Here is a 56241-nt window from a genome sequence, read left to right on the forward strand (position 1 = left end):
GGAAGGCGGCAAACCGCGACGGACTCGTCTGGAAAACAAAGCCGCCCACATCCGAAGTGAACGCAAACACCGGCGCGTCAAGATTCAACACCGGACGGCACAACTCTCCACACCCCGAAAGCATGTGCCCCGAAAGCACGTGCCCCACAGACCCGTCGACTACGGCAACGACCCACCACCGTTCTGAGTGCCTGCTGTGTTGCGGCTCAACCATGCCAAGCTGTAGTCCGCAATTTCACGCCAACCGTGATCGATGGTGAGTGAGTGACCACGGTCGTCGAATACCTTGTACTCGTTGACCGTTGGCGCTTTGTGATACATCTTGAACGAACTGTCGGTGCTGGCTTTCGGGACCGTTCGATCTTGTCCGCCGCCGATCATCAGCAGCGGACCGCGTTCGGCGTTGAAGTCGACGTGGGCGGGGCTGTGGGGATTGAAGTTGGCGAGCGCAGCCTCGAAGAGTGGTTGCCCGGGTGCCGGAATTACGTATCGCTCGTAGAGAGCGTCGGATTCACTCTTGGTGATTGCACTGGCAAAGGATTTGTGAAAGGAATCTCTGGTGTGCGAGTAGGTCTTCCGATAGTTGGCGGGATTCGACAAGACCGGTAGAACGGTACGGAGCTGAACGAGGGGAAGTTTCAGGACACCTTTTGGTTGTGCGGGGTCGATTGCTATTGCAGCGGAAGCTAATTTCCGACCCAGAAGTTTCTGTGCGATAAGCCCGCCGAAGGAATGTCCGACTACGATCGGTGGAGCATCCAAGTCGGCGATCACCTTGGCATAGTGTTCGGTGATCTCGTCGATTCCGTGTCCCGCAATGTTTTCGGGGTGTTCTCGGGATTCTCCGACTGTGGCGCCGTCGCCAGGCCAACCGGGTGCCATGGTGCCGTATCCGCGTTCGGCGAAGGCCTGGGCCCAGGGGTCCCACGCGCTGGGATGCATCCACAATCCGTGGATGAAAAGTACCGTCGGCTTGGCGGCAGTGGGCATGAGGACTCCTGTGATCGGTCAGTTCTGATCGTCAGGGAATGCCCATTTTTGTCCAAGTCATTCACCCGGACGCCGCCACTGACGTGAAGCCGCACACAACTGGCAAGATTGCTGACATGTTCAAAACTTCGAATCAGCGATCCATGGCTGTGTGGTCCGCGGTATTTGTTCTCTCCCAGGCGAATATCGTCAGACTTCTGGGGCCGGTGGGTCCGCGGTTTCTGGAGGTGCAGACGGCATTCTCCGCACGTCGGTACCGCGAGGTTCTGGCGAAGATGGACGGCGCGGAGACGGCGCGGTTCCGCAGTCACTACTACCCGGACTTTGTTCATCCGGCGATCTACGCGGTCGCATTGCGCGCCGCCGGCCGACGGTTGGGGGAGCGCACCCCGCTCTCACCGGCGGTTCGCAAGGCGCTTGCCGCGGCGCCGGTGTTGTCCGCTGCCGGTGACTACGTCGAGAACATCGCCGGGCTGTATCTGCTCGATCATCGTGACAACATCACCGACAGGACGGTTCGGATCACCACAGCGGTGAGCATCAGCAAATGGGTGCTTGCACTGGGAACTCTCGGATATCTGTCGCAGGGATTTGTCAGAGTATGGGTAGCTCAGTGGCCGGGTGGCCGTAGGAATCGGGTAGAGGAGTACTGATGGCGCCGGAACTGGATATCGAATACTTTGCGGACGGCGCGGAATTCCGTCGGTGGTTATCCGAGAACTACGACGTGAGTCCAGGGGTGTGGCTGAAGATGGCCAAGAAGTCATCACCCCATTCGTCGATCGACTACGACCAGGCGCTCGATGTCGCCCTGTGTTTCGGGTGGATCGACAGTCTGCCGAGGAAGGTCGACGACAACTTTTTCTTGCGGAAGTTCTCGCCGCGCACGACGCGTAGCCCGTGGTCGAAACGCAACGTGGAGATTGTCGCGAGGCTCGAGAGTGAAGGATTGCTCGAACCCGCGGGCATTGCTGCAATCGAGAAAGCCAAAGCCGACGGCAGGTGGGAGCGCGCGTACGAAGGGTCCGCGAAAGCCGAGGTGCCGCAGGATTTCCTCGACGCATTGGCCTTGAATCCCCAAGCACAGGCCTTCTACGAAACGTTGAATTCGACTAATCGGTTCGCGATCTTCTATCGCCTGTTGGAAGCGAAGCGCCCGGAGACCAGGACCCGCCGGATACAGAAGTTCATCAGCCAACTCGAGGAGGGTAAGAAGTTTCACTGACGAGGGCTGACACAATGGCATTCGTGACCGAAGCCAAGACCTGCTCAGCGTTGTCTGCCGTCGACGAACCGTTGGAAGGCACGGCGGCCGTTGTGCGTGGTTGGGTGTGCCTCGAGTTTGTCGGTGCCTGGGGTCGGGATGTTCTCGACGGCACGGCTCTCGGGGAGGAACTTGCCACCGAATTGAGTCGACGCGCGGACGCTGCGGACGTGCGTGTGATGTTCATCAGACATCCCGGTCGACACGAGACGCTGTCTGCCGGTCGCGCACTGTCTGCCGGTCACACGGTGCTTCTTGCTCGTTCCGATCCCGATGATTCGTGGTGTGAACGACTGCAGATCGATTCGCCGTTCGATCTTCTCGACATCGACTTCGCTCTGCTCAGTGGGCCGGCCCCAGGACTGGGTGTCAGGGTCGACGAACCCGTGGTGCTGGTGTGCGCGCACGGAAAACGTGATCAGTGTTGCGCCGTTCTGGGCAGGCCGATTGCGGCGGAGCTGGTTCCGGCGTTCGGTGAGAACGTGTGGGAATGCTCGCATACGGGTGGTCATCGGTTTGCGCCGTCGATGATCCTGTTGCCCAGTGGCTATACCTACGGCCGACTGTCCGGGGCGGAAAGCCTTGCGGCGGTGGAGTCTGCGGTCAGCGGTCAAGTTCATCTTCCCGGGTTGCGGGGCCGGAGTCCGTGGAACTCGGTGGGACAGGTCGCGGAAATTGCTGTCCGGCAGTACATTCCCTGCGGTATCGACGATCTGACTGTGGACGATCTGGGTGGTCAGCTGTGCATCGTCGAGCACGTCGACGGTCGGAGTTGGGAAGTGGAAACGCAGACGTCGGAGTTGGCTCCGCGTCCACCCAGCTGTGGGGCGGATCCCAAACCTGTTCGGCCCGTTGTTGCCACGTCCGTTCGCGAACTGGGTTCGGGTCTGATTCTTAATTAGTCGCAGTCGTGATCAGTCGCAGTCGTACATCAGTTCACCAGGATTCCGTCGTCGGCGTCGAAGTCCAGTCCCGCCGTGACGATGCCTGAGAACAGGAATGCCCCGCCGACGGCGATGGCGGGGACGGTGAGAATCCACTCGAAAATTGTCATGCTTCAAGTCTGACGACCCTGGCGCCGAAGAACATCGCCCCAGAGATCCATTTACGCAATCGGGTAGTCATCCTCGAGGATGACTACCCGATCGGGGAAAACCAGGAGCGGGTCAGTGCCCGATGCCGACCTTCGCGTGGATTTTCTTCATCCACGCCGGCGCCCACCAGTTTGCTTCGCCCATGAGCTTCACCAGGGACGGAACGAGGAGCATGCGGATGATGGTTGCGTCGACGATCAGTGCCACGATCATGCCGACTCCGAGGAACTTCATTACTCCAAGACCTGACATGGCAAAAGCGCCCGTCACGACGATGAGGAGCAGTGCTGCGGCCGTCACGATGCGGCCCGTTCGCTCGGTGCCGAACTTGACGGCCTCTTCCGTTGTCGCGCCGTCGTTCTTCGCTTCGACCATGCGCGACATGAGGAAAACCTCGTAGTCGGTGGACAGTCCGAAGACAACGGCCAGGATCAGGACAACAAATGTTGCTTCGAGCGGTGTCTGGCTGACACCGAGAAGTTCGACGCCGTGGCCCTCCTGGAAGACGAAGGTGAGGACGCCGAAGGTGGTTGCCAAGCTCAAGGCAGCCATCAGCACAGCCTTGATGGGCAACACAATTGATCCGAAGGCGAGGAACAGCAGAATCAGGGTCGAACCGACCATGATCAGAATCATGACCGGCAACCAGTGCAGGACAGCGTTGTTGCCGTCGTCGACGGTGGCTTGCCCGCCGCCGACCAATAATTCGGCGCCGTCGGGCGCAGGTATCTCGCGTAGGTCGGTGACAGCGTCACTTTGGGACTGCGGCGTGGATCCTTCGCTGTAGAACGCTTGGATTGCGATCAGCGAGTTGGTGCTCGCGACGACGGTTGCCTGCGCGATGCCCTCGACTTGGCTTGCGGCTTCGGCTATTGCCGTGCCTTCGGCAGGGTTGAGTACGGTATCGCCCTCCGCCTGCAGGATCAGTGTCGCGCCGTTCCCGGTCTGGGGAAATTCGTTGACCAGCGTGTCCATTGCAGTACGAGCGGGGTCGTCGGTGGGCAATGCGGTGTACGAGAGTTCGCCAAGTCGTGCGCCCAGCAGCGGCGACGCCAGTACGAGAAGCAGGGTGACAATCGTGATCGATACGGCAACAGGTCGTTTCATCACCCACATGACGACGCGACCCCAGAACCTGCGTGAACGTTCTTCTCCGCGTTGGGCTGCGCCCTTGCGCCACGTCAACGAGTTGATGCGGTGGCCCAGAATGGCAAGCAAGGCGGGTACCGCGGTCAGCGACAGTACTGCCGCGCTCAGCACGGCGGCGATGGCGCCGAACCCGAGTGACCGAATCACAGCTTGGGGGAACACGAGCATGCCGCTGAACGCGCAGATCAGCAGCAGCCCCGAGAACATCACGGTACGACCGGCCGTCAGGACGGTGCGGGTGGCTGCGGCACCCGGTTCGGAACCGGAGTTCAGCTCCTCGCGGTATCGCCCGACGACAAACAATCCGTAGTCGATGGCAAGGCCGAGCCCCAGCAGTGAGGCCACGTTGATCGAGAACGAACTGACCTCGGTGACCGACGTCAGAACTCGCAGTACGGCCAAGGCGCTCAGCACGCTCAGAACTCCGACAAAAACCGGTACGGCTGCAGCGACAAGACCGCCGAAGATGAAGACCAACAGCACGAGGGTGATCGGGATGGCTATGGCCTCCGCGACAATAAGATCCTTCTCCAGCGTGGTGTTGAAGGCGACACCCACTACCGTGTTTCCAGCGAATTGTGCTTGCGCGCCTTCCACTTCGAGCGTGGGGAGCAGATCGGAAAATGTGGCGGAGGTGACTCCGGAATCCGGTGCCAAGGTGATGGCAACCGCGCCCATCGTTCCGTCGTTGGAGACCAGATTTGCCTTGGTCGCGGCGTCGGCGGTCCAATACGACTTCACCGAGGCCGTCGGGACGTTGGCCGTGAATTCGTCGACGGTGGCTGTCACCGCCGGGCCGATGTCGTCGAGACTTCGGCCGTCGGTCGGTGTGTAGATCGCAATGATGTCCGCGGTTTGCGGTCCGAGGTTTTCCTCGACGATTGCTGCGACCTTCGCGGAGTCGCTTCCCGGGTCGACAAACCCGCCTTGGCTGAGCTTTCCGAATACTCCGAGACCCCATACGCCACTGATCAGCACGATGAGAACTGCGAGCGAGAGCACCCACCATTTTCGGGAAACGACGGTTTGGGCCCAGCGTGTCATTGATCAACTCCGGTGAAATTTTCGGACATGGCCGTACCGACTGTATCGGGGGGAGGGATTCTGTATCCGGGGAGGGATTCTGGGCATGACACACCGTTGCCGCTGAACGTAAGTCACGTTCAGCGGCAACATCGGCTAATACCTGGTGCGTGGAGTCAGCGATTGTCCTTCTTGGCCTGACGCCGTGCACCGGCGGCGATACTGGACGCTTCGAACTTCTTCTTGCCCGGAGAACTACGAGTTTCGTCGACGCGAGCCTTGCCCGCGGACGCGACCTTTCCGTTACCCGTGTCGATGTCGCTGAAGGACGGAGCGTCCTTGCGAGCGCGGCCCAGCCGCTCGTCCTTGAGCTCTCGGGCGCTCTGGCGCGAGACCGCTGCCAGCCGGCGGCTCACTCTGCTGAGCGCGTCTTCGAAAACTTCTGCTTTGCCGGCGTTGCGCGCATTTGCCGACTTACCGGATCCGCGTCCCTTCTTCTCGGCCACTTTTGCCGAACCCGCACGTCGGTACAACTTCGTGTACTTGTTGCGGGCTCGACGAATGCGCGTGTGCAGGGCGATCAGTTCGTCTTCGTCGAGTTCGGCAATCTGATCCTTTTTGGTCTCGAGGATCAACACGTATTCGTCCTCGGAAAGGGAATTCAGAATCTTTTTCACGTCTATTCCGATCTGTCCAGAGTTTCCGAATTTCGGTGGTACCGCATGCTAATCCTTTTTCGAGGTCCGTGGCGGAATACCGTGCTCTGGAGAGAGTCCGGAATGTACGCGGCGAGGCCGCCTGCGATTCGGTTCGGATGTGTCAGGCATACTGCTGGAAGCACTTGCAAGCCATGCGTGTGGGGGAAGCCGGTCCAATTCCGGCGCTGACCCGCAACGGTAGGTTCGTTCTCGAATCATCGAGAACGAATGAGCCCGAATGCCCGCCGCGTGGTGTGCGACATCCATTCGTCGTGGTCTACGAACCGGAAGTCCAGCGAGAGCACTGCCCGCGGATTCCCTATACGTGGTGGGTGTTCTCCCAGGATTCTCATTCGTGGCTCTGAGCCCTTTTGCGAGGTCCCGTGTCACTCAAGATTTCCCCCACCCGCGCCGTTGTCGTGTTGATCGCGACTGCGTTGATGGCCGCCGGTTGTTCGAAAGGTGAGGCAACCGAAAACTCCGCGTCGACGGAGTCGTTCGCTCAGCCGGTCAGCATCACCAATTGCGACCGTGAACTGGTCTTCGATTCGCCGCCGCAGAGAATTGTGTCCTTGAACGGCCATGTCACCGAAGCACTTATCGAGATCGGCGCGGGTGACCGCATTGTCGGACGGGCATACAGCGACAACCCGCCCACCGCGGAGACAGCCGAACAGTTCAACAAGATCCCCAGTCTGTCCGACACGTTCCCGAGTGCCGAGCAGATTCTTGACGTGGATCCCGACTTCGTTGTCGGCGGTATGACCAGCGCATTCAACGAGAAGCAGGGAAGATCACGCGACGCGTTTGCCGAGAAAGGGATCAATACCTTCCTCTTCTCGGAATACTGCGGCACCGGTTTCCCCAATATCGGACTGCTCGAGAACGACTACACCCAACTCGGCCGGGTCTTGGGAGTCGAGGATTCCGCACGCGCCGTAGCCGAACAGATCAGCTCTCGCCTTGACGCAGTCCGCGCGTCGCTCGGCGATGCCGCGCCGGTATCCGCGTTCTTCTACGACAGCGGTGAGGATGTTCCGACCACGATCGGTGGCGTCGGCGTCGGGCAACTGGTTGCCGAGTACTCCGGCGTGACAAACATCTTCTCCGAAGGCGCCAAGCCCTACATCGATGCAAGCTGGGAGGCTGTTGCCGAGCGTGCGCCCCAGGCGATCGTCGTCATCGACTACGGAGACAAGACAGCGGATCAGAAGATCGGCTTCCTGCGGTCCCAGCCGTTGATGGCAACCACTCCGGCTGTCGCGCAGAACCGATTTGTCGTGGTGCCTCTTGCTGATCTCTTCGAGAGTTCCCGTTTGGTGCGCTCGGCACAGACCATTGCGAGCGCTTTCCATCCGGGTGCTGTTACTGCAGGCACTGACCCGGCGAAGTGACACTTTCACGTTCCGGTTACGGCGCTCTGCTGGCCGGACTGCTGGTAGCCCTGGCAGCCATGCTGGGGTTGGCGGTGTCGTTCGGGTCGGTGCGCATTCCCGTCGGTGACGTGTGGGCGATAGTCGGAGCACGCTTGGCACCAGGGACTTTCGAGACATGGTGGACAGCGGCGCGGGAGTCGATAGTGATCGACTCCCGCCTGCCGCGCGCCCTCACCGCTGCCGTGGTGGGTGCGTCGTTGGCGCTCTCAGGTGCGGTGGCGCAGGCGGTCACCCGCAATCCTTTGGCCGATCCGTACCTTCTCGGCGTGTCGTCCGGCGCGGGCTTCATGGTGGTGCTGGTTTCCGTGCTGGGTATCGGTGTCGGTGTCCTGGGCGTTTTCACGATTCCCGTCGCGGCCTTTGTCGGCGCGATGATCCCGCTGTTCCTCGCCCTGGTGATCGGTGGCAGATACCCTCAGCCCACGGCGATCATCCTGGTGGGAGTTGCTCTGGCCCAGATCTTCTCGGCGCTCATCACGTTCTGCATTCTGGTTCTGGCCGACGATCGGCACGTGACGTCCGTGATGCACTGGATAGCAGGCGGATTCGGCGATTCGAGATGGTCGACGCTGATCTTCCCGACCGTCGCGCTTGTTGTCGTCGGAGTTGCGTTGCTGCTCAGCGCGCGTTGGATGGACGTCCTGCAGACCGGCGACGACGGCGCCGCAGCCTTGGGTATGAACGTGCGACGCTTCCGCGTGTTGTCACTGCTTGCGGTGTCCGTCCTGGCCGGCGCTGCGGTGAGCGTCGCAGGCGGCATCGGTTTCATCGGACTGCTGATTCCGCACCTTGCGGGATTTGTGGTGGGTACCAGAGCAATCCGTCTGCTTCCCGCCGCCGCATTGCTGGGCGCAGTGGCGATGGTGGCTGCTGACACGGTGGCACGCTCGGTGTCGGAATCGACCGAGCTCCCGGTGGGTGTGATCACTGCCTTGGTGGGAGCGCCGATATTCGTCTGGATGCTCTACCGGCAGTACAGGAGGTTGGAGCAGTGATTCTCGAACTCGTCGACACGCGGGCCCGGCTCGGAAATCGTGAGGTGTTGCACGGCATAGGTTTCCAGGCTTCCGCAGGTGAGATTCTCGGCTTGGTCGGCCCCAACGGCAGTGGCAAGACGACGGCGCTGCGTTGCTGTTACAACGCGCTGACTCCCAGCGGTGGTGCGGTGCTGATCGATCGGGTGGACGCGACGGCATTGTCGCGCAGGGAGATTGCCCGAACCGTCTCGGCCAGCGTTCAGGAACCAGCGGTGTCCGGTGGGCTTTCGGTGCGTGAATCCGTTGCTCTCGGACGCACACCGCACCGAAATTGGCTGGACCGCACGACGGAGCGAGACGGCAACATCGTGGATCGGTGCATCGAACAGGTCGGTCTCGAGGCACTGGCCGGTAGGGACGTCGCGACGCTCTCCGGTGGTGAGCGTCAGCGCGTATCCATTGCCCGGGCGCTGGCGCAGCAACCGAAGATCCTGTTGTTGGACGAGCCGACCAATCATCTGGATCTGCGGCATCAGCTGATCGTGATGGAGCTGCTCACGGAGTTGGCGTCGCAGGGGTTGGCCGTGGTGGTCACGATGCATGATCTTCGCCTGGCCGTCGAATATTGCGATCGACTGGCGGTGCTCGAGGCGGGAAACTTGCGGGCGTGTGGGCCCACCGCTGCGGTGCTGGAAGAATCGTTGCTGGCCGAGGTATTCGGGATCAAGGCCCGCGTGGAGCACGGGGTGCGTCCGCGGATGGAGATTGTGGGGCTGGCGTGAATAACGAGATAGGCGCGATCTACGCGCGGATGGCGGCGGCGGTTCCGTTTTTCGAAAGCCTCGACGCTTATCCGGCGACCATCCCGGCCGAGGTGATGACGGACCCGGACTGGATGGCAGCGCGCGTCGCGGATACGGCAAAGCGGTGGGGAAGTGACGAGAGCCGGGTCAACGGCACTTTGTGGTGGTATTCGGCCAGTTCCACGTTGACCGGCATCCCGCTCGGAACGGGGTTGGTCACCGGTTTTGCCGCCGATCCGTCGCTGTCCGGGGCCCGGATTTTCCTGCGTGACGACGGCTATCTCGGGGGATTTGTTGCTGCTTCTCTCATCCCGATCACTGTCGGTGTTGACGAGTTGGCTCGGGCGATGCACGAGGCATTGACGCCTGTCATCGAGGTGCTGGCCGAGGTGTCCGGAGTGCGCGCGAAGGCGTTGTGGGCGATCACCACCGATTCCATTGCCAACCGCGCGCTCGATGCGGCAGGCGTACGCCGTGAGCGCGGAAGTGCCTGCGCTGCTGGATTGATCGATGCCCTCCGTAGTGCGGGCGCGCCCATTCCGCGGCCTCGTTTTGTGGATGTGAACGCGGGGGCGAACGCCGCGCGAGTGGAGAATCCGTTGACATCGGTGCCGGCGGGTCGACGACGGTTCACCCAGCGTGCGTCGTGTTGCCTGATCTACGAGGTGCCAGGCGAAGCCAAGTGCACCAGTTGCCCCAAGCGTGCGCCCGAGGATCGTGTGGGGTTGCTTGCCGCTCTTGTTTGACGGATGGCGGGTGAGCTGCCAAACTTGGAGACATCGAACATAAGTTCGATGCACGATGCGTCTTCCCTCCCAGCATCGCGACTGTTCGCAAAGGCACTGTTCGCAAGCGGTGAGGCAAGTATGGGCTGGGGTAATGGACCGCCGACGTGGTCCGAGATGGAACGAGTTCTGTCGGGACGCGCCGGCCGAGTCGAGCACGAAGATCTGTTTCCCGGCGACGGAAACGACAGCCCGGCATGGTCACGCAAGCGTGGGGAGTACACCGCCGGTGAACTCGCTCGCGGCAACAGCACCGTGCCGTACGCCGAACTTCACGCCCATTCTGCGTTCAGTTTTCTCGACGGCGCCTCACCTCCGGAAGAGTTGGTGGAGGAAGCCGTCCGACTGGGCCTGGAAGCTATTGCCGTCACCGATCACGACGGTTTCTACGGAGTGGTGCGGTTTGCCGAGGCTGCTCGAGAATGGGGAATGCGGACGGTGTTCGGGGCGGAGTTGTCCTTGGACTCCACACCGCGAGTGGGGGCGGCCGATCCCGGTGGGACGCACCTGTTGGTTCTCGCGCGCGGGCAGGAAGGCTATCGCCGGCTCTCCCGTGAGATCGCGGCAGCTCACCTGGCCGGTGGTGAGAAAGGGAAGTTGCAGTACAACTTCGACACCTTGACCGAAGCTGCGGGTGGGCACTGGCAGATCCTGACCGGGTGCCGGAAAGGTCATGTGCGGCAAGCTCTCACCGCCGGCGGGAAAAGCAGCGCCGCTGCGGCTTTGCGGGATCTGGTCGAACGTTTCGGTGCCGACCGAGTGGCGGTGGAACTCACCCATCACGGGTTGCCGGAGGACGACGAGCGCAATGCTGTTCTGGCACAGCTTGCCGCCGAACAGGGATTGCTAACCGTGGCGACCACGGCGGCGCATTTTGCGGCGCCCCCGCGTCGCCGGTTGGCCATGGCGATGGCTGCGGTTCGCTCCCGGCAGAGTCTGGACGACGCCGCCGGATGGTTGGCTCCGACGGGTGGGGCGCACTTGCGTTCGGGTGAGGAAATGGCGTCGTTGTTCTCGCTCTACCCGGAGGCGGTCAGCGGAGCTGCCGAACTGGCCCGTGAGTGCGCTTTCGATCTGAGGCTCATCGCCCCCAAACTGCCGCCGTTCGACGTACCGCCTGGCCGCACCGAGGCGTCGTGGTTGCGTGAGCTCACGATGGCGGGGGCGTTGGATCGTTACGGGCCGCCCGAGGGTGCGGAGAAGGCGTATCGACAACTCGAACACGAGCTGGCCGTCATCACGTCCTTGGACTTCCCCGGGTATTTCCTCGTCGTCCACGACATAGTTTCGTTCTGCAAGAACAACGACATCCTGTGCCAGGGAAGAGGTTCCGCGGCAAACTCGGCGGTGTGCTACGCCATCGGCATCACCAACGTCGACCCGGTTCGTAACGAGCTCTTGTTCGAGAGATTCCTCGCACCCGAGCGCGACGGTCCGCCGGACATCGACGTGGACATCGAATCCGACCGCCGCGAAGAGGCAATCCAGCACGTGTACACCAAGTACGGCCGCGAGTATGCCGCACAGGTGGCCAACGTCATCACCTATCGAGGGAAATCGTCGGTGCGGGATATGGCTCGGGCACTGGGCTTTTCGCAAGGACAGCAAGACGCGTGGAGTAAGCAGGTCGGACGGTGGGGCGGCATCGACAAGAACGCCGAGACGGATATACCGCGCCCGGTGCTGGAACTGGCCGCACAGATCGAGGGGTTTCCCCGGCACCTCGGTATCCACTCCGGCGGCATGGTCATCTGCGACCGCCCGATTGCCGACGTCTGCCCGGTGGAGTGGGCGCGCATGGCCAATCGCAGTGTCCTGCAGTGGGACAAAGACGACTGCGCTGCCGCAGGTCTGGTCAAATTCGACCTCCTGGGCCTGGGAATGCTGTCGGCCCTGCACTACATGATGGATCTGGTAGCCGAGCACAAAGGCGTCACCGTTGATCTGGCGCAGTTGGATCTGCAGGAAACTGCGGTGTACGAGATGCTCCAGCGGGCAGATTCCGTGGGAGTGTTCCAGGTGGAATCGCGTGCGCAGATGGCGACGCTGCCGCGTCTCAAACCGCGGAACTTCTACGATCTGGTGGTCGAGGTCGCTCTCATCCGGCCCGGTCCGATCCAAGGTGGGTCGGTGCACCCTTACATTCGTCGGCGCAACAAACTCGAACCTGTCACCTATGATCATCCCTCGCTCGAAAAGTCCCTGAAGCGCACACTCGGTGTTCCGTTGTTTCAGGAACAGTTGATGCAGATGGCCGTCGACGTCGCGGGATTCACGCCGTCCGAGGCAGACCAACTGCGTCGAGCCATGGGGTCGAAGCGTTCCACCGAGAAGATGGAACAACTGCGCGCGCGGTTGTATCAGGGAATGCGCGACCTTCACGGAATCGATGACGCAGTTGCCGACCGTATCTACGAGAAGTTGTACGCCTTTGCCAATTTCGGTTTCCCGGAGAGTCATTCGCAGAGTTTTGCCGCACTCGTCTTCTACTCGTCGTGGTTCAAACTGCATCATCCGGCAGCGTTCTGCGCCGGACTGCTCCGGGCTCAACCGATGGGGTTCTATTCACCGCAATCGCTTGTCGCCGACGCCCGCAGGCACGGGGTGCGAGTGCACGGTGCGGACGTCAACGTCAGTCTGGCGCATGCCACCGTCGAAGCGGCGGGGCTCGAAGTGCGATTGGGGCTGGGCGACGTGCGCAGTATCGGTGACGCACTGGCCGAGAAGATCGTAGAACAGCGCACTCTCGGCGGGCGGTTCACGTCATTTCTCGATCTGACCGGAAGAGTGGAACTCACGACGGCACAAGCGGAATCGCTGGCGACGGCTGGTGCGCTCGGTAGTTTCGGAATTTCGCGAAGAGAAGCGTTATGGGCTGCGGGCGCTGCAGCGGGGGAGCGCCCTGATCGACTACCCGGGATGGGGGCATCGGTCACTGCCCCCACCTTGCCCGGGATGAGCGACGTCGAACTGGCGGCGGCCGACGTGTGGGCTACCGGAGTATCTCCCGACACTTATCCGACGCAGTTCCTCCGCCCGCAACTCGACGCACTTGGCGTGGTCCCGGCGTCCGGGCTGCTCGACGTTGCGGACGGTGATCGAGTGTTGGTCGGGGGAGCGGTCACCCACCGTCAACGCCCGGCAACCGCGGGGGGTGTTACGTTCATCAACCTCGAAGACGAAACCGGGATGGTCAACGTGGTGTGTTCGGTGGGGTTGTGGGCCAAGTACCGAAAGCTGGCCAATACGGCGCCGGCGCTCCTCATCCGGGGGAGAGTGCAAAACGCAGAAGGCGCTGTGACAGTCGTGGCAGACCGGATGCAGCGCATGGACCTCCGTGTCACGGCGAAGTCTCGGGATTACTGCTGACAGCGCAAACGATTAGCGTATCCAGCGCATGTTTGGCAATTTAGTTGATGAAATTCACCCCCGATATCACCCTTTTGGTGATTGGCGTCGACGTGGTGTCATTCACCCCCGGTTTCATCCTTTCTTTCTCATTCTTTGCCTTGTTGTTCGAGTATCTTTTCGGTGTCCATGGACTCGTCGAGGCAACTGTGGGCGTCCGTCGGGAAATTTTCGTCGCAGCGCGCGCATGGTGAGGTTTCGGGCTTCCCGCTAGGGACCTTCGGCGATGGTCGACCGTTCGCGGTGGTGTGGTGCAGCGTGGTGTGCGGGTAAGTGGTCTTCGACCGAAATGCGGTTTAACTGGTCTTTTAAGCGAAAATGCAGGACAACCCGGCGGCGAATATCAGTCCGATGGGCAGGCCGGAGTTGATACAGAAGTGAGTGTCGCCCAAAAAATGGGACGAAAGTCACATTGAAGGCAAATAGTCCTAAATCGGGCATGGGAGGAGACGTTTCCTCTGGCAGTTGTCTGCGAGTTACCCGTGAATCTGCTGGCAGTGGGTATTTCTTGATAGCGCGTCGATTTGTGCGGAAAAGAAATACGGAACTTTTGGATTCCAAACCTCTGGAATCGAGCAATTTTCGCGCTGGTTTTTTTAATAGGAACGACGTAGCGTCCATCCGTGCAATCAATCAGCTAGTTGAGTAGTGAAGTACAGGCAAGTGAAGTACAGGGCCGGGTTCCGGACTGGGGAAGCCGGAACACGGTGCGAAGGGGCGGGATTCATCCCGCGGAGGGAAATCATGTCGGAACACAAGGGCCTGTGGGCTGACGCCTGGTCCGGGTTGGGGACCACGCACGGCGCTCGGCCTACGGTTCGGCCTACACGGCCTCGCCGCCTGAATCACGTATTCGAAGCAAGTGCGGACTCCGTTCCGGACGCAATCGCGCTCGAGTGCGATGGATTTGCGATCACCTACCGCCAACTCGAAGATCGATCGAATCAGTTGGCGCACATGTTGATCGGTGAGGGTATCGGGGTCGGCTCACGTGTAGCGATCTTCCTGAACCGCTCGGTAGATACCTATGTAAGTCTATTGGGCGTGCTCAAAACCGGCGGCACCTTCGTGCCGATCGATCCAGGCGCACCGTCCGATCGCGTTGCGTACGTGGTCGAAGATGCCGGAGTTCAGCTTGTGCTGACCTCGACAGAGTTGGAGCCGAACGCCGAGGAATGCAACGTCGCGCGGCTCACCCTCGACACGAACGTAGCGGTGTTGAACTTCCAGCCGCAGCATCGGCCCGTCCTGGACCTTGCGTCGGACCCTGACCCGGCCTGCTACATCCTGTACACGTCTGGTTCGAGTGGTCGACCCAAAGGCGTCGAAGTTGCCCAGTCGAGTATCTGCAACTTTCTCGACGTGGTTCCCGACGTCTACGATGTTCGACCGAATGATCGTGTCTACCAGGGTATGACGATTTCCTTCGACTTCTCGATCGAGGAAATCTGGCCCACCTGGGCCCGCGGCGCAACCATCGTCGCCGGACCGACGGACAGTCGGCGACTTGGCGGCGAGTTGGCGGATTTCCTCGAAGAACGCGCCATTACGACGCTGTACTGCGTACCGACTCTGCTCGCCACGATCCCGCGCGATCTGCCCAAGATTCGAAATCTGCTGGTCGGCGGTGAAGCATGCCCGCGTGAGCTGGTGGAACGGTGGGCGCGTCCGGGCCGCAAGATCCTCAACACGTACGGGCCCACCGAGGCAACGGTCACCGCAACGTGGGGTGAACTCCTGCCAGGTCGGACGGTGACGATCGGTCGCCCACTCCCGACGTACTCCGTCGTCATTCTCGACGAAGCTCGCGGGCTGGTACCCCACGGTGAGGTGGGCGAAATCTGCATCGGCGGACGCGGTGTTGCGCGTGGTTATGTCGGACGCCCCGACCTGACCGCCGACAAATTCATCGATCACTTTTCCGTGCCGGCGGGCCAGAAGCTCTACCGGACCGGCGATCTCGGACGCTGGACGGCCGACGGTGAGATCGAATACCTGGGCCGTGCCGACGCCGAGGTCAAGATTCGTGGTCACCGAGTTGATCTCGGTGAGATCGAAAGTGTTCTCCTGGAACACCCGTCGGTGTCGGAGGCCGTGGTGGCGCTGGTCGCCGCATCGGAAAACGAGACGCCGTCGGAACTGTGCGCGTACATGGTGCTGGTCGACCCGATCGAGGACGAGTACCTGGTCGGGGAACTCGCCAAGGCAGTGTCGCAACGACTTCCGGCGTACATGGCGCCCGCGTTTGTCGACTTCATCCCCGCCTTGCCCGTGATGCCCAGCGGCAAAGTTGATCGATCGAAGCTCCCGGAACCGACCCGGCGACGTTTCTCGGCTCCTACCGGCCCGGTAGTCGAACCCCGCAACGAGCAGGAAGTAGCGGTTCGCGATATTTGGGCGCGGGCGTTCGGCATACCCGCAGACGAGATGTCGGTCGAAGCAAACTTCTTCGAAGATCTTGGTGGCCATTCGCTGCTGGCGGCAACGGTTATCTCTGCTCTGCGTGAAAGTGGCATCGGTGCAACTCCCTCGATCCGAGATCTGTACAGCCATCCCACTGTTCGCTCGATCACGCACGCGCTGGCAGCAGTGGGCTCCCAGCATCCGATTGCCCCGAATGTTGCTGTCAAACACACGGATACGGAAGTGGCTCGCGCCGGGGGCATCCAGTTGGCAGTGATCTATGTGTTCCTGCTGATCACGACGCTTCCCGTCTCGTACGTCTACACGAAGAACGACGGTTTTGTGTCGGTGCCGGTTCTGTTCGAGATGTTGGCAGCCATCATGCTCACGTATCTCTGCGTGCGCTGGTTCCTTCCGGTCATCAGTGCGCGTCCCCTCGCCGCAGGAATCAAGCCTGGGCGATACAAACTCTGGGGTCCGACGTATCTGCGGCTGTGGACACTCGACCTGCTCCTCGCGGTCGGTGCTTTGCCCGTGGTCAGCGGATCGCCGTTGATGTCGATCTATCTCCGCATTCTCGGTGCGCGCGTCGGGCATCGCACTACCATCGCGACGTCCTCGATATCGTTGCCGACACTGGTCGAGATCGGAGACGGCGCATCGATCGGTTACGGTGCGACCATCCGGCCGTGGCGCGTCGAATCCGGTTCGGTGACGGTGGGGAAGATCGTCATCGAATCGGGTGCATTTGTCGGTGCAAACGTGGTGCTCGAACCTGGATCGACCGTCGGGGTACGCGCCGCACTCGGTGATCAGTCGCTGCTTCCGTCCGGGCACATCGTGCCGCAGGAGGCCAGGTGGGCAGGATCGCCGGCAGTACCGACCGAGTTCTTGGATCCGGCTGTGGAAACCATGATGCGAGCCGAAAGTGTCCGTGCCCGTTGGAAAGTGCGTCACATCCTCGCAGCAATCGCCGGTCTGACGGCGCTCGAAGTGGGTGCCATCGCCCTGATGGTTCCCGGTATCGCACTGGTCTGGGGCGCCCTCCTGGCATGGGGTGTTTTGGCGGGACTGGTGGCGACGTTGTTTACCGGACCCATTTTCGTGATCACTGTCTGTGTATTCGTTGCCGTGAACAAACGACTCGTTCTTCGCAACGCACCTGCCGGAATGCATCCTGTTCGCTCGGGTCTTGGTATCCGCAAGTGGATGGTCGACAAGTTGCTCGAGTTCAGTTTGCTGTTCACGAACTCGCTGTACGCAACGCTGTACACCGCGCCGTGGTTGCGGTTGCTCGGGGCGGACATCGGTCGCGGAGCAGAAGTCTCCACCGTGTCGCATATCGACCCGGACATGCTCACCGTCGGCAAGGACAGCTTCATCGCCGACATGGCCAGCGTGGGAAGTGCGAGCTTCGCAAACGGCCGGATCATGTTTCAGCCCACTCGAATCGGCGAACGCACCTTCATCGGTAATGCCGCGGTGATCCCGTCGGGTATGGAGATCGGCGACAATGCGTTGATCGGTGTCGCGACGGTGCCGCCTGTGAACGGTGTTCCGGAAGGCACGTCGTGGCTCGGTTCGCCCGCTATCTACCTGCCGAACCGTCAGGACAGCGGAGATTACGACGACGCCCTCATCTATACGCCGCCGCAGGATGTAGTGCGTGATCGCTACGTGATCGAGTTCTTTCGCGCCACCTTGCCACCCACAGTTCTCGGCGTGAGCTTCTACCTTTATCTGTTGGTCTTGTCCTCCTTGGCATTCGGGCGAGCACTTCCCGTTCCGGCCCTCGTTGCGCCGCTGGTCGCGATGGCGTCGAGCCTTGCGGTGATCGGATTCTGCGCGGCGGTGAAGCGAAATACAGTGGGTCGCTACGAACCTCGGGTCGAGCCGCTGTGGAGTAAGTTCGTCCGACGGTCCGAATTTGCGACCGGGCTCTATGAAAGCGCGGCTGTGCCGATCGGCGTCGGGATGCTGGTGGGTACCCCGTTCCTGCCGATGGTGCTGCGCTGGTTCGGCACGACAATCGGCAAGCGAGTGTGGTTCGGAACCACCTATCTCACCGAATTCGATCTCGTCCACGTCGGCGACGACGCCACTATCGGAACCGAGTCGTCGCTGCAGACACACCTGTTCGAGGACCGTGTCATGAAGATGTCCACGATCACCATCGGCGATGGCGCCAGCATCGGGACACGATCGATCATCCTCTACGACACGGTTGTCGGCGAGGAAGCCTCACTCAGTCCGCTGTCGTTGCTCATGAAGGGCGAAGAGCTTCCGGCGCGGACGAGTTGGCGCGGAATTCCCGCTGAGGGGATTCGTGCCGACGACAGCTCGACCGTTCTCCTCGAGAAAGCTGTCCTCGAGAAAGCTGTCACCGACATCGTCGTCGCGCAAGGAGTGTCCGCATGAAATGGGTATCGCTGTCTCAGAACAAGACCCGTCGAAGCACGACCTACAGCACGCGGCCGCACCCGCGGGCGCTCGTGTACCGCGGCCCCGCGTCGTTACCGGGGTGCCCGGAAGCCGTCGCAGATCTGTTGTCGTCGAGCGCCTGGAACTTCGACGTGCGCTTTGTCGGACCGGACGAGGAGTTGCAGATCGACGATTCCACGCTCCATTCGGCGGCGCTGTACGCACAACCCGGCGGCGGTGACCTGGACAGGGCGTTCACGCACCTGCGCCGCCATGTTCCGGCGATTCAGCAATTCGTCCGATCCGGTGGACGGTACTTGGGATTCTGCCTCGGTGGTTACCTCGCGGGCCGCAGCCCCGGGTTCGAACTGTTTCCCGGTGATGCAGACCAGTACGTCGCGTTGCAGAACGCCGAAGTGCACGACACAAAAGGTGCTGTACTCGAGGTGGATTGGAGCGGCCAGATCGAGGAAATGTACTTCCAGGACGGACCGTACTTCTCACTCGACCGGCATTACCGGGACTACTACGATTCCGAGGCAGCGATTCTCGCGCGGTATCAGAACGGAAGTATCGCGGCTTTGAAGATCGACTACGGCAAAGGTCGGGTCGGGGTAGTCGGGCCGCATCCTGAAGCCGACGAATCCTGGTATCAGGGTGACGGTTTGCGGGCACCCGAGCACCTCGCCACCGACCTGGGGTACCGCTTGATCAACGCGGTGATGACCCGATGACAGCCAGTCCGCTCGCGCCGACGGAGCAGATCCCGGTAGTGGAAAAACAGCGACTTCTCGGGATCGACGCCGCCCGCGGTATTGCCCTGCTGGGCATGATGGCCGTCCATTCACTGATCGCCGTGAGCGACGACGGATCGCCCACGCTGTCCTACGGCATTTCGGCAGGGCGATCGTCTGCGTTGTTCGCAGTCCTGGCCGGTGTGGGAATTGCCTTCACGACCGGTCGCGCGCGGGTGGAACGTGGTGATCGTGGTGCCACCGCAGCGTCACTGACAGCGCGTGCCGCGGTGGTCGGGGCCATCGGATTGATCATGGGATACACCCACGCGGAACTAGCCGTGGTGATCCTGCCGTACTACGCGATCCTTTTCGTGATCGCTATCCCGCTGGTCTTCTTGCCTACCCGTGCAGTTGCAGCACTCGGCCTGCTGATCGCTCTTGTCGTGCCGGCCGTCATCGAATTTTTCGGGACATCGCTCCCCGCACCGAGCTTGGACAACCCGACGTTGGTCGGCATTATCGAGAATCCACTCGGATGGACCGTAGAACTGCTGTTGAACGGGGAGTTCCCGGCGCTTCCGTGGACTGCCTACATCTGTGCCGGCATCGTCATCGGCCGATTGAAGTTGACGTCGGCCAATGTGGCCGGTGCACTGCTGGTGTTCGGTGCTGCACTTGCGGTCGGCGCGCGAATTCTGTCCGAGGTCTTGATCTTTCATCTCGGCGGCTTTGAACACCTCATGGCGGGCAGCGCATTGTCGCGCGAGGAAATTCTCGACATCATCGCCTATGGCGCCGACGGTTCGGTGTTCGGTTCGACATGGTGGTGGCTTGCCGTCGACGGCCCGCACAGCAGTACGCCGTTGGACCTGTTGGGAACAATAGGGTCGTCGATGGCCGTGATCGGGGCGATGCTGTTCCTGGGACACCTGGCGGGGACAAAACTGGATACGTTGGTCAAGGTCGCGATGGTGCCCTTGGCTGCCGCCGGATCGATGACCTTGACGCTGTACGTGCTTCACATCTGGTTCATCAATTCGAACTACGACACGTACGGGGCATGGACGGGGTACATCCTGCAGGTTCTGGCCGCCCTAGCCATCGGACTTTTTGTGAAGTTGACTACCGGGCGTGGACCGTTGGAAGCGTTTGTGACGATGGTGGCAAACCGAAGCAAGCGGGCTGTTACCGAGAGGGCGTCCACAACTGCTCCGGCGCACCCCGCCTGACCGTATCGATCAGATCGTGGCCCAGGTCGAATCGGATTCCGTCCGGATTGGTGAGACCGCGTGTGTACCAGGACCGCTCGGCTTCCGGGTGTGGTCCGACAACACCGACGCGTCCGAGGCCGAAGTCGCTGACCACGGCTGCGATCTTCCCGTTGCGGTAGCGCGCCAAGACCTCCACCGGGGCGTCGTCGCGCAGTACGAAGATAGGGCCGTCCTGGAAGAACATCGTGCGTTCCTCCTCGCGCCAGGTGACGTTCACGCTTGTGTTGCCTGTTGTGTCGATCTCGGACTTGCGGGACGAGATATATCGAGCGGTGTCTCCCGGTAGCAGTCCGAAACCCGGTGTGGCCCCGGCCAAGTAGCCGCCAAGGCAGAAGCCGAGATAGTGTCCGCCGGTTCGGACCCACTCGCGGATCGATTCCGCGTGTTGTTCCATGTGGACCCAGGCCGCCGTAAGTTCCCCGCCGCCGGGTTGTGCATAGAGCGATGCACTCGCCAACGCTGCTGCCGTCAACGGAACATCTTCGTCCGGACCGCAGAACGTCACGTCGTACGGATCGGACGAGGATTCGAGTAACCGACCAACCGCCTCGGGGCAACCGGGTGATGATGCCGGCCCGCGGTAGACCAAGGCGCGCCGGGGACGGATTCGGGTGGAATCGGCTGATGCGACAACAGTTCCGCCGATGGTGACCAGCGCAGCGGCCGAGACGAGGAAGGTGCGGCGATTCATCGCGTGATCAGTTCAGCTTCGCCCGGCAATCATGGGTTCACTTTATCGAACTCGTGGTTCGGCCAGGTCGTCGCGTCCGCTGCCGGTGGCACCCGCGTACCGTTACGGCAGAGCTAGGTTACCGAGGAAACCGGGAACCGCCGACATGAGAGTAGGACTGCGCACAATGTTGGAAGTCGATATCACTGCACTGGAAGCGGCACTGGCGGCAGGTGAGCCGTTGATCGATGTGCGGGAGGCACACGAGTTCGCCCAGGTGCGTGTTCCCGGTGCCGTACTGATCCCGATGAGCGAGTTCGTCTCGCGGATGGGGGAGATCCCTGATGCCGAGACGGTGTACGTGATCTGCGCAGTCGGTGGCCGCAGTCTCCAGGTTGCCGAGTACCTCCAGGGTCGCGGCATCAACGCTGTGTCCGTACGTGGCGGAACGATGGAGTGGCACCAGTCCGGGCGCGAGGTCGAAACCGGCGCCGTCTAAGCGGGCGCGGGCAACGCTCCGCTACGGATGGAGTTCACGGTGCGCGCTGCCACTGTGGCCCAGATCGGGATGAGTGCAAGCAGCAGCGCAGCGGCAACCGCGAGGATCAGTTGTGAATCGGTGGCGATACCAAAAGCGTTGGCGCCGACGGCACAGGCTCCGATCGGGAAGGTGAAACTCCACCATCCGAGAGAGAACGACAACCCGCCTCGCAGGGCTCGGATCGTGACTGTCGTGACGGCGATGAACGCCACCACGCCGAGTGCGCCGACTACGGTGCCGTACACAAGCCCGAAGGTATGCAGGGCGTCGGCGGTGTCTGCGGCGACGGCGTGGCGCGCTGCGTCGGCCAGGAGATTGGCGGCACCGATCGACTGGCCGATCACGCCGAGCGGGATCCACAGTGACGGAATGGCATTGAACGGAATCGCGTCGACGCCGCGAGCACGGTTGTCGGCGAACTGCCGAGCGACGGCTGTGGCGATGATCAGTGCGGCCGAGAGCGCCAGCGCGAACATCACGTAACAGAATACGAGAACCGACGTGCGGAGGGCACCTTCAGTCAGGTGTGTCGTCACCGCCGCTCCTGTCGTCGCGGAAACCATCGGCGGTACGACGGGCATGAGCCAGAACGGCATGGCCGTCGCCATGCCGGCGTCGCGGACCAGACGGACCATCATGACGACATAAGTGCACAAGCCCAGGGTTGTGCCCAGCACCCAGAGAGTTATCGAGATTGTCACCGCCGCGCTGTGGCCGAGATAGTTCGCGCCGGTGACACCGGTCGCGGACCCGACTGTCACCAGGGCCATTGCCACCGCGCCGTAGAACGGGAACATTGCGGGGCTACGGAGGTAGGCGAGTGCAAAATCGCGGTGAGTGATCCAATGCGCGGCAAACGCGCCGATCAAAGCGATCAGGATGGCTGCGGCGAGGAACCAGAAGAGATCCGCCACCACGTGTAGTGCTGCGACCTCATGTTGGAGAGACGCCGCTGCCACCGACACGATTCCCGTTCCCATCGCCGCCGCAAACCAGTTCGGGGTGATGTGGGCAAATGCGGACGGGGTAGCGGTGCTCATGCATTCCAGTGTGTCGGTGTCGGGTTTGCCGACGGTAGATGGCCTGTTGTTGAATGCCCACAAATGGCGCTTGTGGGTCTAATCTGAACGCATGTCGCTGTCCCCGCGCGTCCCGGAACTCAGCGCCCTCGACGTCCTTCTGTCCGTGGGCCGCTTGGGAAGCATGGGCGCTGCCGGTCGGGAGCACGGACTCAGTCAACAGGCGGTCAGTGCCCGGGTTCGATCGGTTGAACGCCAACTCGGGATCAAAGTCTTCGATCGTGCCGCAACCGGTGTTCGCCCGACGGCTGAAGGTGGGCTGATTCTCGAATGGGCCAGTCACATACTCGTTACCGCAGAAGAGATGGCGTCCGGTGTTGCTGCGCTGCGCGGCGAACGTGACGCGGCTGTCACGGTTGCGGCAAGTATGACCATTGCCGAGTACCTCGTGCCGGGGTGGACGGTAGCCATGCGCCACAAGTTCCCCAGCGTCGTGGCCTCGGTCAGCCTCCACAATTCTTCCGATGTCTCGGCGCAGGTTCAGGCCGGCCGAGCCGACATCGGTTTTGTCGAAGGTCCAGACGTGCCGACCTCACTTGCGTCCTGTGAAGTGGCGCGTGACCATCTTGTTGTTGTTGTGCCGCCAAACCACGAATGGGCTAACGGCGCTCCCGTTCCGGTTGAGGAGTTGGCCCGCACACCGCTCATTCAACGGGAATCGGGATCCGGGACTCGAATGACACTCGAAAACGCCGTACCTGATTGTGCGCCACCGCTTCTGGAACTGACCTCATGCACCGCCGTCAAGGCCGCTGTCGTTGCGGGCAACGCGCCGGCCGTGTTGTCATCCTTGGCGGTTGCCGCTGATCTCACCGACGGCCGATTGGTTGCCGTCACCGTCGAAGGTCTGCGGATGCCCCGCAGATTGCAGGCAGTCTGGGATCCGGTGCGAGGATTGCGCGGCGCGGCGCGGGATTTCCTCGACATCGCACTCGGTTCCAACACTGCTGTTCACTCGCGCTGAGGCTCAGACAGCACCCTTGAATCCGTGTTGACGCCACGCTTCATAGGTGACCAACGCCGCTGCGTTGGAGAGATTGAGTGAGCGTCGGCCGGGAAGCATCGGGATACGCAGACGCTCGGTGATGTGCTCGTCAGCCAGGACCTCGTCGGACAACCCTGTCGGTTCGGGACCGAAGAGCAGAACGTCGCCGGGTTCGTACGCGATATCGGTATACGGGACGGTTGCATGTGCGGTGAAGGCAAACACCCGTGCCGGGGTTACGGCCTCCCACGCTGCAGTTAGGTTCTCGTGGACAGTCACGGTCGCCAAGTCGTGGTAGTCCAACCCCGCTCGCTTGAGCTTCGGTTCGGACAGGTCGAACCCGAGTGGGCCCACCAGGTGTAGTTCACAACCGGTTCCCGCGACCATGCGGATCGCGTTACCGGTATTGGGTGGGATGCGGGGCTCGTGGAACATGACTCGGAACACCACAAAACCCTACCGCGCATGCCATTGGCGGCCGCGATGTCGGGGTTTTTCCCATTCAGTTACCAAACTGCAAAGTTTGTGGGAATCTAATTGCCGCATTCTTCTCAGAACGGACATTTGATGAATACTCCTGCCGGTTGGAATCCCGACCCCTTCGATCCGACGATCGACCGCTACTGGGACGGCCAGCAGTGGACGGCTCAAACCCGTCCCAAAATTGTCGACGCCCCGACGCAGGTGTTCGGAGCACCAGGCTCGCCGCGGCAGGACCCCACCGCACCGGACGATCAGAAACGCCGCAAGTGGCCGTGGATCGCGGGCGTTGCCGCAGCCGGGGTCGCAGTGATCGGAATTGCCGCAGGGACGGGAGGCTCCGAAGAATCGAAGACCCCGGCGGCAACTTCTTCGACGACGGTGGCAGCAACCACTACACAAGCGACGACAACGACCACAGTCAAGCCCACAACCACGACCGCCGCGTCGGCGACCACCACCACGGTGGCTCCGACTACGACGACAACACTCGCCATAGTCCCGTTGGTGCCGCAAGTAACCACAACGACCCAGTACGTTCCGCCGCCTCCCGTCTATACGCCGCCGAAGACGACTGAGCCCGCGTACATTCCGCCGCCGGTCAAGGTGCCTGATGCCGGGGTGTATTACGCGAACTGCTCAGCGGTAAAGGCTGCTGGTGCCGCCCCGATTTACCGCGGTGACCCGGGCTATTCCTCGAAGCTCGACCGCGACAACGACGGCGTGGCCTGCGAGACCTAGTCGGTTGCAGTGCTGTCGGTAGTGCGGGGCAGTATGTAGGTTATGCCCCTCGAAGAATCCGACAACGTTGTCGGCGAAGACTATTCCGACGCGCGATTGCCGGGAAAGGTGTGGCGCCAGCGCACGTTCACCAATTGTGTGTTCCGTGACGCAGACCTCACTGGCATGACGACGGAATCGGTGGTCTTCGACAACTGTGATTTCACCGGCGCGGATCTGGGGGAGTCGGAGCACATCGGTAGCGCGTTTCGTTCATGCAACTTCGCGCGGACCAGCCTGTGGCACAGCACTTTCCGAAACTGCACTTTGATGGGCTCTACGTTCGACGGATGTCGCATCCGGCCGTTGACGCTTGACGAGGTGGACTTCTCGCTCACCTCGTTGGGCGGCGCGGATCTGAGGAGGATCGACTTCACGTCGTGCCGCTTCCGCGAAGCGAATCTCGTGCGCACGGATATGCGTGATGCGATTCTGGTGTCGGCGGATCTGTCGGGCGCTCGTACCGGTGGACTCAAACTCGACGGCGCGGACCTGCGCGGCGCGCGCGTCGATCCGGGTCTGTGGACGTCTGCAGTCGTGGCAAACGCCAAGATCGAATTGATGCAGGCGGTGGCGTATGCGTCGGCGCACGGTTTGGTTGTCGACCTGTAGACGCGACCGATCAGCATCGGGAGTTACCGCTCCAGGCGTTCCTCCAGTCGAACGGTCACGACGTCACCGACGTCTTTGCCGATGGCTGTGCGGATGTCGGCCTTGACCGGGAGTTTGTGGGTGCCGTCGCCCAAGGCCATGAACGAACTCTGAAACGGATGCCCGTCGATAGTTCCGCGCACCTTGACCAGTCCACGGGTACGGAAGTATTCGGCGGACTCCGGCCAGATCACGTATGTCCAGCCACCTTTCGCGTCACTTTTGCGCAGTGTGGCGGTGAATTCCTTGTCCAACAACATGGTGCATGCCCTTTCGATTGGTCAGCGAATGAACTCTCGGGCCAGCAGATCCATGAGCAGTCCGTCCTTCCACTCGCCGTGGCGATCGCGTGAGTACTCACGCATCACCCCGACGTCCCTGAACCCGACCGATCGATAACACGCGATTGCTGCAGTGTTCTCCACTTCCGGATCGATGATCAATCGGTGGAACTTCAGATCGTCGATCAGGTGCGCACACAGAACGCGTATCGCCTCACGACCGAATCCGCGGCCGTGGACAGCCGGATCGAGAAAGAGATCGAGACCGGCGTGGCGGAAGTCTGGGTTGTCCTCGTCGGCGTACCACTGGATGAATCCGATCAGGTTTCCGTCGTGGAAAACGCTGTAGCGAGTGGTGCCGGGCTCTGGAGTGGCAGGCCAGTCGTCGGCCGGATTCTGCCACCACTGGGCCACATCGGGATGCAGATGGATGGCCCGCAGACGGGCATGATGATCGGCGGCGACGGGTGCAAGAACCACCCTCGGACCGCGTAGTTCCGGAGCCGTTGTCACGCATCGACCCTAACCTGGAACAATGGTCGCCGTGACTGCAACGATCCTGGACGGTAAAGCTACCCGCGACGAAATTTTCGAAGACCTGAAGGTGCGGGTGAACGCGCTGAAGGCAGCGGGTATCACGCCCGGACTTGGCACCATTCTCGTTGGTGACGACCCGGGATCCGCAGCGTACGTGCGCGGCAAGCACAACGACTGCGCCAAGGTCGGCATCAACTCCCTGCGCCGTGACCTGCCTGCCGACATCACACAGGAGCAGCTCAACGCCACCATTGACGAACTCAACGCCAATCCCGAGTGCACCGGATACATCGTGCAGTTGCCGCTGCCCAAGCACCTCGACGAGAACGCAGCGCTCGAGCGCATCGATCCCGACAAGGATGCCGACGGCTTGCACCCGGTGAACCTCGGCCGTCTGGTTCTCGGCAAGGAAGCTCCGCTGCCGTGTACGCCGCGCGGAATCCTGCACCTGCTCCGCCGCTACGAGGTGCCGATCGCCGGCGCTCACGTCGTTGTTGTCGGCCGCGGTGTCACCGTCGGCCGCCCTATCGGACTGTTGCTGACGCGTCGTAGCGAAAACGCCACCGTCACGCTGTGCCATACCGGTACCCGTGATCTGGCTGCCGAGGTTCGTCGTGCAGACATCGTCGTTGCTGCCGCCGGCGTTCCCGGACTCATCACCGCCGACATGGTCAAGCCGGGCGCTGCTGTGCTCGACGTCGGAGTCAGCCGCACCGACGACGGTTTGCGTGGTGACGTTGCTGCCGACGTCAACGACGTTGCGGGCTTCGTCTCGCCCAATCCCGGTGGAGTGGGCCCGCTGACCCGGGCGTTCCTGATCACCAACGTGGTGGAGCGCTCCGAGCGAGTTCTGGCCGGAGCCTGACGACATGACCTCACCGGTTGGCCTCGTGAAGAAGAATTTGCCGATGATCACGGTTCTCGCCGTGATCGCAGCCGCGGTTGTTCTTGTCCTGGCCGACCGGTGGCGTCGCGGTTCGCTGGTCTTGGGGGTGGCGGTCATTATCGGTGCAGCTGCCCGCTGGTGTTTCCCACAGAATCGCGTGGGACTGCTCGCGGTGCGCGGCAAGAAGTTCGACACGGCGGCCATGGGCGTCATGGGTGCGTTGATCGTCTCGCTTGCTCTGACCATCGATCCGCTCGGTACGGACTGAGTCAGTTGTAGAACGACCCGACGTTTATCTCGCGCAACGGAATCCACTCTCCCTGTAGTTTCTTGGCGGCGGAGTTCCGCCTTTTCGCCTGCTTGGTTCGAAGCGTGACGGCAAGTGCAGGTTCTTCGTCGATCCGGCCCGCCAGGGCGTAGATCGCCGCAAGATGGTGAACGCAGGGCGTGCGCCGACTCGAACAGTCACACGTGGCCGTGCATTCGGAAAGATTCACGGCCACAGTGATATCGCGCGCCTGTAGATCCGCGACGACGCTGTCCGGTAGCTCTCCGGTCGATACGGACCGGTTCGTGGTGCCTAGCGCTCGAATCATGCGGGCCGCGGTGTCGGATTGTGTCTTGTCCCAGAGCGGTACGGTGACAACAACAGTCGAGGTCTTACCCTTGGCGGTGACCTGGGCGGAAACCGTACCGGCAGAAATGTCCGTGAAGGTGACACCACCGTTGCGGGCCAGTGTGCGTGCGGTGGGCAAGGTGGGGTTTCGTCCGGATGTCGACGTTTGCTCAACCGTCCGCAACCACACACGGCCCCATGCGGTCACTCCGAATTCGGTGGCCATCAGATGATCACCGCGCCGTCGAGTTCGAGCAGTTCACGTAGTTCGCTGTCGGGAAGGTTTGCGAGGGCTCCTTCGGAGTTTCCGGAAATCGACTCGGCTACAGCTCTTTTGGATTCGTGCATGGCGGCGATGTGATCTTCGACGGTTCCTCCGGTGACCAGGGTGTGGACGTTGACGGTGCGGTGCTGGCCGATTCGGTGGGCTCGGTCGGTAGCCTGATCTTCGACGGCAGGGTTCCACCATCTGTCGTAGTGAACGACGTGACTGGCGCGGGTGAGATTGAGTCCGAACCCGGCCGCGCGCAGGCTCATAATGAGAATGGGCGAGGACGTGTCGTCGGTTTGGAAGGCGTCGACCATGGCGTCGCGACTGGCAACGTTCAGACCGCCGTGGAGGAAAGGAACGTCTGCGATGCCCAGCTCGGCCGCGAGGTGCTTCGACAGTAGTTCGCCCATTGTGCGGTACTGCGTGAACACCAGAGCCCGATCACCATCGTCGACGATCTCGGCAAGCATTTCGGTTGCGCGATCGAACTTTCCGGAACGGCCGCGGAGATCCTCGCTGTCGCCGGTGACCTGAGCGGGGTGGTTGCATACCTGCTTGAGAGTGGTGAGCAGTGCAAGGACGTTGCCGCGTCGGGCAATTCCGGTGCCCAGTCCGGTATCGAACGCGTCCGCGACTGCTGCCCGGTAGATTCGCGCCTGTTCCGACGTGAGGGTGCATGCGACGGTCGAGAACTGCTTCGGCGGAAGATCCTTGGCAACAGCATCTTTGGTTCGGCGCAGCACGTATGGCTCGATGATCGTCGCCAACCTTGTTGCGGCAGACGCCGAGCGGCCGGATTCGATCGGGACGGCAAAACGCTGCCGAAAGCGTGCACGAGTTCCCAGTACAGCCGGATTGGCGACGTGGAACAAACTCCACAACTCTTCGAGACGGTTCTCGACCGGCGTGCCGGTCATCGCAACTTTGACGGTGGCATTCAGTTGCATTGCAGCTTTGGCGGCCAGCGACGACGGATTCTTGATCTGCTGCGCTTCGTCGAAGATGGCCGACGCCCACTGCGGCGTCTCCAGTTCGGCTGTGTCCGAACGTAAGACGCTGTAACTGGTGAGTACCACGGTGCCTTTACCTAGTTCCGCAGGCAGTGTGCGGCCGGACCCGTGATGAATGTGAAGGCTCAGGTGCGGCGCAAACCGCTCGATCTCGCGTCGCCAGTTTCCGATCACCGACGTCGGGCAGACAACGAGATGCGGGCCGTCTGCGGCTCTGATCGCGATCATCGAAATGGCTTGAAGCGTTTTACCCAGGCCCATTTCGTCGGCGAGTATGCCGCCACCCGTCTCGGTCAGCGACGTCAACCACTCCACGCCAAGAACCTGGTACGGGCGCAAAGTCGCTTGAACCCGTGCATGATCGAGTGCGTCCACCAGAGTCTGTGCGTGGGTGAAACGCTGCACCACCGCGGCAGCACTTCTGATGACAGTGTCGCCGCGGTAGAGAGCGGCGTGCCCGGCTGGTGGCATGGTGCCGTGTTCGCCGCCCCCGATCACCCGCTTCCAGGCGCGCACCGACTCTCCGATACCTGGTTGATCCACGTTCGCAACCTGCAATGCCGTTACCACGTCGGCGAATTCGACAGTCCGAATATCGACGTCGACGGGCGTGATGACGTTGTCGACGGGTACAGCCATTCGGGCAACGGCGGCACTGCCGGTAGGGAGCCCCAACTCCGCCAGATGCCCGGCTGTATCCGGCACACCCCAGAACCCGAACGCCATATTCTCGGGAAGGTAGGTCGCCTGCAGCTGATCCGGGCACGGTTGAGTCACGAGCGCCGATGGTAGCCGTGATCGATGACCGCGGGCCACCGGATACGTCCCCAAAAACCGCAGATCAGTTGTGGTTCTCCCGACATTGACGGGAGGCGACGAGTCCGCTCTGACGGAGAACCGGACATTTCCTCCCTTGGACGTGATAGTCATTGTCCGTAGATCCGCAGTACCTGACACTTGCGAATAAGGAACCCAATGAAGCGACGAATAAATCTCTCAGGTAGGCACTTTCGACCGCTCGTCGCTGCTGTCGGTGTGGGAGTGCTGGCACTTGCCACCGCAACGGGTGCCGCCGCCGCGCCGGTAGGTGTTCCCGTTACGAGTCCTGGCGGCGTCACCATGTGGGGCGGGGCCGACGACAATCAGCGCGACGGCGTCCCGACTCGGGGCAGCATCGCCGCGATTGCCGCCGGCGACCATCATTCGGTGGCGTTGACCACCGATGGCCACATCACCGCGTGGGGACACAGCGCGTGGGGAGAGCGTGACGGAGTTCCGACCGGTGGTGGTTTCACCGCGATCGCGGCGGGTGAGGACCACGCGGTAGCGCTTACTGCCGACGGACACATTGCTGCGTGGGGAAGTTCCGAATTCGGGCAACAGGACGATCTCCCGGCACGTGGTGGGTTCACCAGGATTGCTGCCGGTACTTACCACGGGTTGGCGTTGACTCCTGAAGGAACAATCGTGGACTGGGGCAGCGAGGAGTACGGGCAGCGGGCCGATGTCCCGACCGATGGCGGTTTCACCGCGATCGCCGCCGGTAACTTCCATTCGCTGGCGCTCACGACCGACGGCCACATCACCATGTGGGGCGGCAGTGCCGAAGGGCAGCGCGACGGGCTACCGACCGAGGGTGGGTTCACCGCGATCGCTGCGGGCGAGGACCATTCCCTCGCGTTGACCGCCGACGGTCACATCGTGATCTGGGGCAGCAACGAGTACGGGCAGCGCACCGGTGCTCCGACCGGCGGTGGGTTCACCGCGATCGCCGGCGGCTTCCGCCATTCGGTGGCGCTGTCTGCCGACGGCACGATCACTGCCTGGGGTAACAACGAGAACGGGCAACTGGGCGGTGTCCCGACCGGAGACGGATATACCGCCGTCGCGGCCGGGGCCTATCACTCGATAGCCCTCGGCGCGCAGACGGCGTCGACCGGTTCGCTCGGAAGTCTGACCGGAAGCTGAATGCTCAGCGCGTCGTGCGCGCCAATTCCATTGTGCGGCGCAACAGTTTTGCTACAGCGTCGGCTTCGGTGAGGAACCCGTCGTGCCCGTCCTTGGAATTCAGGATTTCGAGGCCGGTGCACGTCGGGATTCCGGCGGCGATCTCTTCCTGCAGGCGCAGCGGGTAGAGACGATCGGAATCGACTCCACCGACAACGACCGGCACGGTGATGGACGCCAAAGCCGCTGCGACACCACCGCGTCCGCGGCCGATGTCGTGACGGTTCATAGCCTCGGTCAACAGCACGTAGGTGCTGGGATCAAAACGCGACACGAGCTTGTCTGCCTGATGTTCCAGATAGCTTTGAACCGCGTATCGTCCACCGTTCCAGGGGTTTTCATTTCCCTGGGCGGTGTTCTCGAAACGTGTGTCGAGTTCCGATTCGGCGCGGTAGGTGAGGTGCGCAATGCGCCTCGCGATGCCGAGTCCAGCCCGGGGTGTGCGCCCGGTTCCGTGGTAATTGCCGCCCTGCCAATCGGGGTCGGACATGATGGCGGCGATTTGTGTTGTCTGTGTACCGATTTGATCGGCTGTCGCGCGTGAACCCGTAGCCAGTACCAATGCGGAGTTCAGATTCTCGGGGTACGACACAGCCCATTCGAGGGTGCGCATACCGCCCATGGAGCCGCCGACTACCGAAGCCAGTCGATCGATGCCGAGCAGGTCGATCAGCTTCTTCTCGGCTGCGACCTGATCGCGAATGGAGATGCCCGGAAACCGGCTACCCCACGGTTTGCCGTCCTCGGCAAGGGAACTCGGGCCGGTGGTGCCACGACAACCGCCCAGAACATTGGTCGCAATGACACACCATTCGCCCGTGTCGACAGGTTCGCCCGGGCCGACCATTCCGTTCCACCAACCGGGTGACGGCTGATTTTCGGACGCCGGACCGGTGACGTGTGAGTCCCCGGTCAGGGCATGTTCCACGAGCACGACGTTGTCGCGGTTCGGGGACAGCTCGCCCCACCGTTGAACCGCAAGCGATACCGACGGCAGCACGGCGCCGTTCTCGAGTTGCAGCGAGCCGATGTCGACGGTTCCGACTCGGCCGTCCGGCGGCGGCAGGATATCCGCGACCGCTGTCTGAGCTTCGTTGACGGTCAAGACGTTGCCGCCGCGGTGAGGCCGGTTTCGAGGTCGGCGAGGATGTCGGCGATGCCTTCGATTCCGACGGCGAGGCGAACGAGACCGGGGGTGACGCCGGCTGCGAGTTGTTCCTCGGGGGTGAGCTGGGCGTGAGTGGTGGAGGCGGGGTGGATGACGAGGGAGCGGACGTCACCGATGTTGGCGACGTGGCTGTGCAGAGTAAGGGCGTTGACAAACTTCTTGCCGGCATCGATGCCGCCGGGCAGTTCGAAGGTGACGATGGCGCCGGTTCCCTTGGGGGTCAGCTGCTTTCCGCGTTCGTACCACGGTGAGGAGGGGAGTCCGGCGTAGGAGACGGACGCGACGGCGGTGTGGCCTTCGAGGAATTCGGCCACCTGCTGGGCGTTGGAGACGTGGCGCTCGATGCGCAGGCTCAAGGTTTCGATGCCCTGGGCGATGAGGAACGCGTTGAACGGTGCGACGGCGGAGCCGAGGTCGCGCAGGAGTTGTACACGCGCCTTGAGAGCGTAGGCGGGTGCGCCGAGGTCGGCGAACGTGACGCCGTGGTAGCTCGGATCGGGGGTGGTGAAGTTGGTGTGTCTGCCTTGCGTCCAGTCGAAAGTGCCGCCGTCGACGATGACGCCGGCGATGGCCGTGCCGTGTCCGCCGAGATATTTGGTGGCGGAGTGCAGCACGATGTCGGCGCCGTGTTCGAGGGGGCGGAGCAAGTACGGCGTCGCGACGGTGTTGTCGACGATCAGGGGGAGGCCGTGCTCATGAGCCACCGCTGAGATCCCGGGGATGTCGAGGATGTGGTTCTTGGGATTGGCGATGGTTTCGCCGAAGAAGGCCTTGGTGTTGGGGCGGATGGCTTCGCGCCAGTGGTCGAGCTTGTCGGGATCCTCGACGAACGTGACTTCGATGCCGAGCTTGCGAAGCGTGTAGTGCAGGAGGTTGTACGTGCCGCCGTACAGGTAGGGGCTGGCGACGATGTGGTCTCCGGCCTCCGCGATGTTGAGGATCGCGAGGGTTTCGGCGGCCTGACCCGAGGACAGGAGGAGTGCCGCGACACCGCCTTCGAGTGCAGCAATGCGCTGCTCGACGGCGTCCTGCGTTGGATTCATGATGCGCGTGTAGATGTTGCCCGGCTCAGCAAGGCCGAACAGCGCGGCGGCGTGGTCGGTGCTGTCGAAGACGTAGCTGGTGGTCTGGTAGATCGGCAGTGCGCGCGCGTTGGTGGCGGTGTCTGCGGTTTGTCCGGCGTGGACCTGCTTGGTCTCGAAGGACCAGTTAGCTGAGATGTCGGTCATGATTTGTGTACTCCAGTGGTCTGACGGATAGCTGTCGGACGGGGGCGAATGATCGCCGCCCCGTGCTGGGGTCTATCTACAAGTGCGACACATACTGAAAAACCTCCGTGGGGCTCGGCCCGGTCTGGGGTCCGTCCCTGTCGGACCCGCGCTTGTCGCCTGGAAATCCGGTGAAGCTGCAATTGCGCAGTTTCGCCTCGAGGCGACCTGGTCATCACCCGGGGCACCCCACCGCGGTTGGAGGGTTGCCGTCCAGCGAGCCGGGGCTTGACGCTGGTACTCATGACCGAGCTGAATTCTACCGGGAGTGAAGCCGAAGGATGACGCGGGTCGAAGTGTGCGGCGTCACCAGTCGCCATTCGACGCGACGGTGCCCACTAGCAGGCAAAAGTTACCGGTGAGTAGTGACTCGGAGGAGGGGCTGCCGGTTGCGGCCCCCAGCGTTAGCAGTACGCTTGTCTTGTTTGGGACTCATCTCCCGGGATCAGTCCACACAGTCTAGGTTTGATAATCGAACCGTTCGCGGACTCACTCACAAAGTGTGACCGCAACCGTGTAACCAGGGGAAACTTCCTAGGAGGACGCGAAGCACCCATGTCCAAAATAAAGGTTGAGGGCACCGTCGTCGAACTCGACGGCGACGAGATGACACGCATTATCTGGCAGTTCATCAAAGACAAGTTGATCCACCCGTACCTCGATGTGAACCTCGAGTACTACGACCTCGGTATCGAGTACCGCGACGAGACGGATGACCAGGTCACCATCGACGCCGCACACGCGATCCAGAAGCACGGCGTGGGCGTCAAGTGCGCCACCATCACGCCGGACGAGGCTCGTGTCGAGGAATTCGGTCTCAAGAAGATGTGGCGTTCCCCGAACGGAACGATCCGCAACATTCTCGGCGGCACGATCTTCCGCGCACCGATCATCATCTCGAACGTTCCGCGACTCGTCCCGGGCTGGACCAAGCCGATCATCATCGGCCGTCACGCATTCGGTGACCAGTACCGCGCCACAGACTTCAAGGTCCCCGGCCCCGGCAAGGTGATGATCACCTACACGCCTGAGGACGGAAGCGCACCGATCGAGCACGAACTGGTCAACTTCCCCGAAGAGGGCGGCGTCGTCCAGGGGCAGTACAACTTCACCACGTCCATCCGTGACTTCGCTCGCGCGTCGCTCACCTACGGACTGCAGCAGAACTACCCGGTGTACCTGTCCACCAAGAACACCATTCTCAAGGCGTACGACGGTGCCTTCAAGGACATCTTCCAGCACGTCTACGAGACCGAGTTCAAGGCTGAGTTCGATGCCGCAGGTCTGACCTACGAGCACCGCCTCATCGACGACATGGTCGCTTCCGCACTCAAGTGGGAGGGCGGCTACGTCTGGGCATGCAAGAACTACGACGGCGACGTCCAGTCCGACACCGTGGCTCAGGGCTTCGGCTCGCTCGGCCTCATGACGTCGGTTCTCCTGACACCGGACGGAAAGACCTGTGAGGCAGAGGCTGCTCACGGCACCGTCACGCGTCACTACCGTCAGCACCAGCAGGGCAAGCCCACCTCGACCAACCCGATCGCGTCCATCTTCGCGTGGACCCGTGGGCTCGAGCACCGTGGCAAGCTCGACAACACCCCTGAGGTCATCGGCTTCGCGCAGCAGCTCGAAGACGTTGTCATCAAGACCGTCGAAAGCGGCCAGATGACCAAGGACCTCTCGATGCTGGTCGGCGGCGACCAGGGTTACCTGACCACCGAAGAATTCCTCGGTGCGCTCGACGTGAACCTGCAGAAGTCGATGGCAGCCAAGTAGTAAAAGTTCCACAGCTTCACTTTCAGATGGGACGCCCGGGCACTCCGGGCGTCCCATTTGTGTCTGCTCTGTGCCTGCGGTCTCACGTGAGCGAACTCACCTGCTCTCACTTGGAAGTTCAACCAAGGGTGCGACCACAATTGACCAGTGACTTCGTCTACCCTTTCCCGCCCTGACGCCCCGACATCCGGGGTTCGCTCTGCCAGAGGCCCGGCGATGCTCGCGTTGGCGCTCGGCGGATTCGGAATCGGCACCACCGAGTTCGTGGCGATGGGTCTCCTGCCGGAGATGGCAACCGGGCTGGGCGTATCCGAGCCCACCGCCGGTCATGTCATCTCCGCCTATGCGCTCGGCGTTGTGGTCGGTGCGCCGCTCATCGCGGCCCTGACTGCTCGGATCCCGCGGCGCACATTGTTGATCGCGCTCATGATCGCGTTCACGGTGGGCAATGCCGCGTCGGTGTTCGCGCCGTCGTACACCACGCTGATGCTCGCCCGGTTTGTCGCCGGGTTGCCGCACGGTGCCTACTTCGGTGTTGCCGCCCTCGTTGCGGCGCATCTGGCTGAACCGGGTAAACGTGCCAAAGCCGTTGCCATGGTGATGATGGGTCTTTCCGTTGCCAACGTCGTCGGTGTGCCGGCTGCCGCGTGGCTCGGGCAGACCGTGGGATGGCGGAGTGCATTCGCACTGGTCGCAGTCATCGGTGCCGTCACCGTGGCGTCGCTGCTCGTCTGGATCCCGCGCCTCGACGCTATGCCGATCACCAACCCGATCACCGAACTCAAGGCGCTGGGCCGCATCCAGGTGTGGATGACTCTGATCGTCGGCATGGTCGGATTCGGCGGCATGTTTGCCGTGTACACGTACATCAGCACGACGTTGACCGACGTGTCCGGTCTGGGTGCGTCGTTTGTTCCGCTGGCGCTCATGCTCTACGGGCTGGGCATGGTGGCCGGCAACTTCGTCGGTGGCTACCTCGCTGACCGGGCGCTCATGAAGGGCCTGTTCGTATCGATGGCGTCGCTGGCGATCATTCTCGCGATCTTTGTTCTCGCCGTTCGCAACCCGTATACGGCGTTGCTCTTCGTCTTCCTCATCGGGCTGGCCGGTGCGTCCATGGTTCCGGGGCTGCAGACCCGCTTGATGGACGTTGCCGAGGACGCCCAGACCTTGGCAGCGTCGCTCAACCACGCCGCCCTCAACATCGCGAACGCGTTCGGCGCCTGGATCGGTGGGGTAGTGATCGCCGCCGGTTTCGGTTACACAGCGCCCGCCGCCGTCGGTTCGCTCCTCGCCGTCGCGGGACTCGGTGTCCTGGTGGTTGCGGTGATCCTGCAGCGTAGAGCCGCGAACTGAGAACACGTCGGCATCATCGGCTACGGTGCTTGCCGTGCCACAAACAGCTGACTCTCATATTCTCGCGCCTCACACGATCACGTCGGTGAACGTCAACGGCATTCGCGCCGCAGCCCGCAAGGGTATGACCGAATGGCTCGAGAAGACCGACGCGGATTTCATCTGTCTTCAAGAAACCCGAGCATCCGACAAGCAGTTGCACGAGACTCTCGAACCCGCTCTGTCGAACGGCTGGTTCCTCGTTTCGGCCGAGCCGTCGGCGAAAGGCCGCAACGGCGTCGCAGTCCTGTCCCGGGTCGAAGCCGATGCCGTCCGTATCGGTTTCGGTGACGACGAATTTCAGGACGCCGGACGCTACATCGAAGCGGATTTTGCCGACCTCACGGTGGCAAGTCTCTACCTGCCGACCGGGGAGGCTCTGACCCCGAAGCAAGAGGCGAAAGAACGGTTCATGAGTTCGTTCGCGGCTCACCTCGCGGTCACCGCTGCCGCAGCCGAGACGGCCGGGCGACACGTTGTGGTCAGTGGTGACTGGAACATCGCGCACAACGAAGCCGACCTGAAGAACTGGAAGGGAAACAAGAAGTCCTCCGGCTTCCTGCCCAGCGAGCGTGAGTGGATGGACGTCCTGTTTGCGGACGAGTCCCCGTGGGTCGACGTGTTCCGGGCATTGCATCCGGGCGTCGAAGGACCGTACTCGTGGTGGTCGTACCGCGGTAAGGCATTCGACAACGACTCCGGTTGGCGCATCGACTACCAGGTGGCGACCCGAGCGTTTGCCGAGCGCGCCAAGGCAGGGTTGATCGAACGCGCGGAATCCTACGATCTGCGTTGGTCAGATCACGCTCCCGTCACCGTCTCCTACCGGTAAGGCAATCGCATGCCCGAAGGCTCGAAGATGCCGAGCGCGAAGACACTCAAGGCCTTAGGCACCGTCGTCGTTGCAGTGGTCGCGGTTGTGCTGGCGATGGTGCTGTCGTCGCAAGACTCCGACAGTTCGGCAACGGCCGGCTCGGCGACCTCGACCACGTCGAGTTCGGCGATGACATCAACTCAGGTCAAGCCCGGGGCGACCACCAAGGCGGCGCAGTCGACGTCGGCCCAGAAGCCGGTGAGCAGCGATGCGCCTGCGCGGGTACTCGCCACGTTGGTCGAGATCGACGCCGGACGGTGGCCGGACTCCGCGAATGCGGTGGGAACCAAGGGCGGCGTTACCTTCCGTAACAGCGAGGGCAGGTTGCCGGCAGTCGGCGCCGGCGGTGGCCGCGTTGTCTATCAGGAGTGGGACGTCAATCCGAAGAAGAGTGGTCAGGGCCGTGATGCCGAGCGGATCGTCACCGGAAACGACGGTTCCGCGTGGTACACCCTCGATCACTACGAGACCTTCACAAGGATTCGCTGATGGATAGTTCGCTGATGCCTGATCACGAAACTGTCGGTGTCGATCGGTGGCTCGACCCGGAATCCGGCGTCTCGTCGGTGGCGGTGTCGGGTGAACCGGCACTTCTGGACGAGTTGGCGCGTGATCTCCGGATGCGTGATCTTGTTGTCCGCACGGTTCGCGGATCGCACATGCAGACCACGGCGCAGGTCTTCGACGAGTTTGCGGCAGCATTTCAGTTTCCGTCACATTTCGGGCGCAACAAGGACGCCTTCGACGACGTCATGCGTGACCTCGACGACGTACTCGGCCTCGGCGCCGGGTTTGTCGTTCTGGTTCGAGAGGCTGAGCTGTTGCTGCGCGGCGAACCTGATCAGTTGCCGTGGTTCCGGGAGTCGATGGATTTCTACGCCGAGGAATGGGCGCCCACCACGTTCGGTACCGCGTACCAGTTCGGCTCGGGTTCCGAAGAAACCTTTGCGTCGGAACTCACGGTGCTCCGCTACCCGGAGACCGCGCACACTCAGACCACACACACTCTCTGAATCGCCCGCGTGGAAAGATCGGAAGCATGTCGACTCCTGCAGAACAGAAGCCCACGGCAAAGCCTCGCGTGCTTTCCGGTATCCAGCCGACGTCGGATTCCTTCCACCTCGGTAACTATCTGGGCGCATTGCAGCAGTGGGTGGGGCTGCAGGACGAGTTCGACGCTTTCTACTTCGTCCCGGACTTGCATGCCATCACCGTGACGCAGGACCCCAAGGAACTGCGTCGACGCACCAAGGTTGCCGTGGCGCAGCTACTTGCAATCGGAATCGACCCCGACCGCGCAACGATCTTCGTCCAGAGCCAGGTTCCCGAGCATGCTCAGCTTGCGTGGGTCCTGAATTGCATCACCGGTTTCGGCGAGGCCAGCCGCATGACGCAGTTCAAGGACAAGTCGTCCAAGCAAGGCAGTGACAACGCCAGTGTCGGGCTGTTCACCTATCCGGTTCTGATGGCCGCCGACATCTTGCTGTACCGCCCGCAGCGCGTTCCGGTCGGTGAGGATCAGCGTCAGCACCTCGAGCTTGCCCGCGACCTCGCGAACCGCTTCAACTCGCGCTACGGCAAGTCGTTTGTCGTTCCTGAACCCCAGATCATCAAGGGCACCGCCAAGATCTACGACCTGCAGGACCCGACGTCGAAGATGAGCAAGTCGGCAGCGAGCGACGCCGGTCTGATCAATTTGCTCGACGATCCCAAGGTGTCGGCCAAGAAGATCAAGTCGGCAGTCACCGACAACGAGCGTGAGATCCGCTTCGACCCGCAGGCCAAGCCTGGTGTCAGCAACCTGCTCACCATTCAGTCGGCCCTGTCCGGTGTACCGATCGAGACCTTGGTCGCGGGCTACGAAGGCAAGGGGTACGGCGATCTCAAGACTGATACTGCGGACGTGTTGGCGCAGTTCGTGACTCCGCTCAAGGCCAAGGTCGACGGCTATCTTGCCGACGAGGCCGAACTGGATCGCATCATTGCCGCCGGCGCGCACCGGGCCCGTGAGGTCTCGTCCCGCACGCTTGCGACCGTGTACGAGAAGGTCGGGTTCCTGCCGCCCAAGGGCTGAGCACGGCGCAAGTGAAGGGCTGACACGAAACAGGTCGATACAGAAATAGGGGGACATCTGTGGCTGAATCAGTTGTCGTAGAGGAGCCGAGCTTTCTCGACAAGCAGCGGGCAGCGCGGCCGTGGCTCGATCACCTTGTTCGAGCGGGTATGCGATTCCAGAACCAGAAGGGCGACTACTACGCCGCCGGGATCACGTACTTCAGCGTCCTCGCTTTGATTCCGATCATGATGGTTGCGTTCGCGGTGGCCGGTTTCGTGTTGGCCGGCCACCCCGAATACCTGACTTCGATTCAGGAAGAGATCACCAAATCCATCCCCGGCAGCCTCGGTGACACCATCAACAGCTTGATCGACTCGGCAATCGACTCTCGCGCCAGTGTTGGTGCGGTCGGCCTTCTTGTCGCGTCGTACGCGGGTCTCGGCTGGATGGCCAATGTCCGCGACGCGCTCACCGCGATGTGGGAGAGCAAGCGTGACTCCAAAGGATTTGTCAGAACCAAAGTCGGCGATATCGGGGCACTGCTCGGTCTGGGCGCAGCCTTGGTTATTTCACTCGGCATGTCGGCGCTCAGCAGTGGGCCGGTAGCGCGTCAGGTTGTCGTGTGGCTCAACCTCGAGAACATCACCGGCGTCGGCGTCGGACTGCGAGTCTTGTCGACGGTGCTGTCGATCCTGGCAACCTGGGCGGTGTTCCTGTGGGTGATCGCACGATTGCCCCGTGAACCGGTGAATCTACGCAGCGCCGCCAGTGCGGCACTGATGGCGGCTCTCGTATTCGAAGTGTTCAAACAGGTTGGTGCGATCTATCTTTCGGCGGTCAGTAGTGGCCCGGCCGGCGTCGCATTCGGGCCGATTATCGGTTTGCTCGTATTCGTGTTCACCGCTTCGCGCATGCTGCTGTTCTGCACCGCCTGGGCTGCGACGACCAAGAAAAGCATGGCACTGGCCTACATTCCGCCGCCCGATCCGGCAATCATCGCGCCGCGGGTTGTCGTCAGCGAAGGGATGTCACCGTCACGCGCAGCGGCATTGATCGGAACGGGCGCTTTGGCGGGTCTCGGACTGTCGGGGCTCGTGCGCAGAAAGAATCGCTAGGCACGCTTCTGGCGTAGCAGTGTTCGGGGGAGATGTGGGTGCATCGGTGGATAGATCAGGCTGAGTGTGGATGCCAGAGTGAAGTAGCTGCGTAGTAGTCGGAAACAGAGGTACGCCGGAATGTACTTCACCGAACTCGGACGCCAGATCAAACAGACGACGACGGTCATGATCATCGACATCCCCAACAAGGTGGCCACGATGGGCTGCCATTGCAGGGTCGTGAACGTCGATTGGAACGCCAATCCGGCGATTGTGGCGAAGAGGAGCAGTGGCGCGAGCATCGCGCGTCGGGCAGCGTTGACCAAGTTGAACGGAAGCACGAAGGTGCCGATCATCGTTTGTCGGTCGAACAGAATCGCGCGATTGCGTGCGGTGAGGTGGTAGATACTGCGGAACCATCGTGTTCGCTGTTCACGTAAATGGGCGTAAGAGGCGGGGGTTTCGCTGTAGTACACGGCGCTCGGATCGGCCACGCTGTGATAGCCGGCGGCGGCCAGTCGCATGCAGATGTCGGTGTCTTCCCCGTTCATTCCTTGCACGATGCCGCCGACTTCGAGCAGTTGACTCCGGCGGTAGATGGCGAACATGCCGGGAATGCCCATGACGCCTTGGTAGCCGTCGAGGGACACCTGGAAGAAGCCGTGGCGCATGTACACCTCGATCAATCGGCATTTGTCGATCCAGGTTCTTTCCTCGCGGGGCATCGGTATCCCGCCGACGCAGCCGACAAGCGGGTTGGCGAAGTGGCGCATCGCGGTCTCGAGGCAGCGCGGCCCGATTACCGTGTCTGCGTCGATGCGTACGACGAACTCTTCCGTGATGTGCTCGATTCCCAGGTTCAGTGCAATGGCTTTCCCCGGGGTCGGGCAGTCGAGCACGGTGCCGGTGATGTTGGTGCACTCGCGGATGATCCGTTCGGCGACATCGTGTGTGGCGTCGGTGGAGGCATTGTCGACGACGTAGAGATGGATTTGTCCGGGATAGGTCTGGGCGGCCTCGTCGACGGCGACGATGGTGTCCTCGATGTCGTGGGCCTCGTTGTGGGCGGGAACGAGAATTGCTGCGGGCGGCGAGAACTCATGGCGGCGTGACTTTTTCAGTGCCCGTACGCCCAGCGCTGCCGTCGAGACTGCCAGGAGCTGTTGCATCAGGAACACACCCGCGCCGATACCGCCGAGTATCGCCCAGCTTTTCAGGACTTCGACGAGGTCGTAGAGGACGTTGAGTGCGATCGCTGCACCCGCGATCGCGAATACCAGGCAACCCGCCAGCTTGAGGAAGGCGCTCAGGGGTATTCGCGGGTCGAGGGGCAGTGGGCCTTGGGGTGGCAGTTGAGCTTGCCGCAGGATGGTGTGCGGGAAGATGCCCAGAGCGATCAGCCCCGAGATCATCTGGGCTCCGAACACGGAGATCGAGATGATCCCGGCCTCGTGGAGTAGCCACGCGAGAGTATCGATGACGATGCAGAACAGTGCGTACTTGCCCAGCAGGGACACTCCGATGAAGACCCTTCGCCAGATGTTCGAGTAGGCATGGATTGCGTAGGTCAGGAAGAACATCACGAGAAACAGTCGCAGCGGGAAGACGACGGTTCCTCGCCCGTCTGACAGGATGACCAGGTCTCGTGGTAGGTGGACGAGACCGGAATGAACCAGAAATGTTCGGATGCACATGGCGATGATCGACAGTCCTGCGAACGTCACCAGGAATCCGTTTGTTCCGCTCGACGGGCGATCGACGGCATAGTCCGCCGGCGCGCTGTCGACCGACCGGAAGTGGTCGATGACCGCTCCGGCCTCGTGTGGATCGTGCTTGACGTCGGTCATCGGGGTGCGATCACCCGCGCGGGGGAGTTGGGAGCGGTGGTGCCGTCGGTATTGACCACAAAACTGCCCTGCGACGTGACGACTCGAGCGGATTCGCTGCCGAAGTCCGGCACGGGTATGGTCCCGGGCTTCCCGACGTACTCGATGACCAAGCCGCCGGCACCTGTTGTGCTGGTGGCTGTTTCGACGATCATTCCGTCATCGAACGCGGTGATGTCCAGTGCGGGGTCGGCGGATCCCGAGCGAATGCGGCCGTCCTCGATCCGTACCGGCGGGTTCACTTCCGGGCTTTGTCCGATCAGCACGAACGGTCTGCCCGGCGCCGGAGCAGAATTCCAGAAGAACTCCGGATCGTAGTGAGCCGGAATGAATTTCGTCAGAGTTGGAATGGCGGAATTGAGTTCGTCGACTGCACTTGTTTTCGCGGAGTCCGGCCAGTAGACGGCAAACCCAGGGGCCAGCGCCCGCGGGAGCGCCGTGAATCCCGTCCCGAGATCGTCACCGAGAAGGAGTGCCGAGGTGGGCTGGAGTTGTATGGGATAGGTGGTCACGCGCACGTCGCAGCCGCCGAGGTCGCGGTCGCGTTGGACGGTCAGAGTCAGGGTGTTCTCCAGCAGTTGCGCCGCCGCGGGCAAGGAGACGACGGCCTGTGTCGACTGCCCGTCGAGCCTGCGACTGTCGACCAGTTGCCCGTTGAGTTGGACGTTGAGAATCCAGGTGAGATCGTCGGGCGAGGCAGGGAGCGCCATCGCCACCCGAATCGATTGCGGCAGAAGGCCGCCGGGCAAGTCGGCAAGCGAGTAGCCGATCCGCCATCGGTGGGTGTCGGCAATGTTCGTGGCGGAGGTGTCTGCGCCAAGCGTATTCACGCCGACCTCGGTGCCGACAGCCGGTGAAGTGTCGAGCGCCCGTGGATCGCTCCGATCCGAATCGGCGGTGGCTACTTCGGGGAGGGTGAGGAATCGCGAGATCAGGGCTCCGCTTGGCGCGAGCACTCCGATGACAGCAGAGTCGTCGACTGTACCGAGCGCGATACCGTCGCTTGCGTCGGTCTCACCGGACGTGGACCAACCGAGGTCGGCTAGCCTCTCGGCGGGGCCGATGAGCAACGCATTCTGCGCATCAGAACTCGGAACTTCATCCGAAAAGGTCACCTCGTACCCGGCGCGGGTCAATGCGATTCCCATCTGCGCCGCCGTCGTGCGCCACTCGTCGTTCTGATCGGCAAGCACGATGGTGAGGCGACGATCCCACGACACGACCGCATCCCGTACGGTGTGTACACGCTCGGTGAGGGCTGCCTCCACCACGCTCGCAGGATCGAGGTGGACCTGCATTCCGGCCGAATGGTCAGGGGTACACGTCCGGTTGTCCAAGGTTCCCTCGATCTGGACCTGAACACGGACCTGACCGTCGCTCGACAGTCCTTCCGGGACATCGACAATCACGTCGAGTCCGTTGTTCCCTCGTGCTATCTCACTCTTGTAAACCTGCTGCCCATCCATTCTCACGATCAAGAAGACAACGCTGTCCTCGGCCACTTGCGTCGTTCCGGTCAAACGGAGACGAGTCTCGCGGCGCGCCGAGTCTGCGGGGAAGGTGACGGCAAAACTCGTCGACGGGGAATCGTCGGAGAGCCAGACGCCGTCCTCGTAGCCGGCGCCCGACAACGATTTTGTGTAGTGACGATCGGCCGGAACGTCCAGGCTCGTATCGTCCACGTCGCGGGTGAACCACAGCGGCCGTATCAGCACGAAGACCAGCAGAAGTGCCAATGCCACACCCAGGATCCACCACGCGGAACGTGGGACGGTCCGGCCGCGCTCACCCCGGAAGTACCCGGATTCCGGAGCAGCAGGTTGCGCTTGCCGATCGTCGTCGGGCTCGCCTCCGCCGTTCACTCGACCTGCTCCGTAGCCACCGATCTCCGGTTCCTGTTCCAGTAGGAGGTGCACGGAATTCGGCTCACGTCGACGCGATCGGTGTATTTCTGGGCGATCTCGACCGACTCCTTCACAAGGCCGGTGGCCAATCTGGTCGGTTCGAGACCCAGCCCGATCAATGTGTCGTTGCGGGCGCTGAGCTGGTTTTCGTCTGCTTCGGCCCGCGGATTGGGCACCTCACTGATGTCTGCGCCGACCGTCTGCGCAACCAGGTGCGCCAGGTCAGCCACTCTATGGGTTTCGGTCACCTGGTTCATCACGCGTACCCGGCCGTCGACGGAGGCCGCGGTTTCGGCGGCCAATCGTATGCAGCGCACTGTGTCCCGGATATTGATGAAGGCTCGCGTTTGCCCTCCTGTCCCGTGCACGGTGAGCGGATGGCCGACTGCGGCCTGCACCAGAAAGCGGTTGAGCACCGTCCCGAAGTCGCCGTCGTAGTCGAAGCGGTTGATCAGTCGTGGATCGAGATTCGTCTCGTCGGTTTGAGTACCCCACACGATCCCCTGATGCAGATCGGTGATGCGCACGCCGTCGTTGCGCGCGTAGAACTGAAACACCAACTGGTCCAACGACTTGGTCAGGTGATACACGCTTCCGGGGGCAGTGGGGTAGAGGATTTCGCGGGTATGCGAGTTCCCGTTCCGGTCGGGGTAGGTCACGGTGAGATACCCCTCGGGTAGATCCACCGGTACCGACTCGTACCCGTACACACCCATCGTTCCGAGATGGACTACATGAGCGTCGATGCCCGTGTGCACGAGCGCGGCCAGCAGGTTGTGAGTCGCATTGAGATTGTTGTCGACCGTGTAACGCTTGAGGTCCGGTGATTTCATCGAATACGGTGCCGCCCGCTGCTCGGCGAAGTGCACGATCACCTCCGGACGGAATGTATTCAGCAACTGCGTCAACGCCTCGTAATCGCGGGCGAGATCGAATTCGACGACGTCGATGCGGTGCCCCGTCACGTCGGCCCATGCCCGAACTCGCTCTGACAGGGGGGAAATGGGAGTGAGTGACTGCACTCCGAGTTCGTCGTCGATTCGTCGCCGAACGAGACTGTCGGCGATCGTCACCTGATGTCCGTGCGCCGAAAGATGAAGCGCGCTCGGCCAACCGCAGAATCCGTCACCGCCGAGGATCAGTATTCGCATTGTTCACCTTTCATGCGCGAGAGCGGGATTCGGCCGTCATGTCCGTGCGGATGCTGCGACACCGGTGAGTAACGACACAATCGCGATCCCGATCGTGAAATATATTGCTGCACTGCCGATTTTCGAGGCTGTTGTCGCCGCGACGGTGAACGGCCACAGTGTGGCGGCGATCGTCGCGAGCATGCCGATCCACCCGAAGAAGTTCGACGCGCGTGGCGTCGAGACGATGAGAACATGCAGAAGCGCGGTGGCGACGAGAGCTGCGACGGCGGCACCGACGGCGAGGGAACCTGTTTGGGAGTTCCCCGTTTGGGGACGGTCAGGATCTTGCTGATGTGGAGCGGGGCTTCATCGCGTCGTTGACTCCCGGGGTTGTGACGGATGCGGACGGGGAAGCGGTGTGGGACAGTGACGCATTCGGGTTCCTCGAGCAGGACTGCCCACCCACGGTCCACCCCAGCCTGTGGCGTCAGTCGAAGTTGTGCGCACGTCAGGGCCTATTCGAAGTCACCGACGGAATCTATCAGATCCGTGGCCTCGACCTGTCGAACATGACTCTGATCGAAGGCGATACCGGAGTGATCGTCATCGATCCGTTGATCTCCGCCGAAACCGCCGCCGCCGGGTTGACGTTGTACCGCGAGCACCGTGGCGATCGCCCGGTGACCGGAGTGATTTACTCCCACTGCCATATCGATCATTTCGGCGGCGTCAAAGGTGTCACCACTGAAGAGGACGTTGCCGCGGGCCGTTGCCCCATCCTGGCACCGAAGGGGTTTGTCGAGCATGCCGTCGCCGAGAACGTGTACGCGGGAGCTGCCATGGCCCGCCGGTCCGCATACATGTACGGCGCAGCGCTGCCTCGGGGGGATCGGGGCGCAGTAGGGGCCGGGCTCGGTCCCACCACCTCGACCGGAACTCCGACCCTCATCACGCCGACCGTCGATATCGACCACACCGGTCAGACCGCGACGGTGGACGGGGTTCGGATCGAGTTTCAGCTCACTCCAGGTACCGAGGCACCCTCGGAGATGAACTTCTTCTTTCCCGACCGCCGAGCGTTGTGCATGGCTGAAAATGCCACTCATACCTTGCACAACCTGCTTACGCTGCGAGGTGCGCTCGTCCGGGACCCGCACATCTGGGCGAAGTACTTGACGGAATCGATCAATCGGTACGCCGAGGGCACCGATGTGCTGTTCGCCTCGCATCATTGGCCGACATGGGGAACCGAGCGGCTCACCGAGTTCCTGTCCATCCAGCGCGACCTGTACGGGTATCTGCATGATCAGACCCTGCGGGCGATCAACAAGGGGTCCAACGGGATCGAGATTGCCGAGGAGATCGAACTCCCGCCGGCAGTGGCCAAGGCCTGGCATACCCACGGCTACTACGGTTCGGTCAGTCACAACGTCAAGGCGATCTACCAGCGCTACATGGGTTGGTTCGACGGAAACCCGGCCAAGCTGTGGGAGCACCCTCCCGTCGAATCAGCGAAACGGCATGTCGAATTCATGGGCGGCGCCGACGAAACGCTGCGCAAGGCCCGCGATTCCTACGCCGGCGGTGATTTCCGTTGGGTTGCACAGGTATTGAACTACCTGATCTTCGCCGAGCCTGATAACGCCGAGGCCAAGGCGCTGCAGGCCGACACCCTCGAACAGCTCGGGTACGGATCCGAAAACGGCACCTGGCGCAACTTCTTCCTCATGGGTGCGTACGAGCTCCGCAACGGGTCGGTCGGGACACCGATCGTCACCGCATCGCCGGATATTTCGGCTGCGCTCACCGTCGAGCAGGCCTTCGATGCGATCGCTCTCCGGGTGGACGGGCCCAGCGCCTGGTCTGCGAACATCACGATCGACTGGCACATCAGCGACGAGGGTGTCGTGCACCGCAGTCAGCTGCGCAACGGTGTCCTGGTGCATTTCGACGTCGACGGGCCTGTGTCCGACCCCGACGCCGTCTTCACTCTGACACGACCCGATCTACTCACCGCGCTGCTGGGAGGCAAAGGTCTGGACGAGATGATCGCCGACGGCACCGTCCAAACAGGCGGAAATGCGCAGAGCGTGACCGAACTGATCAGCTACCTCGACAGCCCTGACCCCGATTTTGCGATCGTCACGCCGTAATCACGGCACAGGTCAGTTACGGCGTCGACGACTCAGCACGATCGCCCCGAGAATCAGACCGATGACGACAACGGTCCCGCAGACGGCGACGGTAGTGCGTGCCGTCGAGCTGAATCCGGCGTCCGGGGAGGTGCCGGCCGCGGACACTGCGGCGGGTGCCCCCGGCGTCGTGGCGGCGGTGACCTTCGGTTGGCTGCGGTCGGTCGAGGTGTCGGTCAGCGTTCCGACGGTCATGGTGGGGGACAGGCCGAATCCGTAGTCGAGAAGGCGGGCTGCCTGCTCCCACGGACGGATGGGTTGTGCTTCGCCGCCCATCAACGTGACCAGTAGGGTTCGGCCGTTCCGCTCGGCCGCACCGACGTAGGTATGACGGGCGTCGTCGGTGAAGCCCGTCTTGCCGCCCAGCGCTCCGTCGTAGTTGTAGAGCAGTTGGTTGTCGTTCGCGAGGGTGAAGCCTGGCCGGTCCTGATCGTCGGGGATCGTGGGGTCCTTCGGGAAGCCCGGAAATTGAACAGTCTCGGTGTGGATCAACTCGGCGAACGTCGGATTCTGCAGTGCCGCATGGAATATCACCGCAAGGTCGTAGGGGGAGCTGCTCATTCCAGGGCCGTCCAGACCGGAGGGTGTCGCGGTGCGGGTGTCGAGTGCACCGAGTTCCAGGGCCAGGGCGTTCATCTTCTTCACGGCGGCGTCGTCACCCCCTAGCTGACGGGCCAGGGCGTGGGCGGCGTCGTTGCCCGACGCCATGACCAGCCCCTGCATGAGCTGCCGGTTGGTGTAGGTGCCGTCTTTGCCGAGTCCGACGGCGCTGCCTTCGGCGTTTGCGTCCTCCGCGGTGGCGGTGACGACGGTATCGAGATTCAACGTGTCGAGCGCGACGAGCGCCAGAAGCATCTTGATGGTGCTTGCGGGACGGTACCGGCCGTGCGGATCTTTAGCGGCGAGCACTTCACCGGTTTCCGCGTCGGCGACTACCCAACCGGAGGCGGCGATATCTGCGGGCAGTGGCGGCGCACCGGCCGGCAGGACGACCCCGCAACCGCCGAGTCGATCCCCGCCAACCGGTTCGTCCGGTACCGGCACGGGGGCGGGCACGGTTGTTCCGGGCGCGGGAACCTCCGAGAGGTCCACAGCGGGAGCCGGCAGGCTCGTGAACGGGCAACTGTCGGTATTGGGCGTGGTGAACGGTGCCGACGTTGTCGGTGGTGGTACCGGTTGGGCGAGTGCAGTACCTGCAATTCCAGACATTCCTCCGATTCCGGAGATCACTGTTCCGGCAACAACCACTGCACACGCTCGACGCCACATCATCGTTATCCGAGGGTAGGCGCATTGAGCGTAACCGCCGAATCGCCGTGCCGTCTGCCACAGTGGAAGGGTCAGTTTTCGATCGGTGCATAACGTCAAGGGCAGGGGATCGGTATGGGCAAGATTGTGGTGACGGAGTTCGTGTCCCTGGACATGGTCATGGAGGCGCCAGGCGGTGAACCGGGCTACGCGCACACAGGCTGGGTCTTTCCGTATCAGGAGGGCGACCAGATGAAGTTCAAACTCGACGAAACCCTCGCCGCGGACGTTCTCCTGCTCGGTCGCCGGACCTACGAGAGTTTTGCCGGCGCGTGGCCTGAGCGTGAAGACGACCAAGGCTTCGCCGACAAGATGAACGAGATGCCGAAGTACGTCGTCACAAGTTCGACAGAGCCGCTCGAATGGAACAACTCGACGGCGCTCGAGGGCCCCATCGAGGAGTCCGTGCCGAAGCTGAAGGAACAGATCGACGGCGAAATCCTCGTAGCGGGAAGCCGGACTCTCGTTCACGCATTGCTGTTGGCCGGCCTGGTCGACGAGCTGCGCCTGATGGTTTTCCCGGTCATCCTCGGGTCCGGTGGAAAGGTGTTCCCGGAATCGGAGGACAAGATCGTGCTCGAGTTGGTGGAGGACCGTCGCTACGAATCCGGCGTGCAAGTTCTGACCTATCACCCGAAGGTCGCTTAACCGGCAACAAAAAATGCCCCTCCCGAAGACGGGAGGGGCATTTCTCTGTTCGAAAGATCTAGCGAGCGAACAGCAGCGCGCGCTTGACTTCCTGAATCGCCTTTGTCACCTGGATGCCACGGGGGCATGCGTCGGTGCAGTTGAACGTCGTGCGGCAGCGCCACACGCCGTCCTTGTCGTTCAGGATGTCGAGACGCTCGGAAGCGGCCTCGTCACGGCTGTCGAAGATGAACCGGTGTGCGTTCACGATGGCAGCGGGACCGAAGTAGCTGCCGTCGCTCCAGTACACGGGGCACGACGTGGTGCAGCATGCGCAGAGGATGCACTTGGTGGTGTCGTCGAAACGAGCACGGTCGTGCTGGCTCTGGATGCGCTCACGAGTGGGCTCGTTGCCACTGGTGATGAGGAACGGCTTCACGGCGCGGAACGCGTCGAAGAAGGGTTCCATGTCGACAACGAGGTCCTTCTCCACCGGCAAGCCGCGAATGGGCTCGATGGTGATGGTGACCGGCTTGCCGTCCTTGGGGAGCATGTCCTTCATCAGGATCTTGCACGCCAGGCGGTTGACGCCGTTGATGCGCATGGCGTCGGAGCCGCAGACACCGTGTGCGCAGCTACGACGGAACGTGAGGGTGCCGTCGAGGTAGCCCTTCACGTACAGCAGCAGGTTGAGCATGCGGTCGGTGGGCAGAGCTGGGACCTGGAAGCTGTCCCAGTGCTGGCCGTCGCCCGATTCCGGGTTCATCCGCGCGATCTTGAGGGTCACCATGACGGCGCCTTCGGGGACCGGGGGGAGGGCTGGTGCTTCTACAGCAGGCGCAGACATCAGTACTTACGCTCCATCGGCTCGTAGCGGGTCTGTACCACCGGCTTGTAGTCCAGACGGATGTCGGAGAGCAGGCCGTCGCCCTCCTTGTATGCCATCGTGTGCTTCATGTACTCGGCATCGTTGCGATCCGGGAAGTCCTCACGAGCGTGGCCGCCGCGTGATTCCTTGCGGTTGAGCGCACCGACGACGGTGACCTCTGCCATTTCGAGCAGGAAGCCCAGTTCGATGGCTTCGAGCAGGTCGCTGTTGTAGCGCTTGCCCTTGTCCTGAACCGTGATGTGGTTGTAGCGCTCCTTGAGAGCACGCACGTCCTTGAGTGCCTGGGTGAGGCGCTCTTCGGTACGGAACACGGATGCGTTGTTGTCCATCGACTGCTGGAGTTCGGAGCGGATGTCCGCAACGCGCTCGTGGCCGTGATCGGACAGGATGACGCCGACCCAGTCCTCGACCATGGTGGCCGGGGCTTCGGGCATGTCGACGAACTCGGTGGAGTTCGCGTACTCGGCGGCAGCGATGCCGGCGCGACGGCCGAACACGTTGATGTCGAGGAGCGAGTTGGTGCCGAGACGGTTTGCGCCGTGCACGGAGACGCAGGCGCATTCGCCGGCAGCGTACAGGCCCTTGACGACCTCGTCGTTGTTGCGCAGAACCTCACCGTTGATCTTGGTGGGGATACCGCCCATGACGTAGTGGCACGTCGGGTAGACGGGCACTGGCTCTTTGACGGGGTCCACGCCGAGGTAGGTGCGCGAGAACTCCATGATGTCGGGGAGCTTCTCGTCGAGAACTTCCTCGGGGATGTGCGTCACGTCGATGTAGACGTAGTCCTTGTTGGGGCCGGCGCCGCGGCCTTCGAGGACTTCGAGAACCATCGAGCGGGCGACGATGTCACGCGGCGCGAGGTCCTTGATGGTGGGGGCGTAGCGCTCCATGAAGCGCTCACCGTCGGCATTACGGAGAATACCGCCTTCACCACGAACAGCTTCCGAGATCAGGATGCCGAGTCCGGCGAGTCCTGTCGGGTGGAACTGGTGGAACTCCATGTCCTCGAGGGGAAGTCCCTTGCGGAAGATGATGCCCATGCCGTCACCGGTGAGGGTGTGTGCGTTGGACGTCGTCTTGTACATGCGTCCCGAGCCGCCGGTCGCGAAGATGATCGACTTGGCGTGGAAGATGTGCAGTTCGCCGGTCGAGAGTTCGTAGGCGATGACGCCGGTGGCAACCGGGCCGTCCTCGGTCTCGGTGATGGCGATGTCGAGTGCGTAGAACTCGTTGTAGAACTCGACGTCGTGCTTGACGCAGTTCTGGTAGAGCGTCTGCAGGATCATGTGACCGGTGCGGTCGGCGGCGTAGCACGCGCGGCGAACCGGGGCCTTGCCGTGATCGCGGGTGTGGCCACCGAAGCGACGCTGGTCGATCTTGCCTTCGGGCGTGCGGTTGAACGGCAGGCCCATCTTCTCGAGGTCGAGCACCGCATCGATGGCTTCTTTTGCCATGATCTCGACGGCGTCCTGGTCGGCGAGGTAGTCGCCACCCTTGACGGTGTCGAAGGTGTGCCACTCCCAGTTGTCTTCCTCCACGTTCGCCAGTGCGGCGCACATGCCGCCCTGGGCCGCGCCGGTGTGGCTGCGGGTGGGGTAGAGCTTGGTCAGTACGGCCGTGCGGGCGCGGGGGCCAGCCTCGATTGCCGCACGCATGCCGGCGCCGCCGGCACCGACGATGACCACGTCATAACGATGTTCCTGCATGAAGTCTGTGCTCCCCTAGCTCGCCGAGATATTGGGGTCGAAGGTGAAGATGACGTACGTGCCCAGGGCCATGATCAGGATCATCGAGAGTACGAGGATCGTGGTCAGCCAGAAGCGCGTGGAGTCCTTGCGGGAGTAGTCCGCGATGACCGTGCGCAGACCGTTACCGCCGTGCAACTGTGCCAGCCAGAGCATCGTCAGATCCCAGATCTGCCAGAACGGGCTGGACCAGCGGCCTGCGACGAATGCGAAGTTCAGACGGTGAACACCACCGTCGAGCATCAGCATGATGAACATGTGGCCCAGGACCAGGACGATCAGGGCAACGCCGGAGAAACGCATGAACAGCCATGCGTACAGCTCGAAGTTGTTCCGCGCCTTGGCCCGCGGCGAACGCGGGTTGTCCAGGCTGGCAGGACGGTCGTATGAGGTACCGAGGCTCTTGGCTTCGGGTCCGTGAGTAGTCGCCATGTCAGTGCTCCGCAAACATGTTGATGAGGATGCGTCCGGCGCCCGGGATCATCACCAGGAACCAGATCGCCAGAATGGTCCAGAGCATGACGCGCTGGTACTTCGGGCCCTTCGACCAGAAATCCACGAGCATCACGCGCACGCCGTTGAGGGCGTGGTAAAGGACCACACCGACGAGGCCGATCTCCATGAGACCGACGACGGGGTTTTTGTACGTGTCGATGACAGCGTCATACGTGTCGGGGTTAACCCGCACGAGAGCCGTATCGAGAACGTGTACGAATAGGAAGAAGAAAGTTGCGACGCCTGTGATCCGGTGTAGAACCCAGGACCACATTCCGGGGTCGCCCCGGTAAAGCGACCTCGTGCGCTCCTTCTGAGGAGCGGCTTCAGTCGTAGTACTCATCGAGTGCTGTGCCTCCAACGTCATTGGTGGACGCGCCGAGCCTGCAGAGAGCTTCGAGGTACTCAGCCCGGGCTCGACGGGATCCTGAACCGACTTGACTCAGACTCTAAACCCTGGTGAATCCGGGAACTAATCAGATGCGGGATTCGTACACCTACCAAACTCTTTGTAAGGTTTGCCTTTCCAATCTTCATTCCGGCCGTATCGTGTCGTTTCTGCATGCATTCAGTTGGCGTGATTGGATTGTGAACCATGGGTGAAATCGACTGGAAGTTGTTGCGCCACAACGCGCAAGTGGTGATGCGTCGGGCCTATGCCCCGTACTCCGGATATGCGGTAGGTGCCGCGGCCCTGGTGGACGATGGTCGAATCGTCTCAGGATGCAATGTGGAAAATGTCTCATACGGTTTGAGTCTGTGTGCCGAATGTGGACTGGTGAGTAACTTAGCGGCCACCGGCGGAGGACGCTTGATTGCCTTCTCGTGCGTCGACGCGGACGGCGCAATACTGATGCCGTGCGGACGGTGCCGACAGCTCCTGCTCGAGCACGGTGGCGGAGAACTTCTGGTCGACACCTCACAAGGGCCGCGCCCACTCGCGGAATTACTCCCGGACGCTTTCGGGCCGGAACAAGCGGAAGGACTTCGCCATGTTTGACGCCGTGTCGATCATCAGAGCAAAACGTGACGGTCGGGAGCTCTCGGGCACCGAGATCGATTGGATCGTGCAGGCGTTCACCGCGGGAGTTGTGCCGGACGAGCAGATGGCGGCCCTCGCGATGGCGATCTACTTCCGCGGGATGACGCGCTCGGAGACCGGCCGCTGGACGCGGGCGATGATCGAATCCGGCGGCACCATGGACTTTTCGGACTTACCGATGGCGACAGTCGACAAGCATTCGACCGGTGGTGTGGGAGACAAGATCACACTTCCGCTGGTACCTCTGGTCGCCGCGTGCGGTCTTGCTGTTCCGCAGCTGTCGGGGCGTGGACTCGGCCATGCCGGTGGAACTCTCGACAAGCTCGAGGCGATCCCGGGCTGGCGTGCCGACCTCACCGCGGCCGAGATGGTGGAGATCCTCGCGAACCCGAAGATCGGTGCGGTCATCTGTGCTGCGGGCGCGAACCTCGCGCCGGCGGACAAGAAGCTCTATGCCCTTCGCGACGTGACCGGATCGGTGGAATCCATTCCCCTGATCGCGAGTTCGATCATGAGTAAGAAAATCGCCGAAGGAACCGGTGCTCTCGTGCTGGACGTGAAGGTCGGTTCGGGTGCGTATATGAAGGAACTCGGTGACGCGCGGGAGTTGGCGCGCACCATGGTCGAACTGGGCAACGACGCCGGTGTGCGCACAACGGCATTCATCACCGAGATGGGTACGCCACTCGGCTTGACCGCTGGCAATGCACTCGAGGTGCGCGAATCCGTCGAGGTGCTGGCGGGCGGCGGACCTGCCGACGTCGTCGAGCTCACCCTCCTCTTGGCTCGGGAAATGTTGTCGGCGGCCGGAATCGACGATGTCGATCCCGCGCAGAAGCTGGCCGACGGCAGTGCGATGGATCGGTGGCGCGCCATGATCGACGCGCAGGGCGGCGATCCGGATGCGGACTTGCCCGTGGCCCGACACACCGAAGTCGTCACTGCCGACCGCGACGGCGTCCTCACTCGACTGGACGCCATGGGCGTCGGTATCGCAGCGTGGAAACTCGGAGCGGGGCGCGAGCGCCAAGGTGACGCAGTACAAGCCGGTGCGGGTGTGCAGATGCATGCAAAGCCTGGTGACGTGGTCCGTGCGGGACAGAAGCTACTGACACTGCACACGGACACACCCGAGCGATTCGACGCCGCACGCCGGAGTCTCGACGGCAGTTGGGCAATCGGGTCCGAATCCGACACAGTGTCGCGACCGCTGCTCATCGAGCGAATTGTGGGTGACTCGCGTTAGCTTATGTTGCATGAACGCACCGGTGTTGAACTCGATTCGTAGCGCGCCCAAAGTTCTACTGCACGACCACCTCGACGGTGGTCTGCGTCCGCAGACAATCCTGGAACTGGCAGAAAATTGCGGATACACGGATCTGCCGGCACATACGGCTGCCGAACTCGCCCAGTGGTTTCGAACCGCCGCAGACAGCGGGTCGCTCGAGCTGTACCTCGAGACCTTCGCGCACACCGTGGCCGTCATGCAGACTGCCGAGGGACTCTCACGCGTGGCACAGGAATGTGCCGAGGATCTGGCCGACGACAACGTGGTCTACGCGGAGGTGCGGTTTGCACCCGAACAGCACCTCGAACAGGGCCTGACGCTCGATGAGGTAGTCGAGTACGTACTCGAAGGATTCCGGGCGGGGGAGTCCGCGGCCCAGGCCCAGGGGCGCAAGATTCAGATCGGTTGCTTGCTGACTGCCATGCGTCATGCCGCCAGGTCCCGCGAAATCGCCGAACTTGCCGTGCGATTCCGTGACCGCGGTGTCGTCGGGTTCGACATCGCGGGTGCCGAGGCCGGGAATCCGCCGAGTCGCCACCTGGACGCCTTCGAGTACATGCGGGATGCTAACGCGCACTTCACCATCCATGCCGGTGAAGCGTTCGGGTTGCCGTCGATTCACGAAGCTATCGCATTTTGTGGAGCCGACAGGTTGGGGCATGGTGTGCGCATCGTGGACGATGTCACTGCCGTCGACGGTAGCCATGAGCTGGGCAGGCTCGCGAACTTCGTTCGAGACATGCGCATCCCGCTGGAGTTGTGCCCGAGCTCGAACGTCCAGACCGGCGCCGTGGCTGCCCTGGCCGATCATCCGTTCGGACTGTTGGCAGACCTACGGT

At 62.2% G+C, this 56241-nt stretch carries 53 protein-coding genes and 2 riboswitches (1 of these 55 only partly in view); of the genes, 31 read left to right on the plus strand and 22 right to left on the minus strand.

Annotation, left to right across the window (positions count from 1 at the left end):
• Positions 1-159 precede the first annotated feature (159 nt).
• On the minus strand, positions 160-990 hold the full coding sequence (locus FEZ60_RS09480) for an alpha/beta fold hydrolase (protein WP_172936002.1): 831 nt from the start codon (positions 988-990) through the stop codon (positions 160-162).
• A gap of 116 nt (positions 991-1106) precedes the next feature.
• Between FEZ60_RS09480 and FEZ60_RS09485 the strand changes: the two genes are divergently transcribed.
• Genes FEZ60_RS09485 through FEZ60_RS09495 form a run of 3 tightly spaced genes read left to right on the plus strand, consistent with a single transcriptional unit; the run spans position 1107 to position 3156 of the window.
• Positions 1107-1643: a hypothetical protein gene (locus FEZ60_RS09485; RefSeq protein ID WP_172936003.1), complete on the plus strand. Its 537-nt coding sequence runs from the start codon at positions 1107-1109 to the stop codon at positions 1641-1643.
• Positions 1643-2215, plus strand: coding sequence for a YdeI/OmpD-associated family protein (locus tag FEZ60_RS09490; RefSeq protein WP_033231305.1), 573 nt, complete (start codon positions 1643-1645; stop codon positions 2213-2215). Before FEZ60_RS09485 ends, FEZ60_RS09490 begins: the two co-directional genes overlap by 1 nt.
• Before the next feature lie 14 nt (positions 2216-2229).
• Positions 2230-3156 carry a sucrase ferredoxin gene (locus FEZ60_RS09495; protein WP_172936004.1) on the plus strand — a complete coding sequence of 309 codons (927 nt, stop codon included), beginning with the start codon at positions 2230-2232 and terminating at the stop codon, positions 3154-3156.
• 29 nt (positions 3157-3185) lie between these two features.
• Here FEZ60_RS09495 and FEZ60_RS32880 read toward each other — a convergent pair whose 3' ends face one another.
• From FEZ60_RS32880 to FEZ60_RS09505, 3 genes are all read right to left on the minus strand, one after another.
• Entirely contained in the window at positions 3186-3308 is a 123-nt protein-coding gene (locus FEZ60_RS32880; protein ID WP_255285219.1) for a hypothetical protein, read from the minus strand.
• A 112-nt stretch (positions 3309-3420) separates the two neighbouring features.
• Entirely contained in the window at positions 3421-5541 is a 2121-nt protein-coding gene (locus tag FEZ60_RS09500) for an MMPL family transporter (RefSeq protein WP_172936005.1), read from the minus strand.
• A gap of 155 nt (positions 5542-5696) precedes the next feature.
• Positions 5697-6197 carry a hypothetical protein gene (locus FEZ60_RS09505; protein WP_033231302.1) on the minus strand — a complete coding sequence of 167 codons (501 nt, stop codon included), beginning with the start codon at positions 6195-6197 and terminating at the stop codon, positions 5697-5699.
• Between the two features lie 138 nt (positions 6198-6335).
• A riboswitch (cobalamin riboswitch) is annotated at positions 6336-6483 on the plus strand.
• Positions 6484-6658: 175 nt separating this feature from the next.
• Here FEZ60_RS09505 and FEZ60_RS09510 point away from each other — a divergent pair.
• The 9 genes from FEZ60_RS09510 (at position 6659) to FEZ60_RS09550 (ending at position 20417) form a co-directional block, all read left to right on the plus strand.
• The gene (locus FEZ60_RS09510) at positions 6659-7612 is read left to right on the plus strand and encodes an ABC transporter substrate-binding protein (RefSeq protein ID WP_172936204.1); all 954 of its coding nucleotides are present in this window, start codon (positions 6659-6661) and stop codon (positions 7610-7612) included.
• Positions 7609-8649 (plus strand): iron ABC transporter permease, encoded by a 1041-nt coding sequence (locus FEZ60_RS09515; RefSeq protein WP_033231300.1) that lies wholly within the window; start codon positions 7609-7611, stop codon positions 8647-8649. The genes FEZ60_RS09510 and FEZ60_RS09515 overlap by 4 nt, the downstream gene beginning before the upstream one ends.
• Complete coding sequence (locus FEZ60_RS09520) at positions 8646-9413, plus strand: ABC transporter ATP-binding protein (protein ID WP_095886626.1); 768 nt, start codon at positions 8646-8648, stop codon at positions 9411-9413. The genes FEZ60_RS09515 and FEZ60_RS09520 overlap by 4 nt, the downstream gene beginning before the upstream one ends.
• Positions 9410-10180, plus strand: a complete 771-nt coding sequence (locus tag FEZ60_RS09525; protein WP_233365896.1) for a (2Fe-2S)-binding protein — start codon at positions 9410-9412, stop codon at positions 10178-10180. The genes FEZ60_RS09520 and FEZ60_RS09525 overlap by 4 nt, the downstream gene beginning before the upstream one ends.
• A 120-nt stretch (positions 10181-10300) precedes the next feature.
• Positions 10301-13588 carry an error-prone DNA polymerase gene (locus tag FEZ60_RS09530; protein WP_202025954.1) on the plus strand — a complete coding sequence of 1096 codons (3288 nt, stop codon included), beginning with the start codon at positions 10301-10303 and terminating at the stop codon, positions 13586-13588.
• 47 nt (positions 13589-13635) lie between these two features.
• Complete coding sequence (locus FEZ60_RS09535) at positions 13636-13821, plus strand: hypothetical protein (RefSeq protein WP_033231297.1); 186 nt, start codon at positions 13636-13638, stop codon at positions 13819-13821.
• 550 nt (positions 13822-14371) lie between these two features.
• Positions 14372-18448 carry a Pls/PosA family non-ribosomal peptide synthetase gene (locus FEZ60_RS09540; protein ID WP_172936006.1) on the plus strand — a complete coding sequence of 1359 codons (4077 nt, stop codon included), beginning with the start codon at positions 14372-14374 and terminating at the stop codon, positions 18446-18448.
• Positions 18445-19185, plus strand: coding sequence for a BPL-N domain-containing protein (locus FEZ60_RS09545; RefSeq protein WP_080711574.1), 741 nt, complete (start codon positions 18445-18447; stop codon positions 19183-19185). The genes FEZ60_RS09540 and FEZ60_RS09545 overlap by 4 nt, the downstream gene beginning before the upstream one ends.
• On the plus strand, positions 19182-20417 hold the full coding sequence (locus FEZ60_RS09550) for a heparan-alpha-glucosaminide N-acetyltransferase domain-containing protein (RefSeq protein ID WP_172936007.1): 1236 nt from the start codon (positions 19182-19184) through the stop codon (positions 20415-20417). The genes FEZ60_RS09545 and FEZ60_RS09550 overlap by 4 nt, the downstream gene beginning before the upstream one ends.
• Here the strand turns inward: FEZ60_RS09550 and FEZ60_RS09555 are convergent.
• The gene (locus FEZ60_RS09555; RefSeq protein WP_172936008.1) at positions 20374-21150 is read right to left on the minus strand and encodes a BPL-N domain-containing protein; all 777 of its coding nucleotides are present in this window, start codon (positions 21148-21150) and stop codon (positions 20374-20376) included. The genes FEZ60_RS09550 and FEZ60_RS09555 overlap by 44 nt on opposite strands.
• Before the next feature lie 166 nt (positions 21151-21316).
• Between FEZ60_RS09555 and FEZ60_RS09560 the strand changes: the two genes are divergently transcribed.
• Positions 21317-21628 carry a rhodanese-like domain-containing protein gene (locus FEZ60_RS09560; protein ID WP_172936009.1) on the plus strand — a complete coding sequence of 104 codons (312 nt, stop codon included), beginning with the start codon at positions 21317-21319 and terminating at the stop codon, positions 21626-21628.
• Here the strand turns inward: FEZ60_RS09560 and FEZ60_RS09565 are convergent.
• Positions 21625-22710, minus strand: coding sequence for a TDT family transporter (locus FEZ60_RS09565; RefSeq protein WP_092801507.1), 1086 nt, complete (start codon positions 22708-22710; stop codon positions 21625-21627). The genes FEZ60_RS09560 and FEZ60_RS09565 overlap by 4 nt on opposite strands.
• Positions 22711-22801: 91 nt before the next feature.
• Here FEZ60_RS09565 and FEZ60_RS09570 point away from each other — a divergent pair, with 91 nt between their 5' ends.
• The gene (locus tag FEZ60_RS09570) at positions 22802-23713 is read left to right on the plus strand and encodes a LysR family transcriptional regulator (RefSeq protein ID WP_172936010.1); all 912 of its coding nucleotides are present in this window, start codon (positions 22802-22804) and stop codon (positions 23711-23713) included.
• Positions 23714-23716: 3 nt separating this feature from the next.
• Here FEZ60_RS09570 and FEZ60_RS09575 read toward each other — a convergent pair whose 3' ends face one another.
• Entirely contained in the window at positions 23717-24181 is a 465-nt protein-coding gene (locus FEZ60_RS09575) for a tRNA (cytidine(34)-2'-O)-methyltransferase (RefSeq protein ID WP_172936011.1), read from the minus strand.
• 120 nt (positions 24182-24301) lie between these two features.
• Between FEZ60_RS09575 and FEZ60_RS09580 the strand changes: the two genes are divergently transcribed.
• Positions 24302-24955 carry an excalibur calcium-binding domain-containing protein gene (locus tag FEZ60_RS09580; RefSeq protein ID WP_172936012.1) on the plus strand — a complete coding sequence of 218 codons (654 nt, stop codon included), beginning with the start codon at positions 24302-24304 and terminating at the stop codon, positions 24953-24955.
• A gap of 42 nt (positions 24956-24997) precedes the next feature.
• The gene (locus FEZ60_RS09585) at positions 24998-25606 is read left to right on the plus strand and encodes a pentapeptide repeat-containing protein (protein WP_033231293.1); all 609 of its coding nucleotides are present in this window, start codon (positions 24998-25000) and stop codon (positions 25604-25606) included.
• 23 nt (positions 25607-25629) lie between these two features.
• Here the strand turns inward: FEZ60_RS09585 and FEZ60_RS09590 are convergent, their stop codons facing one another.
• Positions 25630-25905 carry a DUF1905 domain-containing protein gene (locus FEZ60_RS09590; protein WP_172936013.1) on the minus strand — a complete coding sequence of 92 codons (276 nt, stop codon included), beginning with the start codon at positions 25903-25905 and terminating at the stop codon, positions 25630-25632.
• Positions 25906-25926: 21 nt separating this feature from the next.
• Positions 25927-26439 carry a GNAT family protein gene (locus FEZ60_RS09595; RefSeq protein ID WP_346343340.1) on the minus strand — a complete coding sequence of 171 codons (513 nt, stop codon included), beginning with the start codon at positions 26437-26439 and terminating at the stop codon, positions 25927-25929.
• Between the two features lie 31 nt (positions 26440-26470).
• Here FEZ60_RS09595 and FEZ60_RS09600 point away from each other — a divergent pair, with 31 nt between their 5' ends.
• Both FEZ60_RS09600 and FEZ60_RS09605 read left to right on the plus strand, forming a co-directional pair.
• A complete protein-coding gene (locus FEZ60_RS09600) occupies positions 26471-27328 on the plus strand; it encodes a bifunctional methylenetetrahydrofolate dehydrogenase/methenyltetrahydrofolate cyclohydrolase (RefSeq protein WP_172936014.1) in 858 nt (285 codons plus the stop codon).
• A gap of 4 nt (positions 27329-27332) precedes the next feature.
• Positions 27333-27617, plus strand: a complete 285-nt coding sequence (locus tag FEZ60_RS09605) for a DUF3017 domain-containing protein (RefSeq protein WP_033231289.1) — start codon at positions 27333-27335, stop codon at positions 27615-27617.
• Between the two features lies 1 nt (position 27618).
• Here the strand turns inward: FEZ60_RS09605 and FEZ60_RS09610 are convergent, their stop codons facing one another.
• Positions 27619-28191: an SWIM zinc finger family protein gene (locus FEZ60_RS09610; protein ID WP_045070720.1), complete on the minus strand. Its 573-nt coding sequence runs from the start codon at positions 28189-28191 to the stop codon at positions 27619-27621.
• Entirely contained in the window at positions 28191-30023 is a 1833-nt protein-coding gene (locus tag FEZ60_RS09615) for a DEAD/DEAH box helicase (RefSeq protein ID WP_346343341.1), read from the minus strand. Before FEZ60_RS09615 ends, FEZ60_RS09610 begins: the two co-directional genes overlap by 1 nt.
• A gap of 198 nt (positions 30024-30221) precedes the next feature.
• Between FEZ60_RS09615 and FEZ60_RS09620 the strand changes: the two genes are divergently transcribed.
• Positions 30222-31214, plus strand: a complete 993-nt coding sequence (locus FEZ60_RS09620; RefSeq protein WP_172936015.1) for a hypothetical protein — start codon at positions 30222-30224, stop codon at positions 31212-31214.
• A 4-nt stretch (positions 31215-31218) separates the two neighbouring features.
• Here FEZ60_RS09620 and FEZ60_RS09625 read toward each other — a convergent pair whose 3' ends face one another.
• Both FEZ60_RS09625 and FEZ60_RS09630 read right to left on the minus strand, forming a co-directional pair.
• Positions 31219-32358: a homoserine O-acetyltransferase gene (locus FEZ60_RS09625; protein ID WP_095886619.1), complete on the minus strand. Its 1140-nt coding sequence runs from the start codon at positions 32356-32358 to the stop codon at positions 31219-31221.
• The gene (locus FEZ60_RS09630; protein ID WP_172936016.1) at positions 32355-33650 is read right to left on the minus strand and encodes a bifunctional o-acetylhomoserine/o-acetylserine sulfhydrylase; all 1296 of its coding nucleotides are present in this window, start codon (positions 33648-33650) and stop codon (positions 32355-32357) included. The genes FEZ60_RS09625 and FEZ60_RS09630 overlap by 4 nt, the downstream gene beginning before the upstream one ends.
• A gap of 143 nt (positions 33651-33793) precedes the next feature.
• A riboswitch (SAM riboswitch) is annotated at positions 33794-33938 on the minus strand.
• A gap of 306 nt (positions 33939-34244) precedes the next feature.
• On the opposite strand from FEZ60_RS09630, the gene FEZ60_RS09635 reads away from it, so the two are divergent.
• From FEZ60_RS09635 to yhjD, 7 genes are all read left to right on the plus strand, one after another.
• A complete protein-coding gene (locus FEZ60_RS09635) occupies positions 34245-35468 on the plus strand; it encodes an NADP-dependent isocitrate dehydrogenase (protein WP_033231283.1) in 1224 nt (407 codons plus the stop codon).
• Positions 35469-35684: 216 nt separating this feature from the next.
• Complete coding sequence (locus FEZ60_RS09640) at positions 35685-36824, plus strand: MFS transporter (protein WP_045070713.1); 1140 nt, start codon at positions 35685-35687, stop codon at positions 36822-36824.
• A gap of 25 nt (positions 36825-36849) precedes the next feature.
• A complete protein-coding gene (locus FEZ60_RS09645; RefSeq protein ID WP_045070712.1) occupies positions 36850-37695 on the plus strand; it encodes an exodeoxyribonuclease III in 846 nt (281 codons plus the stop codon).
• A 9-nt stretch (positions 37696-37704) separates the two neighbouring features.
• Positions 37705-38226: a ribonuclease domain-containing protein gene (locus FEZ60_RS09650; protein ID WP_242484537.1), complete on the plus strand. Its 522-nt coding sequence runs from the start codon at positions 37705-37707 to the stop codon at positions 38224-38226.
• A complete protein-coding gene (locus tag FEZ60_RS09655) occupies positions 38226-38750 on the plus strand; it encodes a barstar family protein (RefSeq protein ID WP_242484538.1) in 525 nt (174 codons plus the stop codon). Before FEZ60_RS09650 ends, FEZ60_RS09655 begins: the two co-directional genes overlap by 1 nt.
• Before the next feature lie 26 nt (positions 38751-38776).
• Entirely contained in the window at positions 38777-39811 is a 1035-nt protein-coding gene (gene trpS, locus FEZ60_RS09660; protein WP_045070708.1) for a tryptophan--tRNA ligase, read from the plus strand.
• Positions 39812-39870: 59 nt separating this feature from the next.
• Positions 39871-40908 carry an inner membrane protein YhjD gene (gene yhjD / locus FEZ60_RS09665; protein WP_092801442.1) on the plus strand — a complete coding sequence of 346 codons (1038 nt, stop codon included), beginning with the start codon at positions 39871-39873 and terminating at the stop codon, positions 40906-40908.
• Here the strand turns inward: yhjD and FEZ60_RS09670 are convergent.
• The 4 genes from FEZ60_RS09670 to FEZ60_RS09685 are packed head-to-tail and all read right to left on the minus strand — an operon-like array spanning position 40905 to position 46071.
• A complete protein-coding gene (locus FEZ60_RS09670) occupies positions 40905-42737 on the minus strand; it encodes a glycosyltransferase (RefSeq protein ID WP_172936017.1) in 1833 nt (610 codons plus the stop codon). The two genes, yhjD and FEZ60_RS09670, sit on opposite strands and share 4 nt — an antisense overlap.
• The gene (locus FEZ60_RS09675) at positions 42734-44638 is read right to left on the minus strand and encodes a hypothetical protein (protein ID WP_172936018.1); all 1905 of its coding nucleotides are present in this window, start codon (positions 44636-44638) and stop codon (positions 42734-42736) included. Before FEZ60_RS09675 ends, FEZ60_RS09670 begins: the two co-directional genes overlap by 4 nt.
• Positions 44635-45831, minus strand: coding sequence for an NAD-dependent epimerase/dehydratase family protein (locus tag FEZ60_RS09680; RefSeq protein ID WP_172936019.1), 1197 nt, complete (start codon positions 45829-45831; stop codon positions 44635-44637). The genes FEZ60_RS09675 and FEZ60_RS09680 overlap by 4 nt, the downstream gene beginning before the upstream one ends.
• A gap of 36 nt (positions 45832-45867) precedes the next feature.
• On the minus strand, positions 45868-46071 hold the full coding sequence (locus FEZ60_RS09685; RefSeq protein WP_346343354.1) for a hypothetical protein: 204 nt from the start codon (positions 46069-46071) through the stop codon (positions 45868-45870).
• Positions 46072-46121: 50 nt separating this feature from the next.
• Here FEZ60_RS09685 and FEZ60_RS09690 point away from each other — a divergent pair, with 50 nt between their 5' ends.
• The gene (locus tag FEZ60_RS09690; RefSeq protein ID WP_172936210.1) at positions 46122-47966 is read left to right on the plus strand and encodes an alkyl sulfatase dimerization domain-containing protein; all 1845 of its coding nucleotides are present in this window, start codon (positions 46122-46124) and stop codon (positions 47964-47966) included.
• Positions 47967-47978: 12 nt separating this feature from the next.
• On the opposite strand, the gene FEZ60_RS09695 is transcribed toward FEZ60_RS09690, so the two are convergent.
• Positions 47979-49214 (minus strand): D-alanyl-D-alanine carboxypeptidase family protein, encoded by a 1236-nt coding sequence (locus tag FEZ60_RS09695; protein ID WP_242484539.1) that lies wholly within the window; start codon positions 49212-49214, stop codon positions 47979-47981.
• A 174-nt stretch (positions 49215-49388) separates the two neighbouring features.
• Between FEZ60_RS09695 and FEZ60_RS09700 the strand changes: the two genes are divergently transcribed.
• Positions 49389-49961 carry a dihydrofolate reductase family protein gene (locus FEZ60_RS09700; RefSeq protein ID WP_045070701.1) on the plus strand — a complete coding sequence of 191 codons (573 nt, stop codon included), beginning with the start codon at positions 49389-49391 and terminating at the stop codon, positions 49959-49961.
• Between the two features lie 58 nt (positions 49962-50019).
• Here FEZ60_RS09700 and FEZ60_RS09705 read toward each other — a convergent pair whose 3' ends face one another.
• The 4 genes from FEZ60_RS09705 to sdhC are packed head-to-tail and all read right to left on the minus strand — an operon-like array spanning position 50020 to position 53415.
• Positions 50020-50787 (minus strand): succinate dehydrogenase iron-sulfur subunit, encoded by a 768-nt coding sequence (locus FEZ60_RS09705; RefSeq protein WP_033231276.1) that lies wholly within the window; start codon positions 50785-50787, stop codon positions 50020-50022.
• The gene (sdhA, locus tag FEZ60_RS09710) at positions 50787-52538 is read right to left on the minus strand and encodes a succinate dehydrogenase flavoprotein subunit (protein WP_033231275.1); all 1752 of its coding nucleotides are present in this window, start codon (positions 52536-52538) and stop codon (positions 50787-50789) included. The genes FEZ60_RS09705 and sdhA overlap by 1 nt, the downstream gene beginning before the upstream one ends.
• A gap of 15 nt (positions 52539-52553) precedes the next feature.
• Complete coding sequence (locus FEZ60_RS09715) at positions 52554-53009, minus strand: succinate dehydrogenase hydrophobic membrane anchor subunit (RefSeq protein WP_033231274.1); 456 nt, start codon at positions 53007-53009, stop codon at positions 52554-52556.
• Position 53010: 1 nt separating this feature from the next.
• Positions 53011-53415 carry a succinate dehydrogenase, cytochrome b556 subunit gene (gene sdhC, locus FEZ60_RS09720; RefSeq protein ID WP_072782401.1) on the minus strand — a complete coding sequence of 135 codons (405 nt, stop codon included), beginning with the start codon at positions 53413-53415 and terminating at the stop codon, positions 53011-53013.
• A gap of 252 nt (positions 53416-53667) precedes the next feature.
• Between sdhC and FEZ60_RS09725 the strand changes: the two genes are divergently transcribed.
• The 3 genes in view from FEZ60_RS09725 to FEZ60_RS09735 are tightly spaced (at most 10 nt apart) and all read left to right on the plus strand, a layout consistent with a single transcriptional unit that may run on beyond the window.
• Positions 53668-54072: a cytidine deaminase gene (locus FEZ60_RS09725; RefSeq protein ID WP_033231273.1), complete on the plus strand. Its 405-nt coding sequence runs from the start codon at positions 53668-53670 to the stop codon at positions 54070-54072.
• The gene (locus FEZ60_RS09730) at positions 54065-55360 is read left to right on the plus strand and encodes a thymidine phosphorylase (protein WP_045070699.1); all 1296 of its coding nucleotides are present in this window, start codon (positions 54065-54067) and stop codon (positions 55358-55360) included. Before FEZ60_RS09725 ends, FEZ60_RS09730 begins: the two co-directional genes overlap by 8 nt.
• A 10-nt stretch (positions 55361-55370) precedes the next feature.
• A protein-coding gene (locus FEZ60_RS09735; RefSeq protein WP_172936021.1) for an adenosine deaminase crosses the window boundary here: on the plus strand, positions 55371-56241 show its 5' portion. Its footprint extends 212 nt past the window's final position; 871 of the gene's 1083 nt are visible here — the first part of the coding sequence; it begins with the start codon at positions 55371-55373; its stop codon lies off the right edge, out of view.

The sequence above is a fragment of the Rhodococcus sp. MS16 genome, from assembly GCF_013277795.1.
Taxonomy (GTDB): Bacteria; Actinomycetota; Actinomycetes; order Mycobacteriales; family Mycobacteriaceae; genus Rhodococcus_F; species Rhodococcus_F globerula.

What these genes read in the sequence shown, in the direction of transcription:
- sdhC (WP_072782401.1), bottom strand. Translation starts at nt 53,415, where the DNA reads ATGAGTACTACGACTGAAGCCGCTCCTCAGAAGGAGCGCACGAGGTCG.
- FEZ60_RS09565 (WP_092801507.1), bottom strand. Translation starts at nt 22,710, where the DNA reads ATGAGCACCGCTACCCCGTCCGCATTTGCCCACATCACCCCGAACTGG.
- FEZ60_RS09730 (WP_045070699.1), top strand. Translation starts at nt 54,065, where the DNA reads ATGTTTGACGCCGTGTCGATCATCAGAGCAAAACGTGACGGTCGGGAG.
- FEZ60_RS09620 (WP_172936015.1), top strand. Translation starts at nt 30,222, where the DNA reads ATGAAGCGACGAATAAATCTCTCAGGTAGGCACTTTCGACCGCTCGTC.
- FEZ60_RS09485 (WP_172936003.1), top strand. Translation starts at nt 1,107, where the DNA reads ATGTTCAAAACTTCGAATCAGCGATCCATGGCTGTGTGGTCCGCGGTA.
- FEZ60_RS09695 (WP_242484539.1), bottom strand. Translation starts at nt 49,214, where the DNA reads ATGTCTGGAATTGCAGGTACTGCACTCGCCCAACCGGTACCACCACCG.
- FEZ60_RS09680 (WP_172936019.1), bottom strand. Translation starts at nt 45,831, where the DNA reads ATGCGAATACTGATCCTCGGCGGTGACGGATTCTGCGGTTGGCCGAGC.
- FEZ60_RS09540 (WP_172936006.1), top strand. Translation starts at nt 14,372, where the DNA reads ATGTCGGAACACAAGGGCCTGTGGGCTGACGCCTGGTCCGGGTTGGGG.
- FEZ60_RS09510 (WP_172936204.1), top strand. Translation starts at nt 6,659, where the DNA reads ATGGCCGCCGGTTGTTCGAAAGGTGAGGCAACCGAAAACTCCGCGTCG.
- trpS (WP_045070708.1), top strand. Translation starts at nt 38,777, where the DNA reads ATGTCGACTCCTGCAGAACAGAAGCCCACGGCAAAGCCTCGCGTGCTT.
- FEZ60_RS09580 (WP_172936012.1), top strand. Translation starts at nt 24,302, where the DNA reads ATGAATACTCCTGCCGGTTGGAATCCCGACCCCTTCGATCCGACGATC.
- FEZ60_RS09490 (WP_033231305.1), top strand. Translation starts at nt 1,643, where the DNA reads ATGGCGCCGGAACTGGATATCGAATACTTTGCGGACGGCGCGGAATTC.
- FEZ60_RS09715 (WP_033231274.1), bottom strand. Translation starts at nt 53,009, where the DNA reads ATGGCGACTACTCACGGACCCGAAGCCAAGAGCCTCGGTACCTCATAC.
- FEZ60_RS09650 (WP_242484537.1), top strand. Translation starts at nt 37,705, where the DNA reads ATGCCCGAAGGCTCGAAGATGCCGAGCGCGAAGACACTCAAGGCCTTA.
- FEZ60_RS09610 (WP_045070720.1), bottom strand. Translation starts at nt 28,191, where the DNA reads ATGGCCACCGAATTCGGAGTGACCGCATGGGGCCGTGTGTGGTTGCGG.
- FEZ60_RS09555 (WP_172936008.1), bottom strand. Translation starts at nt 21,150, where the DNA reads ATGAATCGCCGCACCTTCCTCGTCTCGGCCGCTGCGCTGGTCACCATC.
- FEZ60_RS09535 (WP_033231297.1), top strand. Translation starts at nt 13,636, where the DNA reads ATGAAATTCACCCCCGATATCACCCTTTTGGTGATTGGCGTCGACGTG.
- FEZ60_RS09495 (WP_172936004.1), top strand. Translation starts at nt 2,230, where the DNA reads ATGGCATTCGTGACCGAAGCCAAGACCTGCTCAGCGTTGTCTGCCGTC.
- FEZ60_RS09545 (WP_080711574.1), top strand. Translation starts at nt 18,445, where the DNA reads ATGAAATGGGTATCGCTGTCTCAGAACAAGACCCGTCGAAGCACGACC.
- FEZ60_RS09605 (WP_033231289.1), top strand. Translation starts at nt 27,333, where the DNA reads ATGACCTCACCGGTTGGCCTCGTGAAGAAGAATTTGCCGATGATCACG.
- FEZ60_RS09585 (WP_033231293.1), top strand. Translation starts at nt 24,998, where the DNA reads ATGCCCCTCGAAGAATCCGACAACGTTGTCGGCGAAGACTATTCCGAC.
- FEZ60_RS09480 (WP_172936002.1), bottom strand. Translation starts at nt 990, where the DNA reads ATGCCCACTGCCGCCAAGCCGACGGTACTTTTCATCCACGGATTGTGG.
- sdhA (WP_033231275.1), bottom strand. Translation starts at nt 52,538, where the DNA reads ATGCAGGAACATCGTTATGACGTGGTCATCGTCGGTGCCGGCGGCGCC.
- FEZ60_RS09725 (WP_033231273.1), top strand. Translation starts at nt 53,668, where the DNA reads ATGGGTGAAATCGACTGGAAGTTGTTGCGCCACAACGCGCAAGTGGTG.
- FEZ60_RS09640 (WP_045070713.1), top strand. Translation starts at nt 35,685, where the DNA reads ATGCTCGCGTTGGCGCTCGGCGGATTCGGAATCGGCACCACCGAGTTC.
- FEZ60_RS09670 (WP_172936017.1), bottom strand. Translation starts at nt 42,737, where the DNA reads ATGACCGACGTCAAGCACGATCCACACGAGGCCGGAGCGGTCATCGAC.
- FEZ60_RS09635 (WP_033231283.1), top strand. Translation starts at nt 34,245, where the DNA reads ATGTCCAAAATAAAGGTTGAGGGCACCGTCGTCGAACTCGACGGCGAC.
- FEZ60_RS09500 (WP_172936005.1), bottom strand. Translation starts at nt 5,541, where the DNA reads ATGACACGCTGGGCCCAAACCGTCGTTTCCCGAAAATGGTGGGTGCTC.
- FEZ60_RS09560 (WP_172936009.1), top strand. Translation starts at nt 21,317, where the DNA reads ATGTTGGAAGTCGATATCACTGCACTGGAAGCGGCACTGGCGGCAGGT.
- FEZ60_RS09570 (WP_172936010.1), top strand. Translation starts at nt 22,802, where the DNA reads ATGTCGCTGTCCCCGCGCGTCCCGGAACTCAGCGCCCTCGACGTCCTT.
- FEZ60_RS09700 (WP_045070701.1), top strand. Translation starts at nt 49,389, where the DNA reads ATGGGCAAGATTGTGGTGACGGAGTTCGTGTCCCTGGACATGGTCATG.
- FEZ60_RS09630 (WP_172936016.1), bottom strand. Translation starts at nt 33,650, where the DNA reads ATGACCGACATCTCAGCTAACTGGTCCTTCGAGACCAAGCAGGTCCAC.
- FEZ60_RS09530 (WP_202025954.1), top strand. Translation starts at nt 10,301, where the DNA reads ATGGGCTGGGGTAATGGACCGCCGACGTGGTCCGAGATGGAACGAGTT.
- FEZ60_RS32880 (WP_255285219.1), bottom strand. Translation starts at nt 3,308, where the DNA reads ATGACAATTTTCGAGTGGATTCTCACCGTCCCCGCCATCGCCGTCGGC.
- FEZ60_RS09655 (WP_242484538.1), top strand. Translation starts at nt 38,226, where the DNA reads ATGGATAGTTCGCTGATGCCTGATCACGAAACTGTCGGTGTCGATCGG.
- FEZ60_RS09550 (WP_172936007.1), top strand. Translation starts at nt 19,182, where the DNA reads ATGACAGCCAGTCCGCTCGCGCCGACGGAGCAGATCCCGGTAGTGGAA.
- FEZ60_RS09590 (WP_172936013.1), bottom strand. Translation starts at nt 25,905, where the DNA reads ATGTTGTTGGACAAGGAATTCACCGCCACACTGCGCAAAAGTGACGCG.
- FEZ60_RS09705 (WP_033231276.1), bottom strand. Translation starts at nt 50,787, where the DNA reads ATGTCTGCGCCTGCTGTAGAAGCACCAGCCCTCCCCCCGGTCCCCGAA.